General features: G+C 40.7%; 59 protein-coding genes and 2 pseudogenes (1 of these 61 cut by a window edge). 13 read left to right on the top strand and 48 right to left on the bottom strand.

The genetic code is table 11. The features are described from left to right. From rpsH to AAFQ93_RS02255, 31 genes and pseudogenes are all read right to left on the bottom strand, one after another. Positions 1-274: the 5' portion of a 30S ribosomal protein S8 gene (gene rpsH, locus AAFQ93_RS02405; RefSeq protein WP_000245504.1), read on the bottom strand. Its footprint begins 125 nt before the window's first position; 274 of the gene's 399 nt are visible here — the first part of the coding sequence; its start codon is at positions 272-274; the stop codon falls past the left edge of the window. A 213-nt stretch (positions 275-487) separates the two neighbouring features. Beyond that, positions 488-673 (bottom strand): type Z 30S ribosomal protein S14, encoded by a 186-nt coding sequence (locus AAFQ93_RS02400; protein ID WP_001085699.1) that lies wholly within the window; start codon positions 671-673, stop codon positions 488-490. Between the two features lie 17 nt (positions 674-690). After that, complete coding sequence (gene rplE / locus AAFQ93_RS02395) at positions 691-1,233, bottom strand: 50S ribosomal protein L5 (protein WP_000013542.1); 543 nt, start codon at positions 1,231-1,233, stop codon at positions 691-693. A gap of 23 nt (positions 1,234-1,256) precedes the next feature. Then, positions 1,257-1,562, bottom strand: coding sequence for a 50S ribosomal protein L24 (gene rplX / locus AAFQ93_RS02390; protein WP_000497691.1), 306 nt, complete (start codon positions 1,560-1,562; stop codon positions 1,257-1,259). An 83-nt stretch (positions 1,563-1,645) separates the two neighbouring features. Further along, a complete protein-coding gene (gene rplN / locus AAFQ93_RS02385) occupies positions 1,646-2,014 on the bottom strand; it encodes a 50S ribosomal protein L14 (RefSeq protein ID WP_000616548.1) in 369 nt (122 codons plus the stop codon). Between the two features lie 25 nt (positions 2,015-2,039). After that, complete coding sequence (rpsQ, locus tag AAFQ93_RS02380) at positions 2,040-2,300, bottom strand: 30S ribosomal protein S17 (RefSeq protein ID WP_000440801.1); 261 nt, start codon at positions 2,298-2,300, stop codon at positions 2,040-2,042. 24 nt (positions 2,301-2,324) lie between these two features. After that, positions 2,325-2,531 carry a 50S ribosomal protein L29 gene (gene rpmC, locus AAFQ93_RS02375; protein WP_000772918.1) on the bottom strand — a complete coding sequence of 69 codons (207 nt, stop codon included), beginning with the start codon at positions 2,529-2,531 and terminating at the stop codon, positions 2,325-2,327. A 9-nt stretch (positions 2,532-2,540) separates the two neighbouring features. Continuing rightward, positions 2,541-2,954: a 50S ribosomal protein L16 gene (rplP, locus tag AAFQ93_RS02370; protein ID WP_000960948.1), complete on the bottom strand. Its 414-nt coding sequence runs from the start codon at positions 2,952-2,954 to the stop codon at positions 2,541-2,543. Between the two features lie 3 nt (positions 2,955-2,957). Beyond that, a complete protein-coding gene (rpsC, locus tag AAFQ93_RS02365; protein WP_000529936.1) occupies positions 2,958-3,611 on the bottom strand; it encodes a 30S ribosomal protein S3 in 654 nt (217 codons plus the stop codon). Between the two features lie 12 nt (positions 3,612-3,623). Continuing rightward, positions 3,624-3,968: a 50S ribosomal protein L22 gene (gene rplV / locus AAFQ93_RS02360; RefSeq protein WP_000818137.1), complete on the bottom strand. Its 345-nt coding sequence runs from the start codon at positions 3,966-3,968 to the stop codon at positions 3,624-3,626. Between the two features lie 11 nt (positions 3,969-3,979). Then, positions 3,980-4,261, bottom strand: coding sequence for a 30S ribosomal protein S19 (gene rpsS, locus AAFQ93_RS02355; protein ID WP_000533766.1), 282 nt, complete (start codon positions 4,259-4,261; stop codon positions 3,980-3,982). 104 nt (positions 4,262-4,365) lie between these two features. Next, positions 4,366-5,199 (bottom strand): 50S ribosomal protein L2, encoded by an 834-nt coding sequence (gene rplB / locus AAFQ93_RS02350; protein WP_000512914.1) that lies wholly within the window; start codon positions 5,197-5,199, stop codon positions 4,366-4,368. 17 nt (positions 5,200-5,216) lie between these two features. Next, positions 5,217-5,513 carry a 50S ribosomal protein L23 gene (locus AAFQ93_RS02345; protein ID WP_001055347.1) on the bottom strand — a complete coding sequence of 99 codons (297 nt, stop codon included), beginning with the start codon at positions 5,511-5,513 and terminating at the stop codon, positions 5,217-5,219. Next, entirely contained in the window at positions 5,513-6,136 is a 624-nt protein-coding gene (rplD, locus tag AAFQ93_RS02340; RefSeq protein ID WP_000024549.1) for a 50S ribosomal protein L4, read from the bottom strand. The genes AAFQ93_RS02345 and rplD overlap by 1 nt, the downstream gene beginning before the upstream one ends. Before the next feature lie 24 nt (positions 6,137-6,160). Then, entirely contained in the window at positions 6,161-6,787 is a 627-nt protein-coding gene (gene rplC, locus AAFQ93_RS02335; protein WP_000160197.1) for a 50S ribosomal protein L3, read from the bottom strand. 82 nt (positions 6,788-6,869) lie between these two features. Further along, positions 6,870-7,178 (bottom strand): 30S ribosomal protein S10, encoded by a 309-nt coding sequence (gene rpsJ, locus AAFQ93_RS02330; RefSeq protein WP_001284513.1) that lies wholly within the window; start codon positions 7,176-7,178, stop codon positions 6,870-6,872. A 264-nt stretch (positions 7,179-7,442) separates the two neighbouring features. Beyond that, positions 7,443-8,066, bottom strand: a pseudogene (locus AAFQ93_RS02325) (uridine kinase). Beyond that, entirely contained in the window at positions 8,063-8,659 is a 597-nt protein-coding gene (nrdG, locus tag AAFQ93_RS02320) for an anaerobic ribonucleoside-triphosphate reductase activating protein (RefSeq protein WP_223140413.1), read from the bottom strand. Before nrdG ends, AAFQ93_RS02325 begins: the two are co-directional and overlap by 4 nt. Positions 8,660-8,663: 4 nt before the next feature. Further along, positions 8,664-9,164 (bottom strand): GNAT family N-acetyltransferase, encoded by a 501-nt coding sequence (locus AAFQ93_RS02315; RefSeq protein ID WP_223140412.1) that lies wholly within the window; start codon positions 9,162-9,164, stop codon positions 8,664-8,666. A gap of 343 nt (positions 9,165-9,507) precedes the next feature. Then, positions 9,508-9,594, bottom strand: a pseudogene (locus tag AAFQ93_RS02310) (anaerobic ribonucleoside-triphosphate reductase activating protein); the annotation flags it as partial. A gap of 5 nt (positions 9,595-9,599) precedes the next feature. Beyond that, entirely contained in the window at positions 9,600-10,100 is a 501-nt protein-coding gene (locus tag AAFQ93_RS02305; RefSeq protein ID WP_375555500.1) for a GNAT family N-acetyltransferase, read from the bottom strand. Positions 10,101-10,112: 12 nt separating this feature from the next. Continuing rightward, complete coding sequence (locus AAFQ93_RS02300; protein ID WP_375555499.1) at positions 10,113-10,277, bottom strand: hypothetical protein; 165 nt, start codon at positions 10,275-10,277, stop codon at positions 10,113-10,115. An 11-nt stretch (positions 10,278-10,288) separates the two neighbouring features. Next, positions 10,289-12,496, bottom strand: a complete 2,208-nt coding sequence (gene nrdD / locus AAFQ93_RS02295; RefSeq protein ID WP_375555498.1) for an anaerobic ribonucleoside-triphosphate reductase — start codon at positions 12,494-12,496, stop codon at positions 10,289-10,291. Positions 12,497-12,614: 118 nt separating this feature from the next. Further along, positions 12,615-14,168: a damage-inducible protein CinA gene (locus AAFQ93_RS02290; protein ID WP_375555497.1), complete on the bottom strand. Its 1,554-nt coding sequence runs from the start codon at positions 14,166-14,168 to the stop codon at positions 12,615-12,617. A 44-nt stretch (positions 14,169-14,212) separates the two neighbouring features. Further along, positions 14,213-14,347 carry a hypothetical protein gene (locus AAFQ93_RS02285; RefSeq protein ID WP_261674327.1) on the bottom strand — a complete coding sequence of 45 codons (135 nt, stop codon included), beginning with the start codon at positions 14,345-14,347 and terminating at the stop codon, positions 14,213-14,215. 89 nt (positions 14,348-14,436) lie between these two features. Beyond that, a complete protein-coding gene (gene mnmG, locus AAFQ93_RS02280; protein ID WP_375555496.1) occupies positions 14,437-16,353 on the bottom strand; it encodes a tRNA uridine-5-carboxymethylaminomethyl(34) synthesis enzyme MnmG in 1,917 nt (638 codons plus the stop codon). Next, positions 16,343-16,774, bottom strand: a complete 432-nt coding sequence (locus AAFQ93_RS02275) for an NUDIX hydrolase (RefSeq protein WP_375555495.1) — start codon at positions 16,772-16,774, stop codon at positions 16,343-16,345. The genes mnmG and AAFQ93_RS02275 overlap by 11 nt, the downstream gene beginning before the upstream one ends. An 8-nt stretch (positions 16,775-16,782) precedes the next feature. Beyond that, positions 16,783-17,238 carry an NUDIX hydrolase gene (locus AAFQ93_RS02270; protein ID WP_375555494.1) on the bottom strand — a complete coding sequence of 152 codons (456 nt, stop codon included), beginning with the start codon at positions 17,236-17,238 and terminating at the stop codon, positions 16,783-16,785. Positions 17,239-17,386: 148 nt separating this feature from the next. Further along, positions 17,387-17,818 carry an SseB family protein gene (locus tag AAFQ93_RS02265; protein WP_375555493.1) on the bottom strand — a complete coding sequence of 144 codons (432 nt, stop codon included), beginning with the start codon at positions 17,816-17,818 and terminating at the stop codon, positions 17,387-17,389. Positions 17,819-17,839: 21 nt separating this feature from the next. Next, the gene (mnmA, locus tag AAFQ93_RS02260; protein ID WP_375555492.1) at positions 17,840-18,961 is read right to left on the bottom strand and encodes a tRNA 2-thiouridine(34) synthase MnmA; all 1,122 of its coding nucleotides are present in this window, start codon (positions 18,959-18,961) and stop codon (positions 17,840-17,842) included. Between the two features lie 156 nt (positions 18,962-19,117). Beyond that, positions 19,118-19,333, bottom strand: coding sequence for a hypothetical protein (locus AAFQ93_RS02255; RefSeq protein ID WP_375555767.1), 216 nt, complete (start codon positions 19,331-19,333; stop codon positions 19,118-19,120). Between the two features lie 888 nt (positions 19,334-20,221). Here AAFQ93_RS02255 and AAFQ93_RS02250 point away from each other — a divergent pair. Continuing rightward, positions 20,222-21,085 carry a helix-turn-helix domain-containing protein gene (locus AAFQ93_RS02250; RefSeq protein ID WP_375555491.1) on the top strand — a complete coding sequence of 288 codons (864 nt, stop codon included), beginning with the start codon at positions 20,222-20,224 and terminating at the stop codon, positions 21,083-21,085. Positions 21,086-21,137: 52 nt separating this feature from the next. On the opposite strand, the gene AAFQ93_RS02245 is transcribed toward AAFQ93_RS02250, so the two are convergent. Then, a complete protein-coding gene (locus tag AAFQ93_RS02245; protein WP_375555490.1) occupies positions 21,138-21,755 on the bottom strand; it encodes a LysM peptidoglycan-binding domain-containing protein in 618 nt (205 codons plus the stop codon). Between the two features lie 241 nt (positions 21,756-21,996). Here AAFQ93_RS02245 and sdaAB point away from each other — a divergent pair, with 241 nt between their 5' ends. Genes sdaAB through AAFQ93_RS02230 form a run of 3 tightly spaced genes read left to right on the top strand, consistent with a single transcriptional unit; the run spans position 21,997 to position 24,214 of the window. Continuing rightward, a complete protein-coding gene (sdaAB, locus tag AAFQ93_RS02240; RefSeq protein ID WP_001191178.1) occupies positions 21,997-22,668 on the top strand; it encodes an L-serine ammonia-lyase, iron-sulfur-dependent subunit beta in 672 nt (223 codons plus the stop codon). A gap of 8 nt (positions 22,669-22,676) precedes the next feature. Next, a complete protein-coding gene (gene sdaAA / locus AAFQ93_RS02235; protein ID WP_223140402.1) occupies positions 22,677-23,549 on the top strand; it encodes an L-serine ammonia-lyase, iron-sulfur-dependent, subunit alpha in 873 nt (290 codons plus the stop codon). A gap of 23 nt (positions 23,550-23,572) precedes the next feature. Then, a complete protein-coding gene (locus tag AAFQ93_RS02230; protein WP_223140401.1) occupies positions 23,573-24,214 on the top strand; it encodes an HAD hydrolase-like protein in 642 nt (213 codons plus the stop codon). Between the two features lie 86 nt (positions 24,215-24,300). Here the strand turns inward: AAFQ93_RS02230 and AAFQ93_RS02225 are convergent, their stop codons facing one another. The 4 genes from AAFQ93_RS02225 to AAFQ93_RS02210 form a co-directional block, all read right to left on the bottom strand. Next, on the bottom strand, positions 24,301-24,717 hold the full coding sequence (locus tag AAFQ93_RS02225; protein WP_049504842.1) for a DUF805 domain-containing protein: 417 nt from the start codon (positions 24,715-24,717) through the stop codon (positions 24,301-24,303). Between the two features lie 150 nt (positions 24,718-24,867). Beyond that, complete coding sequence (locus AAFQ93_RS02220) at positions 24,868-25,293, bottom strand: DUF805 domain-containing protein (protein WP_223140400.1); 426 nt, start codon at positions 25,291-25,293, stop codon at positions 24,868-24,870. 263 nt (positions 25,294-25,556) lie between these two features. Then, on the bottom strand, positions 25,557-27,407 hold the full coding sequence (locus tag AAFQ93_RS02215) for a nucleoside-diphosphate sugar epimerase/dehydratase (RefSeq protein WP_001035795.1): 1,851 nt from the start codon (positions 27,405-27,407) through the stop codon (positions 25,557-25,559). A gap of 70 nt (positions 27,408-27,477) precedes the next feature. Then, the gene (locus tag AAFQ93_RS02210) at positions 27,478-28,278 is read right to left on the bottom strand and encodes a glycosyltransferase (protein ID WP_375555766.1); all 801 of its coding nucleotides are present in this window, start codon (positions 28,276-28,278) and stop codon (positions 27,478-27,480) included. Between the two features lie 249 nt (positions 28,279-28,527). Here AAFQ93_RS02210 and AAFQ93_RS02205 point away from each other — a divergent pair, with 249 nt between their 5' ends. The 7 genes from AAFQ93_RS02205 to AAFQ93_RS02175 all read left to right on the top strand — a co-directional run bounded on the left by AAFQ93_RS02205 (position 28,528) and on the right by AAFQ93_RS02175 (position 35,228). Beyond that, positions 28,528-29,694 (top strand): MFS transporter, encoded by a 1,167-nt coding sequence (locus AAFQ93_RS02205; protein ID WP_223140397.1) that lies wholly within the window; start codon positions 28,528-28,530, stop codon positions 29,692-29,694. Positions 29,695-30,242: 548 nt separating this feature from the next. Further along, the gene (locus AAFQ93_RS02200) at positions 30,243-31,724 is read left to right on the top strand and encodes a gliding motility protein (RefSeq protein WP_375555489.1); all 1,482 of its coding nucleotides are present in this window, start codon (positions 30,243-30,245) and stop codon (positions 31,722-31,724) included. Between the two features lie 41 nt (positions 31,725-31,765). Further along, on the top strand, positions 31,766-32,191 hold the full coding sequence (locus AAFQ93_RS02195) for a hypothetical protein (RefSeq protein WP_375555488.1): 426 nt from the start codon (positions 31,766-31,768) through the stop codon (positions 32,189-32,191). A 173-nt stretch (positions 32,192-32,364) separates the two neighbouring features. Then, positions 32,365-32,691 carry a PadR family transcriptional regulator gene (locus AAFQ93_RS02190; protein ID WP_000273853.1) on the top strand — a complete coding sequence of 109 codons (327 nt, stop codon included), beginning with the start codon at positions 32,365-32,367 and terminating at the stop codon, positions 32,689-32,691. Then, a complete protein-coding gene (locus AAFQ93_RS02185) occupies positions 32,678-33,271 on the top strand; it encodes a DUF1700 domain-containing protein (protein ID WP_375555487.1) in 594 nt (197 codons plus the stop codon). Before AAFQ93_RS02190 ends, AAFQ93_RS02185 begins: the two co-directional genes overlap by 14 nt. After that, on the top strand, positions 33,264-34,172 hold the full coding sequence (locus tag AAFQ93_RS02180; RefSeq protein WP_375555486.1) for a DUF4097 family beta strand repeat-containing protein: 909 nt from the start codon (positions 33,264-33,266) through the stop codon (positions 34,170-34,172). Before AAFQ93_RS02185 ends, AAFQ93_RS02180 begins: the two co-directional genes overlap by 8 nt. An 87-nt stretch (positions 34,173-34,259) precedes the next feature. Further along, on the top strand, positions 34,260-35,228 hold the full coding sequence (locus tag AAFQ93_RS02175) for a DUF6574 domain-containing protein (protein ID WP_375555485.1): 969 nt from the start codon (positions 34,260-34,262) through the stop codon (positions 35,226-35,228). 156 nt (positions 35,229-35,384) lie between these two features. On the opposite strand, the gene AAFQ93_RS02170 is transcribed toward AAFQ93_RS02175, so the two are convergent. From AAFQ93_RS02170 to AAFQ93_RS02125, 10 genes are all read right to left on the bottom strand, one after another. Beyond that, positions 35,385-36,242: a DUF4299 family protein gene (locus tag AAFQ93_RS02170; protein ID WP_375555484.1), complete on the bottom strand. Its 858-nt coding sequence runs from the start codon at positions 36,240-36,242 to the stop codon at positions 35,385-35,387. 127 nt (positions 36,243-36,369) lie between these two features. Beyond that, positions 36,370-37,356 (bottom strand): rhodanese-related sulfurtransferase, encoded by a 987-nt coding sequence (locus tag AAFQ93_RS02165; protein ID WP_375555483.1) that lies wholly within the window; start codon positions 37,354-37,356, stop codon positions 36,370-36,372. Positions 37,357-37,487: 131 nt separating this feature from the next. After that, the gene (locus tag AAFQ93_RS02160; protein WP_375555482.1) at positions 37,488-38,177 is read right to left on the bottom strand and encodes a lysostaphin resistance A-like protein; all 690 of its coding nucleotides are present in this window, start codon (positions 38,175-38,177) and stop codon (positions 37,488-37,490) included. A gap of 157 nt (positions 38,178-38,334) precedes the next feature. Continuing rightward, positions 38,335-39,822, bottom strand: a complete 1,488-nt coding sequence (locus AAFQ93_RS02155; RefSeq protein WP_000800381.1) for an ABC transporter substrate-binding protein — start codon at positions 39,820-39,822, stop codon at positions 38,335-38,337. Between the two features lie 109 nt (positions 39,823-39,931). Continuing rightward, on the bottom strand, positions 39,932-40,852 hold the full coding sequence (locus tag AAFQ93_RS02150) for a carbohydrate ABC transporter permease (RefSeq protein WP_006149055.1): 921 nt from the start codon (positions 40,850-40,852) through the stop codon (positions 39,932-39,934). A gap of 13 nt (positions 40,853-40,865) precedes the next feature. Continuing rightward, a complete protein-coding gene (locus AAFQ93_RS02145) occupies positions 40,866-41,795 on the bottom strand; it encodes an ABC transporter permease (RefSeq protein ID WP_375555481.1) in 930 nt (309 codons plus the stop codon). Positions 41,796-41,998: 203 nt separating this feature from the next. Beyond that, positions 41,999-43,879, bottom strand: a complete 1,881-nt coding sequence (locus AAFQ93_RS02140) for a beta-N-acetylhexosaminidase (RefSeq protein WP_375555480.1) — start codon at positions 43,877-43,879, stop codon at positions 41,999-42,001. Continuing rightward, positions 43,873-44,742 carry an ROK family protein gene (locus AAFQ93_RS02135; protein WP_375555479.1) on the bottom strand — a complete coding sequence of 290 codons (870 nt, stop codon included), beginning with the start codon at positions 44,740-44,742 and terminating at the stop codon, positions 43,873-43,875. The genes AAFQ93_RS02140 and AAFQ93_RS02135 overlap by 7 nt, the downstream gene beginning before the upstream one ends. Before the next feature lie 84 nt (positions 44,743-44,826). After that, a complete protein-coding gene (locus AAFQ93_RS02130; protein ID WP_375555478.1) occupies positions 44,827-47,472 on the bottom strand; it encodes an alpha-mannosidase in 2,646 nt (881 codons plus the stop codon). 76 nt (positions 47,473-47,548) lie between these two features. Further along, positions 47,549-48,829, bottom strand: coding sequence for a glycoside hydrolase family 125 protein (locus AAFQ93_RS02125; RefSeq protein WP_375555477.1), 1,281 nt, complete (start codon positions 48,827-48,829; stop codon positions 47,549-47,551). Positions 48,830-49,000: 171 nt separating this feature from the next. On the opposite strand from AAFQ93_RS02125, the gene AAFQ93_RS02120 reads away from it, so the two are divergent. Further along, positions 49,001-51,085 carry a GH92 family glycosyl hydrolase gene (locus AAFQ93_RS02120; RefSeq protein WP_375555476.1) on the top strand — a complete coding sequence of 695 codons (2,085 nt, stop codon included), beginning with the start codon at positions 49,001-49,003 and terminating at the stop codon, positions 51,083-51,085. A gap of 424 nt (positions 51,086-51,509) precedes the next feature. Next, positions 51,510-52,958 carry an APC family permease gene (locus AAFQ93_RS02115; protein WP_016466502.1) on the top strand — a complete coding sequence of 483 codons (1,449 nt, stop codon included), beginning with the start codon at positions 51,510-51,512 and terminating at the stop codon, positions 52,956-52,958. A gap of 115 nt (positions 52,959-53,073) precedes the next feature. Here AAFQ93_RS02115 and polA read toward each other — a convergent pair whose 3' ends face one another. Beyond that, positions 53,074-55,707 carry a DNA polymerase I gene (gene polA, locus AAFQ93_RS02110; protein WP_375555475.1) on the bottom strand — a complete coding sequence of 878 codons (2,634 nt, stop codon included), beginning with the start codon at positions 55,705-55,707 and terminating at the stop codon, positions 53,074-53,076. A gap of 64 nt (positions 55,708-55,771) precedes the next feature. Further along, entirely contained in the window at positions 55,772-56,905 is a 1,134-nt protein-coding gene (locus AAFQ93_RS02105; RefSeq protein WP_375555474.1) for an SH3 domain-containing protein, read from the bottom strand. Positions 56,906-56,934: the final 29 nt, after the last annotated feature.

Genomic DNA, 56,934 nt, shown 5'->3' with positions numbered 1-56,934 from the left:
CACGTTTTTTGTAGACACGAAGTCCTGGTTTAGAAACACGTTTCAAGTTTGTGATAACTTTTTCACCGTTTGGTCCGTATTTAAGGAATACACGGATGATGCCTTGTTTGTCATCTTCGATGATTTCTACGTTCTTAACAAAACCTTCGCGTTTAAGGATTTCAGCAATCCCTTTTTTGATGTTTGATGCAGGTACTTCAAGTACTTCGTGTTTTGCTTGGTTAGCGTTACGAATACGAGTTAGGAAGTCTGCGATTGGGTCAGTCATAACCATTTTATTTTTCTCCTCTTACTAGTAGTTTGCAAGTTGCACTTGCTAGTTAATGATTGAGCTAAGCTCAGATAGTATTGACACATTCAAATAAGATAACTCTCATTTGAACACGAGCTACAACCTGGGCAAAAAAGATAGATTTGTCTTGGAGCATCGCTCCTGCACCAAATCTCCTATTTTTGCTATGGTTGTTACGCTCTTTGTATCATGATATTACCAAGATGCTTTTGTTACACCAGGGATTTGACCTTTATATGCCAATTCACGGAAGCAAACACGGCAAAGTTTAAACTTGCGGTAAACTGAGTGTGGACGTCCACAACGTTCACAGCGAGTGTATGCTTGAGTAGAGAACTTCGCTGGGCGTTTGTTCTTAGCAATCATAGATTTTTTAGCCATTAGTTATACCTCCTATATTATTTTGCAAAAGGCATTCCAAGGCCTGTAAGCAATGCACGTGACTCTTCGTCAGTGTTAGCAGTAGTTACGATAACGATGTCAAGACCACGAGTTTTGTCAACGTCATCAAAGTTGATTTCTGGGAAGATCAATTGTTCTTTCACACCAAGTGTGTAGTTTCCGCGTCCATCAAATGATTTTGTTGGAACACCATGGAAGTCACGCACACGTGGAAGTGAAACTGAAACCAATTTATCCAAGAATTCGTACATACGTTCACCACGAAGGGTAACTTTTGCACCGATCGCAACACCTTCACGAAGACGGAAGCCGGCGATTGATTTTTTAGCTTTAGTGATAAGTGGTTTTTGACCTGAGATAAGCGCCAATTCTTCAGCAGCTTTTTCAAGGCTTTTAGCGTTTGATACAGCTTCACCAACACCCATGTTCAAAACGATCTTATCTACTTTAGGCACAGCCATCACTGATGAGTAGTTGAATTGTTCTGTCAAAGCAGGAACTACTTCATTAAGATATTTTTCTTTTAAACGATTTGCCATTATACTTCTCCTTTCCTTCGTGATTAATCAAGCACTTCGCCTGATTTTTTGTTGTAGCGAACTTTTTTACCGTCTACAAATTTGTAACCAACACGACCAGCTACACCATTTTTGTCCAAAACTTGAACGTTTGATACGTGGATAGCTGCTTCCTTCTCGATGATACCACCTTGAGGAAGTTCGTTAGTTGGACGTTGGTGTTTCTTAACGATGTTAACACCTTCAACGATAACTTTGTTTACTTTTGGAAGGGCAGTAAGGACAACAGCTTCTGTTCCCTTATCTTTACCAGCGATTACGCGAACTTTGTCGCCTTTTTTTACAAACATTTTTTTCTCCTTTTATTCTTACGCCCAGTGGGCACCCTGGCTAAGCCAGGGGACTGTGTTTGTTTGTTTTTGCTCTGTGAAAATTAAAGTACTTCTGGAGCAAGTGACACGATCTTCATGAAGCCACCTTCACGCAATTCACGTGCAACTGGGCCAAAGATACGTGTTCCGCGAGGAGTTTTATCTTCACGGATGATAACTGCTGCATTTTCGTCAAATTTGATGTATGAACCATCAGCACGACGAGCACCTGATTTAGTACGAACGATAACTGCTTTAACAACGTCACCTTTTTTAACCGCACCACCAGGAGTAGCTTGTTTTACAGATGCCACAATAACATCACCGATGTTCGCAAATTTACGTTTAGAACCACCAAGAACTTTGATAGTCAAGATTTCGCGTGCACCGCTGTTGTCTGCGACTTTCAAACGAGTTTCTGTTTGAATCATTTCAGTTTTCTCCTTTCAGGTTTGATTAGATGATAACCGCTTCTTCAACGACTTCTACAAGACGGAAACGTTTTGTAGCTGAAAGCGGACGAGTTTCCATGATACGTACGATATCGCCTTCTTTGGCAACATTGTTTTCATCATGTGCTTTGTATTTTTTAGAGTAGTTAATACGTTTACCATAGACTGGGTGGTTACGTTTTGTTTCAACTACAACTGTGATTGTCTTGTCCATTTTGTCAGATACAACACGTCCAACAAGAACTTTACGATTATTGCGTTCCATTGAAATTTCTCCTTCCCTAGTCTATTATTTCGCTTCAGATTGAACTGTTTTGATACGAGCGATTTGTTTTTTAACTTCTTTCAAGCGAGCTGTTTGTTCTAATTGACCTGTAGCAGCTTGGAAACGAAGTTCAAACAATTCTTTTTTCAATTCGTTTTCGCGCTTCGCGAGTTCTTCTTGAGAAAGACCACGAAGTTCTTTAACAAATTCTTTTACTTCATTAAGTTTCATGCCTTCTCCTTATTCTGCTTCACGTTTTACGAATTTACATTTAACTGGCAATTTGTGGCTAGCAAGACGAAGCGCTTCGCGAGCGATCTCTTCAGATACACCAGCAACTTCAAACATTACTTTACCACGTTTAACTGGTGCTACCCAACCTTCAGGTGCCCCTTTACCAGATCCCATACGAACCCCGATAGCTTTAGCTGTGTATGATTTGTGTGGGAAGATTTTAATCCAAACTTTACCACCACGTTTCATGTAACGAGTCATGGCGATACGAGCAGCTTCGATTTGGCGGTTAGTGATCCAGTGGCTAGTTGTAGCTTGAAGACCGTATTCACCGAATGCTACTTCTTTTCCACCTTTAGCTTCACCGCGCATTTTACCACGGAATTCACGACGGTGTTTAACACGTTTAGGTACTAACATTGGTTATTTACCTCCTTTAGTGTTTTTACGAGCTGGAAGAACTTCACCACGGTAGATCCATACTTTAACACCAAGTTTACCGTATGTAGTGTCTGCTTCTTCCCAAGCGTAATCGATATCTGCACGAAGTGTGTGAAGTGGAACAGTTCCTTCAGAGTATCCTTCAGCACGGGCGATATCTGCACCGTTCAAACGACCTGATACTTGAGTTTTGATTCCTTTAGCTCCAGCACGCATAGCACGTTGGATTGCTTGTTTTTGTGCACGACGGAAAGCAACACGTTGCTCCAATTGACGAGCAATTCCTTCACCAACAAGGTGAGCATCCAAATCAGGTTGTTTGATTTCGATGATGTTGATGTGTACTTGTTTTCCAGTCAATTTGTTAAGTTTAGCACGGAGTGCATCAACGTTAGCACCACCTTTACCGATAACCATACCTGGTTTAGCAGTGTGAAGTGAAACGTTAACTTTGTTTACTGCGCGTTCAATTTCAATAGTTGAAACAGCTGCGTCAGCAAGTTCTTTTTGAACGAATTTACGGATTGCAAGATCTTCATGAAGGTAATCCGCGTATTCTTTTTCAGCATACCATTTGGCATCCCAATCACGGATGATGCCGACACGCATACCAATTGGATGTACTTTTTGACCCACGATTTTACCTCCTTATTTTTCTGCAACAGCTACAGTGATGTGAGCTGTACGTTTGTTGATTGGTGAAGCTGAACCTTTCGCACGTGGACGGAAACGTTTCATAGTTGGTCCTTCGTTTGCGAATGCTTCAGATACTACCAAGTTAGCTTTATCCAAACCAAAGTTGTTTTCAGCGTTAGCTACAGCTGAGTTCAAAACTTTCAAGATGATTTCAGCAGCTTTGTTTGGAGTGAATGTCAAAATTGCGATTGCATCGGCTACGCTTTTACCACGGATGTTGTCAAGAACAAGACGTGATTTACGAGGTGAAACACGTACTGTGCGAGCCATTGCTTTAGCTGAAGTAATTTCTGCCATTTATGTTCTCCTTATTTTCTACGTGTCTTCTTGTCGTCTGCGGCGTGACCTTTGTAAGTACGAGTTGGTGCGAATTCACCAAGTTTGTGACCTACCATGTCTTCTTGGATGTAAACAGGTACGTGTTTACGTCCATCATAAACTGCGATTGTGTAACCAATGAAACTTGGGAAGATCGTTGAACGACGTGACCAAGTTTTGATAACTTTTTTCTTTTCGTCGTTAGCTTGAGCTTCAACTTTTTTCATCAAATGCTCATCGACGAAAGGTCCTTTTTTAAGACTGCGTCCCATTTTTATATTTTCTCCTTTAAATTTTGTACCACAGCGGCTTGCGCTCACAAGGAGCGCTACCGAGCTGGCGGAATTTCCTAGTTGCTTAAGCGACTAGTTTTAAATTATTTCTCGTTGCGACGACGAACGATAAGTTTGTCAGATTTCGCTTTCTTGTTACGAGTTTTAAGACCAAGAGCAGGTTTGCCCCATGGAGTAGATGGTGCTTTACGACCAACTGGTGCTTTACCTTCACCACCACCGTGTGGGTGATCGTTAGGGTTCATTACAGAACCACGAACTGTTGGGCGGATACCTTTCCAACGGCTACGTCCTGCTTTACCAAGGTTTACAAGTCCATGTTGTTCGTTTCCGACAACACCAACTGTAGCACGACAAGTTCCAAGAATCATACGAACTTCGCCTGATTGAAGACGAACAAGAACGTATTTACCTTCTTGTCCCAATACTTGAGCAGAAGCTCCAGCAGCACGAACCAATTCACCACCACGACCTGGTTTCAACTCAATGTTGTGGACCAAAGTACCAACTGGGATGTTAGCAAGTGGAAGAGCGTTACCTACTTTGATATCTGCTTCAGGACCTGAAACGATACGTTGACCAACTTCAAGACCTTTTGGAGCGATGATGTATGCTTTCACACCGTCAGTGTAGTGTACAAGAGCGATGTTTGCAGAACGGTTTGGATCGTACTCGATAGTTTTAACAACTGCTTCAACGTTATCTTTGTTACGTTTGAAGTCAACCAAACGGTAGAAACGTTTGTGTCCACCACCTTGGTGACGAACTGTGATACGACCGTTGTTGTTACGACCAGCCTTGTTCTTCAAAGCAACAAGCAAAGTTTTTTCTGGTGTGCTTGTTGTGATTTCAGCGAAATCCAAAGAAGTCATATTACGGCGACCGTTTGTTGTTGGTTTATAAACACGAATTCCCACGATATTTCCTCCTTAGATTATTCAGCTTCAGCAGCAAACAACTCGATTGCTTTTGAATCAGCTGTAAGAGTGATGATAGCTTTTTTAGTTTTGTTAGTAAAACCAGTGTAACGCCCAACACGTTTAGCTTTAGGTTTTACGTTGATTGTGTTAACATTTGCAACTTTAACACCTTCGAAAGCAGCTTCAACAGCTTGCTTGATCAAAAGTTTGTGCGCACGAGTGTCAACTTCAAATACATATTTTCCTGCTTCAAGTTGAGCCATTGAGCTTTCAGTGATAACAGGTTTTTTGATAACATCATACAAATTCATTATGCAAGAACCTCCTCGATTTTAGAGATAGCTGCTTGAGTAACAAGAAGTTTGTCACTATTTGCGATGTCAAGAACACTTGCAGTTGTAGCAGTCGCAACTTTCACGTTTGGAAGGTTACGAGCTGAAAGAGCTGCGAATTCGTTTCCTTCTTCAAGAATAACAAGGACTTTAGAATCGATGCTCAAAGCTGCAAGAACTTTTGCAAATTCAGCAGTTTTTGGAGCTGTAAATTCAAGAGAATCAACGGCTACAAATTTGTTTTCAGCAACTTTTTCTGAGTAAACAGATTTTAGTGCAAGGCGACGAACTTTTTGAGGAAGTTTGTACGCATAGCTACGTGGAGTTGGTCCGAAGACGATTCCACCACCACGCCATTGTGGAGAGCGGATAGAACCTTGACGAGCACGTCCAGTTCCTTTTTGACGCCATGGTTTGCGTCCGCCACCTGAAACGGCTGAACGGTTTTTAACAGCGTGAGTTCCTTGACGAAGGCTAGCACGTTGGCTGATGATGACATCAAACACAACAGATTGGTTTGGTTCGATACCAAAGATTGCATCGTTAAGAACAACTTCGCCCGCTTGTTTACCAGTTTGGTCGAATAATGTTACATTTGCCATTTTGACTGTATTCCCCTTTCCTTATTATTTACCAGCTTTAACTGCTGATTTGATAGTGATAAGAGATTTCTTAGCACCTGGTACGTTACCTTTGATAAGGATAACGTTCTTTTCTGGAACAACTTGTACAACTTCAAGGTTTTGAATTGTTACACGGTCGCCACCCATACGTCCTGCAAGGTTTTTACCTTTGAATACGCGGTTAGGTGCAACAGGTCCCATAGAACCTGGGCGACGGTGGTAACGAGAACCGTGAGCCATAGGTCCACGTGATTGTCCGTGGCGTTTGATAACACCTTGGAAACCTTTACCTTTAGAAGTACCAGTTACGTCAACAACATCTCCAGCTGCGAAAGTTTCAACTGTGATTTCAGCTCCAACTTCCAAGCCTTCAACGTTTTTGAATTCACGAATGAAGCGCTTAGGAGCCGTGTTAGCTTTTGCTACATGTCCTTTAGCAGGTTTGTTGCTCAATACTTCGCGTTTGTCATCGAAACCAACTTGGATAGCGTTGTATCCGTCTGTTTCAACAGTTTTAACTTGAAGAACAACGTTTGGAGTTGCTTCAATAACTGTTACAGGGATCAATTCGCCAGCTTCAGTGAAGATTTGAGTCATTCCCACTTTTTTCCCTAAGATTCCTTTTGTCATGAGAAAATAGTTCCTTTTCTATATTTTTTATTCAAAAAGTTTTTAACGAGCGTTTTTTATGCTCAAGTTATCAAGCTTTAAATTAAAGTTTGATTTCTACGTTTACACCACTTGGAAGATCCAATTTCATCAAAGCGTCAACTGTTTTTTGAGTTGGGTTAACGATATCGATCAAACGTTTGTGTGTACGCATTTCAAATTGTTCGCGAGAGTCTTTGTATTTGTGAGTCGCACGAATGATTGTGTAGAGGCTACGCTCAGTTGGAAGTGGGATTGGACCCGCAACTTGTGCACCTGTACGAGTAGCTGATTCTACGATTTTTGCAGCCGCTGTGTCAAGCGTACGGTGTTCGTAAGCTTTCAAACGGATACGGATTTTTTTGTTTGCCATCTTTTTCTCCTTTTCGTCTATTTAAGATAATAGGCTAGCTCCACAAGAAAACCGACGCGCGTTGCGTGGCAATGCAACCGAGCGTGTCGCAACCTCTTGCATCAAAGCTAAAGCTGTAATTTACAGCACCATAATAGAATAACACAAAGCCCCTGCGATTGCAAGGGATTTGACAGGATTTTTTTAATTTTTCGAATGAAACTGTTTTCTTATTCCATTTTAATAATTTTGCATATTTAAGTGCTGGATTATCTGACTTTTCTTCTATATAATTTTAGTTTTAATTTGAAATTTATCATCTGATTGATCTACCAAGATATCTGCTCTTGATTCGGTTTCTTTATAGTATTGTAGATACTGCATCCGTCTCATCTGTTGACTAGCCAATATAAATTTTGTATCACGATTTCTCACAGTCGTATCTCGAGCTAGTCGCCTCTTTAATTCGGTATCCTCATCTGTGTAGAATCAAATGGTTTTGTCAAAGAGTTCCTTGGGCAGAAAACCCACAGACATCCCTTCGACTATCAGAATTGGTTTTGCTCCCGATAAGACCTCACTAGCCTTCCAAGGTTCTTCTATTGTCAAAACATCCATACCCGCCTGCAAAGCGAGGATATCTCTTTGTAAACTTGCCAGCTCATGCGCTACTGGTAAACATGCTGTCACCTTTTGGTCCGGTGTCTCTTTAGGTACCACTAAATGTCGTTCCGAAGTAATATAGGGATCTGTCTCTAGTAAATTTACCTTTTTGAAATCAAGTTCTTGGTACAATTCTTGAGCAAAAGTTGATTTCCCTGAAGCTCCATGACCGTAAATACCCAGCGTTTTTACTTTTCCAGACTCTATTTCTGATACTAGTCTTTCTACTAACTCTTTTTTCTTCATTCTCTCTTCACCTGTTCATAGCTTTGCTTCCCATCATTAAGCTTGTCCCAAATAACTACTTTTCCACTTTGGAGAGACTTTTGCACATCGATAATCCGTTGGTTGGAAGAGCCACGGAACTGAAGCATAAGATTTCTTTTGCTTTTGTCATACCGACCATCGACAAGGATGTCAATCAATGATAAAAGTTCTAGCTTATCTGGAGTTTCTAACAGCATTTCTTCCCAGGTGTAGCCTGTCCAGGACCAGATATCTTTTTCTGGCAATTCCTTACGAATGCGTTTTACGAGAGGTAAGATTATACCTGTATTGAGGAAAGGCTCTCCTCCTAATAAAGTCAATCCTTGAACATAGGGTTGGGCCAGATCTGCCATGATTTGTTCTTCTAACTCTGGCGTATACGGGATACCAGCATTGAAAGACCAGGTCGCAACATTATAACAGCCCTCGCAGTGAAACATACAACCTGCTACATAGAGAGAATTGCGCACCCCCTCTCCATCGACAAAGTTAAAAGCCTTATAGTCAATGATACGCCCTTGACTGAGTTCTTCACTCTTCCACTCGCCAGGCTTTGGTGTATTCCATGTCATCCTTCTACTCCAACTCTATCCAATAGCGCTCCGTTCCACTACGAACATCCTCATAGACACCACCGTTAGCTAAAATAACAGCTCGGCTGGCAGGATTTTCCGTGCTACAAGTCACCAGAGCTCGTTTAATATTCTTTTCCTTGGCAATTTGTAGACCTTGTCGGAGGGACTCTTTGGCGTAGCCCTTGCCTCTTTCTGATGGACGAATGGAGTAGCCAATGTGGCCAGCATAATTCAGTAAACCCTCATTCAGTCTCAATCGCAGATTCAAAAATCCTAGAGCTTGACCTACAGCATCAAATGATACAAATTGAATAGAAGGAACACGATTTTCAGGCAAATTTATTCCCATTTCTTTATTAAGGTTAGTTTCTAGCCAATTCTCGTAAGAAAAACCCTCAGCATCCCAAAAGCCACCGTCGTGGGCTGATTGGTTCTTTTCAAACTCTGCCATCATCTCTAAAACTGTTTCTTTATCTGCTAATCTTGGTCTGCGTAGTTCCATATTCCCCTCCCCGCTATAGGAAAAGCGAGAGGCAATTCTCACTTTTTCTTGTTTTTTGTTTAAAAACTGTTCTCTAAGGCTAGCTACTCGGTCTTTTTTGCTGCTTCCACCTTTCGAATGCTTTTCGTGGAATCGTTGGACCAAGGCCTTACCTTTATCGTCTAATTGATATTTTCCCATTCTTTTTCTTTCTAATTTCTTACTTCATGTCCTGCTGTTTTGATAGTAGAACCGTTCAGTTGTTTGACACGCGCAGCAATTTCCTTATGACGTCCGTTGACCATCGGCCGAGCTTGTGGGTTTCCAAGATAGCCACAAGTTTGTTTAACAACATCTACTGTTTAAAGTTAAAAGCCTTATAGTCAATGATACGCCCTTGACTGAGTTCTTCACTCTTCCACTCGCCTGGTTTTGGTGTATTCCATGTCATGCTTTCTACTCCAAGTCTATCCAATACCGCTCCGTTCCATTTCGAACATCCTCTAACTGCCCACCATTAGCTAAGATAACAGCTCGGCTGGTAGGATTTTCCGTGCTACAAGTCACCAGAGCACGATGGATGTTCTTTTCCTTGGCAATTTGCAAGCCCTGACGGAGAGCTTCCTTAGCATAACCTTTACCTCTTTCAGATGGGCGAATAGAATATCCTATATTCCCTGCATAATTCAGCAGTCCCTCATTCAGTCTCAATCGTAAATTTAAAAAACCTAAAGCATGGCCTGATTCATCAAACAATACGAACTGAATTGATGGAACGCGATTTTCCAGCAATCCTATTCCCATTTCTTTATTTCGGCCAGTTTCTAGCCAGTCCTCGTAAGAGAAATTCTCAATATCCCAAAATCCGCCATTGTGGGTCGATTGGGTCTCTTCAAACTCCTCTATCATATCTACAACAGCTTCCTTATCTGCCAATGTTGGTCTGCGTAATATCATCTTTACCTCCAGCTAAGAGAAAAGCGAGAGCGGACTCTCACTTTTTTTATTCTTATTTAAAAATTGCTCTCTTAGGCTAGCCACTCGGTCTTTTTTATTGACTCCACCCTTTGAATGTTTTTCGTGGAATCGTTGAACCAAGGCCTTGCCCTTATCATCTAATTGATATTTTCCCATTCTATCTCTTTCTAATTTCTTACTTCATGTCCTGCTGTTTTAATAGTTGAACCGTTCATATGTTTGACACGTGCTGCGATTTCCTTGTGACGACCGTTGACCATCGGACGCGCTTGTGGGTTTCCAAGATATCCGCAGGTTCGTTTAACCACATCTACTGTTTTAGGATCGCTATTACCACAGTTGGGACAAGCAAAGCCTCTCTCAGTTGGATCAAAATCTCCTTCAAAATCACACTTGTAGCAACGATCAATCGGAGTATTAGTTCCTAGATAACCTACTCGATCATAAGCATAGTCCCAAACAGCTTCCAAGGCCTTTGGATTTTGTTGAAGAACTGGGTACTCACAGTAATGGATAAAGCCACCTGATGCACCCGCTTCTGGATAAACCTTCTCGAAGTCCAATTTTTCAAAAGGAGTTGGATTTTTACGCACATCATAATGGAAGGAATTTGTGTAGTACTCTTTATCCGTTATATCTGGAATAGAACCGAATTTCTCTGTATCCAAACGACAGAAACGGTCCGTTAAACTTTCAGATGGTGTTGAATAAATTGAGAAGTGATAGCCATATTGGTCTGACCACTCTTCTACTCGATGTTTCATATCTCGAATGATATCAAGGGTGAATTCTTTAGCTTCTGGATTGGTTTCCCAATTGTTGCCAAAAAAGACTGTTGCCACCTCATAAAGTCCAATGTAGCCAAGCGAAACAGTAGCACGACGGTTCTTAAAGAGTTTGTCAACACTTTCTTCTTTTCCGAGACGGCGTCCGAAGGCTCCATATTGATAAAGAATTGGTGCATTAGCTGGAGTGGCTTCCTTGGTTCTTTCCACACGATAAACTAGAGCATCTTCTGCGATATTCATACGTTCGTTGAAAATTTCCCAGAACTTGTTCAAGTCGCCTTCAGATTCAAGGGCAATACGAGGAAGATTGACCGTCACGACACCTAGATTCATACGGCCAGAGTTAACTTCAACTCCATTTTCATCCTTCCATCCTTGAAGGAATGAACGACATCCCATCGGAACTTTGAAAGAACCTGTCAACTCAATAATCTTATCATAAGACAAGACATCTGGATACATGCGCTTAGTTGCACACTCAAGGGCCAACTGCTTGATATCGTAGTTAGGAGAACCTTCCTCCAAGTTAAGTCCTCTTTTAAGAGTGAAGATCAATTTAGGGAAGATAGCTGTACGATGTTCTGAACCAAGCCCCTTGATTCGAATGTTCAAGATAGCCTTTTGAATTTCTCGTTCAAAACGATTGGTTCCTAGACCGAAACCAAGGGAAGTAAATGGCGTTTGACCATTTGAAGTGAAGAGGGTATTGATTTCATACTCCAATGATTGCATAGCATCATAGATGTCTTTTTGGGTTTTCTTCCAAGCATATTCTTCGCGTTTATCAGGTAGGACCCATTCCTCAGCATCCTTGAGGTGTTTTTGGTAATTTTTTTCTGCATAAGGAGCCAAGACTTCATCAATACGGTCTGCTGAACAGCCTCCATACTGGCTTGATGCAACGTTGGCGATGATTTGTGAAATCTGCGCTGTCGCAGTTTGGATAGACTTGGGGCTCTCTACCTCAGCATTCCCAATCTTAAAACCATTTTCCAACATCCCCTTGAAATCAATCAGACAGCAGTTGGTCATCGGGGTGTAAGGGCTATAGTCCAAATCGTGATAGTGGATATCCCCTTTTTGGTGGGCATTAGCTACATGCTTAGGAAGCATTTGAAGACCGATTGATTTCCCAACAATCCCCGCCGTCAAATCACGCTGGGTATTAAAAACATCACTATCTTTATTAGCATTCTCATTGACAACTGCCTGGTCTTTGTTGAGAAGTTTATGGATACTGAAGTTGATATCTGTTGCTTTTGAGCGCTCAAAATCCCTTTGAGTTCGATAAGTGATATATTCCTCTGCCAAGGCATATTCTTTAGCTTCCAATAACTCATGTTCTACGATGTTTTGGATTTCATAGATTTTTACACCTTGAGGAAAGCGACTATGAACCTCTTCTACAATACGTTCAATTAGAGTATTAAGACGCTTTTCTACCAAGGGGGTTACATCCATGACTTTTTCTGCAGCCTTGTGTAAGGCTTTATCAATCTTATCCACATCAAAAATGACGCGTCTACCGTCGCGCTTTTCAACGAATAAGGTTGGATCAGGGCTTATTTTCTCTTCTAATACAATCATATCCAGGCTCTTTTCTAAAACTATTATCTAAAAAGTATTATATCACTAAAAAAATAAAAATCAATATCTAGTGTCAAAATTCCTATTTTCATAAAATTTACACTAGATATTGATTATTTTATTTTAATTTGTAAAGTTTAAAGTCTTTGAATTCACTTTGAACTGGTTGGTAGCTTTCTGCTAGAAGCTGTTCCACTTCCGTCCAGAGAGCTGTTTTGGTATTGACCACAATCACTTTAGGCTGATTATCACGTAAATCATTGACAAGTTTGCTACGATTTGCATCAAGGCCAGTATATAATTTTGGTGATAGCAACTGACTAGCTGCTAAACGTTCACTAGTCTTATAACCACTAGTAAGATCATCCCATATATAAATACGATCGGTTGCCTGTGTTTGTCCTTTAACCGTAGTTTCCATACGAGCACGTTCTTGATATTGTTCTGAGTGAAGAACATAACGGGCTACCAGAGGAGTCAAAAATAGGTAGGCCAAAGCTAAAACTGGCAAATAGACATTACCCTGAAGAAATACTGCCCATATTGAGGGTACTTCTCGATGTTTTCTACGACGATTAGCTCCTTCTAATTTCCCAGTTCGAATATGAGTCAATAAAAGAATGGACAAGAAAGGAAGGAACTCAGCTATACGACTACCGTGAATCGGTTCTGTAGAGAAAATTTCCAATCCTAGTAACAATAGGATCGCTACTGAAGTAAAAATAGATAAGACGTATTGCTTGGTTGGTTTAGACTGGAAGAGTCCTGTAAATACGAGCCTTAAGCCTCCAAGACCAATTGTTAACAATCCATAAAAAAGGAGGTTGTCCAGTAAGGCTGGATTGGACATAAATTTCAAACTATCTACTGGATAGAGGATCTGACTGATAGCGTTCCCAAAACTCCCATTATAAGCCGTATAGTAACCAATTGGATAAAAGAAGAACGAGAATCCAAGACCAGCTGCAAAGAATTGATAGAGCCCATGAACCAAGCGACCACGCCCAATATTAAAGGCTAACAAAGCAAAGAATAAGACTAGAGCATATAAAGTTGTGACGAGAGGGGCGAAGAAAAATGCTAGAGCCAGGCTAATCCCAATACGCACGAAACCTTTGTCATGATTATACTCTACCAAATACCTAGTTACTAAACTGAGAGCGTAAAACAGGAATGGAAGGGCCAAAATAGTGGCATTGCCACCGCCAAAGCTAAGTCCTCCAGCAAGAAGATAAAAGATGGTCAACACTTGTTGCGACTGCTTGTTCTCCTCCGTCAAGGTATAAGTTGAACGGAAAAGAAAAATCCCAGCACCCACTAGAGCAAGCCAAGTCAAGGCTGCAAACAAAATACTACCCTTGCTTAGATACTGTAAAAAGTAATAGAGAAGACCACTTGTTCCAAAATAGTCTGTGTAGATATCTCCCCCCTGGTGCATAGCCCATCCGATATAAAAATCTTGTGCCTGCTCTGGGCTAGTTAGTCCTAGCAAGAAAGGAAGAACTACAGATACAAGTACAACTAGAGTGCTCCAGATTAGGATCTTAAATAATGGTAAGGGAGCAAATGAACTTGGTTCATCCTCGAAGCGCTCCTCTTTCCCAACTAAATCATCCTGAATTCCCGTCCAAGATGGAGTTGGTTCCTCTTCTAATCTGCCATATACGTTCATTCATTCTCTCCTATGTTTTAATTTGTTCTAGTATATCAAAAAGTCTAAATCTTGTCAGCCTGTGGTGGCCATTTGTCTAACTTTTGACAGAGACTAGCGAAGCGTTCAATCTCATAAAAACGATGATAGGAAGCATTTTTATAGTGGTCTAAAAAATTTTTTTCTTCTACCGTCAGCATGGTCATTCCTCCTTTTCTCTTTATTCGAAAATGGAGGACGATTCTATCAAAAAAGCTGAATTCCCAAAAGAGAATTCAGCACTTTGTCTTTAGTCAGCCTTTTTTTCTAAATTTTTTGAAATGCTTCGATTTTTACCTTCCAGATACACCATAAGAATGGAGATATCTGCTGGGTTAACTCCAGAAATACGGCTAGCTTGGCCGATAGTTTCCGGATTGATGAGTTTGAACTTCTGGCGAGCTTCTGTCGCAATGGAATCAATGTCATCCCAGTCGATGTTGGCTGGAATACGTTTTTCTTCCATGCGTTTCATCTTGGCAACCTGATCCATGGCTTTTGAGATGTAGCCTTCGTACTTGATTTCCGTTTCAATCAATTCGATAATCTTGTCATCTAACTCTTCAGCAGCAGGCCCGATAAAGGCCACCACATCTTGGTAAGAGACTTCTGGGCGACGGAGAAATTCCTTGGCTGTTACTGCATCAGTCAATGGTTTGAAGCCCATCGCTTCAACCTTAGCGTTGGTTTCCTTGACTGGCTTGAGTTTGATGCTGTCCAAACGCTTCATCTCATTGTCAAATTGATTTTTCTTGATTTCAAAACGAGCCCAACGTTCATCATCCACAAGACCAATCTCGCGTCCCATCTCTGTCAAACGCATATCGGCATTGTCATGACGAAGAATGAGGCGATATTCAGCACGACTGGTCAAGAGACGGTAAGGTTCAATGGTTCCCTTGGTCACCAAGTCATCAATCATGACCCCGATATAACCGTCACTGCGCTTCAAAATTAACTCAGGCTTACCTTGGATTTTCAGAGCTGCGTTGATACCAGCGATAATCCCTTGTCCAGCAGCTTCTTCATATCCAGATGTACCATTTGTCTGGCCAGCTGTGAAAAGTCCTGAGATTTTCTTGGTTTCCAGAGTCGCACGCAACTGGTGTGGTAAGATCATATCATACTCAATGGCATAACCTGTACGCATCATTTCTGCATTTTCAAGACCTTTGATGGAATGCACCAGCTCACGCTGGACATCCTCAGGCAGACTTGTTGAAAGACCTTGGACATAGATTTCCTCTGTATTGCGCCCTTCTGGCTCAAGGAAGAGTTGGTGACGTTCCTTGTCTGCAAAACGCACAATCTTGTCCTCAATCGACGGACAGTAACGAGGCCCTACTCCCTTGACCACACCTGTAAACATAGGCGCACGGTGGAGGTTGTTTTGGATAATCTCATGGCTGGTACCATTGGTATAGGTCAACCAGCATGGAACTTGGTCTTTGACATAGTCCTCATCACGTGAAGTGTATGAGAAGTGATTTGGCGCTTCGTCTCCTGGCTGAATCTCTGTCACATCGTAGTTGATAGAGGAAGCCTTGACACGTGGAGGCGTCCCTGTCTTGAAACGACCGATTTCGAGGCCCAATTCCTTGAGGTTGTCAGCTAGATTAATAGAAGCTAGACTGTGGTTTGGTCCTGATGAGTACTTGAGATCTCCGATGATAATTTCCCCGCGGAGGGCTGTCCCTGTCGTCACAATAACAGCCTTAGCAGCATACTCTTGATGGGTCGCAGTACGCACACCAACTACCTTGCCATCTTCTACCAGAATCTCATCAATCATTGTCTGGCGAAGGGTGAGATTTTCTTGATTTTCAACCATTTTGCGCATTTCCTTAGAGTAAAGCTCCTTGTCAGCCTGCGCACGAAGAGCTCGAACTGCTGGACCTTTCCCAGTGTTAAGCATCTTCATCTGGATGTAAGTCTTGTCAATGGTCTTGGCCATTTCCCCACCGAGAGCGTCGACTTCACGCACAACAATTCCCTTGGCAGAACCACCGATAGAGGGATTACATGGCATGAAAGCCAACATTTCAATGTTGATAGTCGCAAGCAAGACCTTGCAACCCATACGGCTAGCTGCTAGGGATGCTTCTACCCCCGCGTGTCCCGCACCGATAACTATAATATCGTATTCTTCCGTAAAATTATAAGTCATTTCTTAACCTTTCAAAAATTTCTCGCAAATAAGGAACTATCTTCTCCTCCTCTAGAGCTTGATCCATAGTAACCCATTTAAAGTGTGTATGCTCTTCAGGATCTAACCTGATAATTGGCTTCTCCCCAACCCACTCTGCTTTATAAACTAAGCGAGTAAAGACAGTATCCTTAGAGGTATCCAGTTGACTATCTTCGTGAAGAAGCTGGAGCGAACTGCTGTCTAGCTTAACTCCCGCTTCTTCAACACATTCTCTAAGAGCTCCATCTCGCGGAAGTTCACCCTTTTCAACCCCGCCACCAGGAATATCCCAGTAAGTTGGATAAACGTTGGGTTGTCCTCTTTTAATTTCCGAACGCTGAATGAGCAAATAATCATCACCACTATGAACAAGTACATGGGCAATAAGCTTAACCATCATTTTCTCTCCTATTCCTCAAGATGGATGTGTCGTAATTGTCCGTCCCAATTTGGTAAGGTCGTTTTTAAAAATGCCGGCTTCAGATTAATAGTATGTAGGTCATTTAAAGCAAGCCACCGGCAAGGTAATGGCTTCGCATCTTCTTGCATGGTTAACGGTGCATCTTCCAGCAAGTCCACTAAATAATGGAATTCGATATTATGATAGTGGACCCCAGCTTGTTCAAAGCGGTTTTCAACAATGAAAGCTAACTGAACAGCTTTAGATGCGACACCAAGTTCTTCCTTTACTTCTCGAACCACAGCATCTTCAGTAGCTTCATCCACTTGAATGGCACCTCCAATTGTATAAAAGCCATCCTCATCTTCTACGACTAACAAGCGATTGTCTTTTACAATCAAAGCTGTCGCCCGAACGCCAAAAACCGTATTTCCCACTTTTGTCCGAAAGTCTTGTTGAGTCATTTTTGTCCTTTCCTTAAACGACACAAAAACAGTCAAAACTCGTAAGAAGTGCAGGACAAAAAAGCCTGCAACATCCATGAGCTTTGACCATCATTTCTATTGCTTTTATTATTGTAGCAAATTGAGAAAATTTGTCAATCTAAATGTACTATGATTGGCGAATTGCTTCAAAAGCTCCTTTGTCAATCTCAACTGGGTCAGAGAAGGCATCCAGAACAATCCCTCTCACAGGAAAACTCTCCATCCCTTCCGCAGCAAACAAACAGTCCGTAAGAGGCAATTGCAACCAAGAAAATCGGTCATAATAGTTCTTGGGGATGTCCTGAATTTCTAAGAAGCAAGGATAAAAGTAGTCATCTCCCTTTTGCAGAATATCCGGTTTTAGGCGAGCGCCTTCTTGTTCGTCACTCTCATCCATCAGATAAGGATTGAAGGGAACCCAGACTCTAGCTTGCTTCAATTCCTTAAACAAGGCCTCTATCGACTCTGTCGTTTTCTCCCTCAAATACTCTTTTTTATAGTCCGAGAGAGTCATTGACTTCTCTTTTTTAGCCGTTTTTTTCTTAAAAAACTGAAACATTCTCATTCCTCTTAGAAGCTCTTAAATGTACTGACAAACCTTGCCATCACGGTAGGCATTGTCAATCAAGCCTCCACCGAGACACTCTTCACCGTCATAAAAGACAACTGCCTGTCCTGGTGTAATGGCGCGCTGAGGTTCTGCAAAGATGACCTCTGCCTTGTCTCCTTTGACATGGACGATCACTTTAGAGTCAGGCTGACGGTAGCGGAATTTAGCCGTGCATTCTAGCGTAAATTCCTCTGGCATATCACGAGTAAAGTGGACTTGACTAGCCTCTAAGCTTGTTGACATGAGCGAATCATGGTAGAATCCTTGGCCTACATAGAGAATATTCTGGCTCAAATCTTTACCGACAACAAACCAAGGTGCATTGTCACCACCGTGTTGCCCACCGATCCCGAGTCCGCCACGCTGACCGATTGTATAGTACATAAGACCAGCATGCTCTCCCATATCGCGACCATCCACAGTCATCATGCGACCAGGCTGAGCTGGTAAGTAGTTGCTGAGAAATTCTTTAAAGTTCTTTTCTCCGATAAAGCAAATTCCTGTTGAGTCTTTCTTCTTAGCAGTCGCAAGACCTGCTTCTTCTGCTAGTCTGCGAACTTCAGGTTTTTCCAAATGTCCCAAAGGGAACATAGTCTTTTGGAGTTGTTCTTGCGAAAGTTGGCTGAGGAAATAGGTCTGATCCTTGCCATTGTCCACGCCACGAAGCATGTGAACGATGCCATCCTCATCACGCGCCACACGGGCATAGTGCCCAGTCGCTACATAGTCTGCTCCCAAGGTCATGGCATAGTCCAAAAAGGCCTTAAACTTGATTTCCTTGTTACACATAACGTCTGGATTTGGGGTGCGCCCTGCACGGTATTCCGCTAGGAAATACTCAAAAACGCGGTCCCAATACTCTTTTTCAAAATTGACAGAGTAGTAGGGAATGCCAATCTGGTCTGCCACCGCAGCCACATCCTTGTAATCTTCGGTCGCCGTACAGACGCCGTTTTCATCTGTGTCGTCCCAGTTCTTCATGAAGATACCGATCACATCGTAGCCCTGCTCCTTGAGAAGAAGAGCCGTCACCGACGAATCAACACCACCACTCATTCCCACGACAACACGTGTTTTAGAGTTATCACTCATGGTAGTTCTCCCATCTATTCGTTTATTCACGATTGAAGGTCGTGTGTGCTTCACGATTGAAGGTCGCTTGAGCAGTATTCATTATAACACGCTTGCTAAGAGAAGACAAGAAAGAGGCTGACAATCTATCAACCTCTGGTTTTATTGATAAAAACTTTAGTCATCATCGTCTCTATAAAAATATTTTCTATACACCCTTGATAACACCAAAATTAATGCCAATATCATGCCAAGAGCCACAATAATAGAATTTATTAGATTTATTTTAGTATGTCCAATCACTAGTCCAATAATTGGACTAGTAGACATGCTTAGATATAATAAAAATGACAAAAAATGAATTTCACCAATCCCAGCAAAAAAATGTTTCATTTTAACTATCCCAATTTTACCTTTCGTTTTAATAATCAACTAGCAAATCTATTGACTTCTCTTTTTTTGAAAAATCTTGATAGCAAATTTACTCCACTTAAAGCCACTAAGATTTCAAGCGTCAGAATTTCTCCAAGAAAAAAATGCAAACTGACAAAGTTCCTGCTAAAACACTATCCTCCCAGCAAATAGAGAGTCAGCAAAAATAAAACAACCGAAATTGGCAGGAAAGCAGCTCGTTTTGTTTTACAAAAAATGGCATAACAAAGACTACCTATCGAAAACGTCATAATAACTTCAATAGTTATCTTTAGAGCAGGGTAATATATATTTTTAATAAAAAGAATTAAAAGGATAAAAAATACCAATGAACAAAGAACGGATTTGATATAAAATTTTAAATGAATCATAATTTATTTTTTAGATTCTACCTACTATAGATAAAATCACCTTTCTTATTTTCTTCTCATGATATCCACTTTAATGTCTTGATTAGAACTTCTGTGAATATAAATATGGTAAATGAAAAATCAGGATTCTAACTAAAAGCAATTGATGAAATAAGCAAATCTTACAGCAAATTAAATTTATCCAGAAGCTCTCATGTAATGATTTTAAATCCTAATGAATCTAATCAATGCAGATTTTATTTTGACAGTAGTTCTATAACAACTCTAAATAACACTGGTGTTGCTAGAATCAAAATAACCCCTGCCACAAAGACAATGATTACCCGAAATAGATCTTTATTTTTACGCATTGAAACAACCTCCAATCTATTATTTTCTAGCTACATGATACCTCTTATTTACTTTCTATATTCTTATGATACAATATATTTAATAAAATTCAATTTATTGTTAACTTTTTTCACGAAAAGGAGAAAACATGCGTTATGATTTCGGAAAAGTATATAAAGACATACGTGAGTCAAAAGGATTGACCCAAGAAGAGGTCTGTGGAAAGGTCCTTTCAAGAACCAGTCTTTCCAAGTTTGAAAGTGGCAAGGCAACTCCAAAATATGAAAACATGGAGTTTCTTCTCCATCAAGTCAATATGAGTTTTGAAGAGTTTGAATACATCTGCCATCTCTATCAGCCAAGCCAGCGAACAGAAATCATGCAAACCTATCTCAATACGAGTTCCATCTTTGGTACCAGTAGTCTAGTCAATTTATTTGAAACATGCCAAGACTATCTCAAGGTCTATCACGATCTCCCTATAAAGGAAATCAGAGATATGCTGGAAGTTGTCATTTATATCCGTCAACATGGAACAGGACAGCTTTCAATCCAAGTGGAACAAACGGTCAAAAAGCTTTGGGAAAAAATTGAAAAACAAGATACATGGTATGAAAGCGACCTAAAAATCCTCAACACCATACTTTTTAGCTTTCCCATCGAACACCTCCACCTCATCACTGAACAAATCTTGCAGCGCTTGGAAGAATATAAAAACTATCGACATTTATATGAATTACGAATGGCAATCCTACTCAATCTGTCCACCATTTACTTGTACAACCAAGATAAAAATACCTGTCAACAAATCTGCTACACCTTACTAGAGGACGCTAAGAAAAAGAAAAGATACGATATTTTAGCAATCACTTATGTTCGAATAGGTATTTGTACTAGTAATGAACATCTTATTCAAAAGGGCTTCTCCCTTCTGGAGTTAACTGATGAAACAACCATGCTATCTCACCTCAAAAATGAAGTAGAGACCTGTTATCAAGCAAAGGAAATATAAAAAAAGTCGAGGAAATCCCTCGATTTTTGCATCTTATTTTGTTCGTCAGTTCTTAGTACCAACCGTTGTTAAGCCAGAAGTTCTTAGCAGCTGTCCATGAACCGTAACGTCCTGCTACATAAGCATCTGCTACACGTTCTTGGTTTTCTGCTGAGTAGTCACCGTTCAAGTATGAATCTGTCAATTGGTAACGTCCGATGTAACGGCCGTTTGTAGCTGTGTAGCTACCGCCTGATTCTTTTTGAGCGATCCATTCTTTAGCTTCTGCTTCAGATCCGCTTACAGTTGAAGTTGATGCTGAAGTTTCTGTTGTAGCAACAGTTTCTTCTGCTACAGTTACGCTTGCTGCTGGTGCTTCATAAGTTGTTGTTTCAGTAGCTGCAGGTGCTGCTACTGGAGCTTCTGCTGTCGTAGCTGAAGTTGCTGGTGCTTCACCATCAATAACCAATACTTGGTCTACATAGATCAAATGAATATCTTTAATCTTATTTTTTTCTGCCAATTTTTCAACAGTTGTATTGTATTTTTCAGCGATTCCTGATAGAGTGTCACCTGATTTTACTGTGTAAGTTGTTGTTTCTTGTGCAAAAGTAAGTGATGGTGCAAGGAAAGCAAGCGCTGCTGCTACTCCTACAAGTCCTGTTTTAATTTTGTTAGTTGTTGATTTCATATTAAAAGATTCTCCTTCTTTCTTATATTTCCATCATACCCTACTATTATTACTGTTTCTTGACGGTTTTATGTAGAAATGTTACAAGACTATGTTTTATTTCACTTAAATAGCCTCTTTTTGTTACAAAAGGCTTGATTTTATAGGCTTTATGGGGAGTTTAGATATTTTATCATGGAATTGAGCGCTTGCATCTAATCTTTGATATAATAGAGTTAAGAATCTTTTTAAGGGGAAACAGATGCAATCACTTCGTTTTCAATCTGTCTTTGATATCATTGGCCCAGTCATGATTGGCCCATCTAGTAGTCACACGGCAGGAGCTGTTCGTATCGGTAAAATCGTCTCTTCTATCTTTGACGATACTCCAACCGAGGTCGAGTTCCAGCTTTTTAATTCTTTTGCAAAAACCTATCGAGGGCACGGAACTGATCTCGCCCTAGTCGCTGGAATCTTAGGAATGGACACAGATGATCCAGAAATTCCAAATAGTTTAGAAATTGCCCATAAGCGTGGCATCAAAATTGTCTGGACCATCCAGAAAGACAGTAACGCCCCTCACCCAAATACTACGAAAATCACTGTTAAGAATGAGCACAAGACCATCAGTGTGACAGGAATTTCAATCGGTGGTGGTAACATCCAGGTGACAGAACTCAATGGCTTTGCCGTATCCCTCAACATGAACACCCCTACCATTATCATCGTTCATCAGGATGTTCCTGGTATGATCGCTCACGTAACAGAGGCCCTCTCTCGCTTTGACATTAACATCGCCCAAATGAATGTAACCCGAGAAAAAGCTGGTGAGAAAGCCATTATGATTATCGAAGTTGATAGTCGCAACTGTGATGAATCTATCGAAGAGATTCGTAAAATTCCTCATTTGCATAATGTCAATTTCTTTCAATAGGAGAAAATATGTTTTACTCTATCAAAGAATTAGTCCAACAAGCCGAACTTGATTTTCAAGGAAATGTTGCTGAACTCATGATTACGACCGAGTTTGAGCTAACCGGTCGAGAACGCGAAGAAGTTCTCCTCCTCATGGAACGCAATCTTGAGGTTATGAAAGCTTCTGTTGAACTTGGCCTTAGTGAAAAGAAATCTCGTAGCGGTTTGACAGGTGGTGATGCTGCAAAGCTCGACCACTACATCAAAAAAGGAAAGACCCTATCAGACTTCACTGTCTTGTCTGCAGCTCGTAATGCTATCGCCGTTAATGAACACAATGCCAAGATGGGACTGGTCTGTGCAACACCTACTGCTGGTAGTGCAGGCTGCCTTCCAGCTGTTCTCACTGCTGCTATTCAAAAGTTGGATTTAACTCATGAACAACAACTAGACTTCTTATTCGCTGCAGGTGCTTTTGGACTCGTGATTGCTAACAACGCTTCTATCTCGGGAGCCGAAGGTGGCTGCCAGGCCGAAGTCGGTTCAGCTTCAGCCATGAGTGCCGCTGCCCTAACTCTAGCTGCAGGCGGAACGCCTTATCAGGCGAGTCAGGCTATCGCCTTCGTTATCAAAAACATGCTCGGTCTTATCTGTGACCCCGTTGCAGGTTTGGTTGAAGTTCCTTGCGTCAAGCGGAATGCCATGGGAGCAAGCTTCGCCTTCATCGCAGCCGATATGGCTCTGGCTGGTATTGAATCCAAAATTCCAGTTGATGAGGTCATTGACGCCATGTATCAAGTAGGATCTAGCTTACCAACTGCCTTTCGTGAAACTGCTGAAGGGGGGCTCGCTGCCACACCTACAGGTCGTCGCCTTCAAAAAGAAATCTTCGGCGAATAATTTCATCATTATGAGGAGAATCAATGTCATCTATATCTGCTATCTTTTTTGACTTAGATGGAACGCTAGTGGATAGTTCTATCGGTATCCATAATGGTTTCACCTATACCTTTGACCAACTTGGAGTTTCTAGTCCTGGTGCCAAAACAATTCGAGGTTTTATGGGGCCCCCACTAGAAACCAGCTTTGCTAGTTGTTTACCAGTTGAGCAGATAGAGCAGGCCATCCAGCTCTATCGTTCTTATTATAAGGAAAAGGGTGTTTACGAAGCCCAACTCTTTCCACATATCAAAGATTTACTCGTAGAACTAGCTGAGCATTATCCTCTTTATATCACTACTACGAAGAATACACCAACCGCAGTTGACATGACTAGCAATTTTGGGATTGACCACTTCTTTGATGGCATTTATGGTTCAAGCCCTCAAGCACTACACAAGGCAGATGTTATTCGTCAGGCTCTGGAAACTCATCATCTAACTCCCGAAACAGTTATTATTATCGGAGATACCAAGTTTGATATGATTGGTGCCCAAGAAACTGGCATTAAAAAATTAGCGGTTACTTGGGGATTTGGCGATGAAAAGGAGCTCATGACCTATCATCCTGATTGGATTGCTCACCAGCCAACAGACATTTTACAACATCTACAATTAAAACGTTAAACAAAAGACTCCCAGCCTAAAAGTTAGGTTTGGGAGCTTTTTGTCTGATTTTAATGAGGAGAATGACATTCCCCGTACTCGTCCAATTATTCAAAAGGGGAAACTTCTTCGCTTTCAACTTCTTTAGGTCTATTGATTGTTACTATTTCTACTTCCTTACTTGGCATGGCTAGCAGAACTAATAGAGCAAAACGTCCGACCATTGGAACAAAGTGAAGGAAGATAAAGGCCCAGTGGAAACCTCCATCACGCAAACGTCGAATCTTTAACGCTAAAGTAGGCAACAAAAGGAGTAGAGCCAAAATGGCATAAATACTGACAACCAATATAACTAAAGTAAAGTTCAGAGAAGGACCTTGGTTTATTTCTTTATTGAAGATAAGGATATACAGGGGGAGGAACAAGATATGATTCATCAGCCAAACCCACCAATACTCTGGACGTGTTGAGCGTCCTACAAAATCTACATAACCTTTTAAAAAATTTATATAAGCCCTAAACAAGATATTTCTCCTTTTAACAACTGTATACTATAAAGCAGCCTCATTGTTCTAAAACACTCCCAAATCTATTTTAGATATGGGAGTGTTAGATATTTGCTTAACAATATAAAGAAAACTCTAAAACAGTTTCACTTGTAAAACCTAAACTTCTTAGTCTTTGTTTGATTCTTCGAATGGTGAAACTTCTACAACTTCTTCAGTTTCATTGATGGTTACTACTTCTACTTGTTTCGTTGGCATAGCTAACAAAACTAAAAGAACAAGAGGTCCAACCATGGGAATAAAAATGATAAAGATTAGAGCCCAGTGGAAACCAGCATCACGTAGACGACGAACTGTCAAAGCTAACATAGGTAATATTAGGGCTAGCCCGAAAATCATGTAGATAATAGCAATTCCACCCAAGGCCACTAGAGCAGCCTCATTTCTTGGATTTGCTAGCACCTTAAAATATGCTGAGTAAAAAGGGACAAGGAGGATCATATTTGTTAACCAAATCCACCAATACTCTGAGCGTGTTGAACGGCCTGTAAAATCTACATAACCTTTAAAGAAATTCTTATATGCGTTAATCATAAGTTACTCCCTATTTTTTTAATTCATACGAAATGAAAATGAAAGAGCAAATTAGAAAGTTCGTTATAAACCATATCTAAGTACAGTCAAACGATGCAGACCTCATTTACTTTGATTTTCAAATAGTATAAATTTAGTTTACCATAAATGTTCAACAATGACAAGTTTGTCCAAAAAATTGGTAAAGGAGTAGCAGTTATCAAGAAAAGGTATAATTCCACTCACCTCTAACATGAAGCTAGGAATTATACCTTTTTTCTTTTTTAATGAATGTGAGTTGTTTCGTTAGCAAAACCGATAATAGCTTGCTTCAACTCTGAACCTTGCAAGGCACGGAATTCTTCAATCTTTTGATTGATAACTTCAAGTGGCATGACATTAACCTTACCAACAAAAATCTTATCCATGACTTGATTATCAACTAATTCAGTAGATACCAACAACTCCTCATAGAGTTTCTCACCTGGACGAATCCCCACTTCTACAATCGGAATTTCATTTTCAGTACGTCCACTAAGAAGAACCATTTTCTTGGCCAAATCATAAATCTTAACTGGTTTGCCCATATCAAGGATAAAGACTTCTCCATCTTTAGCATAAGCTCCTGCATGGATCACCAAACGGCTAGCTTCTGGAATGGTCATAAAGTAACGAGTCATACGGAAGTCTGTCACAGTCACTGGACCACCCTCTGCAATCTGACGCTCAAATACTGGAATCACACTACCACGGCTACCAAGAACATTCCCAAAACGAACCGCACAATAGGTAGACTGACTACGTTGGTTGAATCCTGTAACAATCAACTCTGCCACACGTTTGGTAGCTCCCATTACGTTTGGTGGATTAACGGCCTTATCGGTCGAAATCATAACCATCTTCGGTACCTTAGCGGCGTCAACTGCCTTGGCAACATTGTAAGTTCCGAGGATATTATTTTTAAAGGCTTCTTTTGGATTACGTTCCATCATTGGCACGTGCTTATGGGCAGCAGCGTGGTAAACAATGGCTGGTTGGTACTGCTCAAATACTTGAAGCAAGCGATCGTAGTCTTGGATGTCTGCAATCACAGGAACATAGTCAATTCCTTGGAAGCTACGAATCAATTCATGATAGATCAGATAAATGGAGTTTTCCCCATGACCCAAGAGAACCACGCGCTCTGGATTGAAACGACTAACCTGACGGCAAATCTCAGACCCGATAGAGCCTCCTGCACCTGTCACCAAGATCGTTTTTCCAGTAATTTCTGAGCCTAGGCGTGACTCATCTAGTTGAATTTCTTTACGTCCCAAAAGGTCCGTAATATCGATTTTTTGGAAACCACCTACCTGAGGATGCAATCCTTGTACAACCGACTCAATCTTGGGCATCTTATAACACTTCAAGCCAAGTTGGTTACACATTTTTAGGATACGCTCATACTCGGATGGATCAAGAGAAGGAATCGCAACGATAACTTTTTCAATCTGATGACGTTTTGAGAGTTCTGGTAACTGTTCATAAGATCCTAAGACTGGGATTCCACCTAGTTTTTGACCTTTTTTCTTTTCATCATTGTCCAAAATACCCACTAACTCAAGATCACTCGTAGGATGTTGGTAGCTGTTCATAAAGAGAGCTCCACCGTCTCCCGCACCAATCAAGAAGGTACGACGATGTTCCCCTTCTCCATCACCCTTTTTGCGTCTTGAATAGATCAACTGCCAAGTAATACGTGGGAGTAAGATCAAGAAGGTGCTGAGCAAGATAAAGAGAACGATGAAACGCACAGAGAATAGTGGCAAGAAGGCATAGCAAAGGAGATAGGACAAGACACTGCTGACACTTACTCCAATGAATATCTTCATAAAGTCTGTGATTTTGCTATAACGACTAATGCTAGCATTGAGCCCCCAGAATCCAATCATGATTTGATAGAAAAGGAAGGTCAAGCTTGTATAGATGACATAGTCCACAGGAGCTGGATTGATCAATCCATAAAACAAGATATAAGAAACAATGATTGAGGAAATCATGCTGGCAGCATCAAAAATCCCCCAAAAGACTTGTTTTTGTTGTTTATTTAACACTTCAACAAGATCAATTACATAATCTGTCATTTTTTTATTCATGTGAATGGTATCCTCCTACACAAAATCACATTTTCTAGTAATTACAAGATATTTTTCTAAAACCGATTAGTTATTTGCTTTTTCTCAATAGTTTTAAAAATATAAACTGTCGGACAAAGCCTGGACATAGGGCAACGACAACTTGGATTAAAACACTTTTCAGATATTCGCCATAAGAAATCTGTCCACGCGCGTGCATTCTTTGACGTGCTTGGCGATAGAGTTTGAGATAGCGAAGGCCACCACGACGTTCAAACATCCCCGCTCCCACGCGTACCTTACAAAGAATCTGATCCACATTTCCAGTCCGAGCACCAGCGCTAATCATATTAAGCCAGAGCAAATCATCTTCCATATAGAGCCCATCTTCATAGTTACCTGCCTTAAGAACCATCTCTTTTTTAAACATAACCGTCATATGATTAAAGGCACTTCTCATACGTTGGTAGGCGATAATCTCTTCGTGCTTAGTCGGCACACGACGGTAAGAAACAATTTCATCAGGTTGATCGATGAATTCTGCGATATGACCGCCTAGTAGATCCAAGTTTTCCTTTTCCATCAAGTCAAACTGCTGTTCAAAACGATCTTCAACAGCGATATCGTCAGTATCCATACGAGCAATAACGTCATATTGGCACTGTATAACACCATACTGTAGCGCCAAGCCCAACCCACGGTTTTGCTCCAGTGGACAGCGTTTGATTGGAATGCTTGACTGTGCTTCCAATTCCTCCAAAACTTGATATAGTTCAGGTGTCAGTGGACCGTCTTCAACGATAACCACTTCACTAGGCTTAAGCGTTTGATGTAAGATACTCTCGACCGCCTCTTTCAAAAAGGCTGGATTCTCTTTGATATAGACTGACATCAAGACACTAAATTTCCGATTTACAGACACAGTTTCTCTCCAATATATAGATTTTCTTTCACTATTTTATCACAAATTCCCAGACTTTCCTATTTTTATTTGAATCCCAGAAAAAAACTAGTAAATCTATCCTTCTTTTTTACCCATGATTTCGCTAAACTAAGGAGCGGATTTTCTCACACCATCTTGACATCTATTGGAAAAAGCCTTAAAATAAGCTGTTATCAAAATCAGTTTATTGAGGTTCACATGAAAAAACGATCACTCTTTTTTATTCTAGGAATTATCTTAATCGGAGCGGTCTTAAGAGCTCCTTTTACGGCCTTACCAACTGTTTTGGGAGATATTGCTCAAGGTTTAGGAGTTGAGGTCAGCTCGCTTGGGGTTTTGACCAGCCTTCCTCTCTTGATGTTTGCTCTTTTCTCCTCTTTTGCAACCCGTTTGGCTCAGAAGATTGGACTTGAGCATCTTTTTACCTATAGTCTCCTCGTCTTAACCGTCGGTTCAGTGCTTCGTATCTTCAATCTCCCATTGCTTTATCTGGGAACCCTGCTCATCGGAGCTAGTGTCGCTATTTTTAACGTACTTCTTCCTAGCCTGATTCAGGCAAACTACCCGCAAAAAATTAGTTTTCTGACAACGGTTTATGTGACGGCTATGGGAATCGCGACAGCACTAGCTTCCTACCTCTCTGTACCCATTACTCAGGCAACATCTTGGAAGGGGCTGATTCTCTGCCTGTCCATGGTCTGCCTGCTAACCTTATTGGTCTGGTTCCCCAACCATGGCCACAATCATTTCCTAGAAGGGCATGACGAGAAAAAAGAAAAAGAGAATATCCTAAAAAGCAAGCAAGTTTGGGCTATTATTGTATTTGGTGGGTTGCAGTCCCTACTCTTCTATACCAGTATGACCTGGCTACCAACCATGGCCATCAGTGCAGGGCTAGCTCATACGGATGCCGGACTTCTGGCTTCTATCTTTTCACTAATTAGCATTCCCTTCTCCATGACCATTCCAAGTTTAACAACGCGTTTGTCAAATCGTCACCGTCAAATCATGTTAGCAGTCATCTCTCTGGCTGGTATGTTAGGAATTGCTATGCTCTTATACCCAAGTAGTAATTTCTTTTATTGGCTGATGGCTCATCTCTTGATTGGTACTGCCTGTAGCGCTCTTTTTCCTTATCTCATGGTTTGCTTCTCCATCAAAACCAGCTCTCCTGAAAAGACGGCCCAATTATCTGGACTTGCCCAGACCGGTGGTTACATTCTAGCGGCCTTTGGACCAACTCTCTTTGGTTACAGTTTTAACATGTTCCAGTCTTGGGTTCCAGCGGTACTGATTCTTCTAGTGATTGATATCATCATGACAATCGCCCTCTTTATGGTGGATCGAGCAGATAAAATCCTTTAAAAGGTTGAAATTCAACTCAACGAGAAATACTTTTCAAGCCAGACGGATGTCTGGCTTTTTCTTTTAAAAATGTTTGATAAGACTCTTCACAAAACTTCCCTGAATCCTAAACATGCTATAATATACCTATGATGGAAACAACTATACAATTTATCTCTCAAAGAAGTCGAAACTCTCTCAATTGAAGGGGATTGTTTTGCCCCTAAAAACATCCATGTAGATTCCTCTAACTTTTTAAATGATATACCATAGTTACGCTATTTCAACTTTTTTACTGGTATCCTAAAAAGTAAGGACGCAACTTCAATCATTAATCTGATAAAGCTAGAATATCTAACAATCAAACCTTCCAAGGAGGTTAACCTTTTGCATCATAAAATCCTTCAATTCCCAAAATTGAAGGATGGCTCAGTCATTGAGAAACCAGAAATCTATCTAAAATAAAATCTTAAAGAACTTTACTTGTTTTAACTCAATTACAAACAAGTATTTGTTTAAAAGTCTAAAAAGACTATTGAAAATGTAGTAACATTTAAGGAGAAATTTGTATGCTAGCAAAAGCAGGGGACGTCTATTGTGTTTACAATACCCATCTAAAAAAAAACATAGCTTGCCAGATAACCAAGATCGAAGAGGGGGAGAAAAAGCCTCAGGCTGTCCTACTGTCATTAGACTGGTCAGGAGAAGAAGAACTATCTTTCTTAAAGCCACTGTACATTGATTTTATGTACTGGGATAGAGGCTTGCATCTGAGTAATGTTGATATTCATGTACCGTCAAATTATATTTTTATTGGGAATACAAGACCATTAACCACAGAAAGCACAAACACATATGCTATGTTTTGGGGGAATGGTTACGATATTTATAGGCAACTGAAATGGCAAGAAATCCCAAAAGAAAAAAGAGATTTATTTAAGAAAGCAGATAAAAGCAAGGAAAAGGTTTCATTTGCAGGAAATGAGTATCGTATTTCTAAACACAATATCAATGACGAGTGGACCCCTTTTGAAGACGCATTAGAATTAAAAGTCTTTCCTTGTTTATCTAAGTTGGCATTAACTAAATGGCACAAAAATATATATGAGTATTTGCAATCGACTCCTTTTATTACAGAACTAGTTCTTGAAAATCATGGACAAACAAAACTGGATTTTTCTAAGACATCCATACATCGACTTTCCATTGATTTGACAGGTGTAGAGGAACTTAGATTGAATGATGATTTGGAGGAGCTACTCTTATTAGGAGACATAAGCGACAATTGTCAGATACTTGCAAAGGATCATGGAGCCAGCTTACGATTACAACTTGATAGTTCTCTGCCTAAGGTGCTGGGATTAAAGGGTTTGGGAGCCATCCATTGTTCTAACATCCTTGAAATAGACTTTGCACAAATCTTGAATAACTATCCAAATCTTAGGGAATTGAGATTGTGGGGGAAACCTGGTAATATTCTTAATTTCCATAAATTATCAGAGTTAAAAGAGTTAATCAATTTTTCAACCGTTGATTTGTTTGGCTTTACTGCAGAGGATATCCCAAAACCAGAAGATTTACCTCAATTAAGCATGTTTTGGATGAGTAGCTTACCAGAAGATGCCGCTAAAGTAGCCAAAAAATATTATAAAAAACTGCAGGACAAGGGACTGAATCTTTGGATAACAAAACCGAGGAAAGCTGAATGGCTAGCCCAAAACCTAGATAATCCATTTCGCTCATGGGATGGACAAGAAAATATTTCAACCGCAAATGCAAAAAAAGCAGCCTCTCTATATAGAAAGACTAGAGCAAGCCTTATAAAGCTTCTAGAAAACCTCAATGAGAACACTATGACAAACGTAGAAGTTCTCATAAGAGAATATACTCAAGGTTTCAATAAAATGGACAAACGTAACTGTTTTATTGAAACAATCGAGAGAGAGGATATCTATAGTGCCCTAGTTGAGATCTTAGATTTACTACCTGAAGATTTAGGAATGGACAAAGAAAAATTTATAGAAATCTTTGATGAGCTAAAGGATTTTTAAATGAGAAGCCTTTCTAGTTCATTCCTGAAACGGAGATTATCATGACTAACTTTATACAGACTATCACAGTAGAAAATCGGCAGGTCGACAAAGAAAATTACTTTACAATTGGCTACTCTCCTGAGATAGAAAAATCTTTACTGTGTGTTTATATTTCTTGGATTGCTGGTTACGAACGCTATTACGAGTTAGATGACGGAGATTTGGCTCTCTTTGAAAGCAAACGAGAAGCATTTCTCAAAAAATATGAAAAAGAAATCAAGGCTTATCGGACTGAAAGATTGATTGGTTCCGAGGCTCTGAGGGATTACAATTTCAGATCTTTGCCTGAGAATATCCTAAAAAACTTGGATAGCTATCCTCCATTTAACGGATATGTCTATCAAAACGGCATTCTCTGTGCCAAAATCAAGATTGAAGACAAGTATTTTTATCTTCCGCCCATTTATGATGAGGATTGCAGATAAGCATTGCCTCAAAGTAATGCAAAACAGCCTCCAATCTTCTAGTTTTCACTAGAAGATTTTTTATATATAAAATTTTTACACATATTGCTTGACAGGGCTTACAAATAGATGTATGATGTATGTGTAGAATAATTATATATAAAATTTTTACATACTAAAAAAGGAGGTGCCCCATGTATTTTCCAACATCATCGGCCTTGATTGAATTTCTCATCTTGGCCATCCTAGAACAAGGGGATTCCTATGGTTATGAGATTAGCCAAACCATTAAACTCATTGCCAAAATCAAGGAATCTACCCTCTACCCCATCTTGAAAAAACTGGATACCAACCGCTATCTGACTACATACTCTCGCGAATACCAAGGTCGGATGCGCAAGTACTACTCCTTGACAGAAATCGGAGAGGAGCAACTCTTTGTCCTTCGAGAAGAATGGACACTCTACACTGACACTATCAACGGCATCATAGAAGGGAGCATTCGCCATGACAAGAACTGAATATTTGAATCAGCTTGAAGCCTATCTGATGAAGCTGCCTCAATCTGATCGTATCGAAGCCATGGACTACTTCAAAGAACTCTTTGATGATGCTGGGCCAGAAGGTGAGGAGGAGCTTATCGCTAGCCTGGGAAGTCCAAAAGAAGCTGCCCATGATGTCCTGACTACACTTCTTGATAAGAAAATCAACGAAGAAAATTCCAGCAAGAACGACCGCCATATTTTACGCATCGCTCTACTAGCCCTTCTTGCAGCTCCTATCGGAATTCCGGTCGGAATTGCTCTTCTCATGGCTATCATCGGCATTTTTATCGCCGCTGTCAGCGTACTTATTGCCTTCTTTGCTGTTTCAGCAGCTGGAATGGTTCTCGGAGCTGTTCTCCTATTTGAAAGCTTCTACATTCTAGCTGAATCTACATCTGCTTTTATTCTGATTTTTGGTGGAGGTTTACTGGCAATCGGAGCTTCGTCCCTAGTTTTGCTAGCAACTTCCTATGTAGCACGTTTCTTTGGATTACTAGTCCTTCGACTTATCCAATGGATTCTTAATAGAGGAAAGAGAGGTGAAAGACATGCGTAAATGGACAAAAGGATTTCTTATCTTTGGTGTTGTTACTAGTATCATTGGTTTTTCCATGATGATCATCGGGATCCAAACAGATGGTGTCAGAAGCCTCCTTGCAATGTCTCAAAATCCAGTATTTGAAAGTCGAATGGAAGAACTCGTTTTTGATCAAGATATTGAAAATCTAAACATCTCACTAACAGAACATTCGCTCGTCATTACGGAGTCAAACGATGATAAGATTCACCTTCAGTATCATCCAACCATCTCTGAAAAAGAAAATCTTCAACACTCTATCAAAGAGAAAAGTCTTGAAATAACTGACACCAAGTCAACTACACGTCGCTCTATAGGTTCTAGTATCGAGGGTATTCTCTATATCGCAAGCGGAATTTCTAGTCGCAATGATGAAGTTGTTCTCTCATTACCAAGAGGAAAAGACTTAAAAAATCTAACTGCCCAGGTAAACCATCGTATCCTTTCAATTGCTAATGCAAAACTCAGCAATGCCAAGATTCTGTCAAATGGATATCTCCTTCGTATCACTGATAGCGAGATTAAAAATAGCCAACTAATCACAGTTGGAATTGTCAATGTATTTGAAACCAGTCTAACAGATAGCCGCATCCAAGCAGATCATGAACATATCAAGGCAGACGATATCCAAGTGCATGGTCGAGTGGAATTCGAGGCAAGAAAAGATATCTCACTCGAGTTATCTCAGAAGGAACTTGATCGAATCAATCTTGAATTTTCTGCTGAACATGGTGATATCTATCGTTGGCATCGAGACAGACGTGATATACCTACGGGAGGTAGTAAAGGTGAAGCATTAGCGAACCCTTACAAAACAGAAAAAAAAGATACGCAAGATCTCCTCGTCGCAAAATCGAATCAAAGTATCTATTTCCCATAATAAGATCGCTTGCTTTCTTATAGAAATCATGAATAAAGACAACTAGTAGTTACTACTCAAAAATTAATCAAAAAAGGGAGGTCTATTATGACTCAAGAATGGTTTGAAAGTGCTGATTTCGAAAAAACAGCCAACAATGATAAAAAAGATAGCCCATCCGACTCAGTTCTCCTTGAAGAAGATTCAGAGACAAGAGACGAGGCGCCAGTAGTTGAGGAAAATCCTCAAGAAAATCTTCATACCAATCCAGAAGATAAGGAAACTAGTGAGGAAACTGTAGAGACTGAAGAGCTCGCTGAAAAATCAGAAAAGATAGACGAGTCAGAAGAACCTGTTAAAGAAGCTTCTCAGAAAAGTCAATCTTTGGAAAGCCCGTTTTTACCAGATTCTGTATCTGCCAAAACAGCACTATTCGCAGTATTCAAAGAAGAACTGGCTGATCTTTGGTTTTGGCTACAAGGTGCCCTTAAAGAACCGACAACAAGCATTGATACAGATAAAAAACATAGTTATAATGCCTTTGCCCTGCTGACTATCTTTTCTGCTCTTAGTTTCTTCTGTGCGATTTATCATATCAAGCATAACTACTACGGCCATATGGCGGCTATCAACTCTCATGTCAGCGAGCAGTTCCCTTCACTGAATCTCTTTTCTATCTTCTCCATCTTGGTAGCGACAAGTTTATTCTTCTTTTCTATCCTTATGGGTGGATTTGTAGTTAAACGTTTTGTCAATCAGGACAATGACTGGACACTGGAAAAATCCTTGCAAGAGTACAGCAGACTCTTCGCCCTTCCTCTCCTGCTAACGGGTATTGCGAGTTTCTTTGCCTTCTTTAATAGTCTACGTTTTGCGGCTCTTCTCTGCCTCATTAGCATTGGTTTGGTACTTCTTGCCAACCTCTATACCATCTCAAGACCAAGTAAAGATAGCCAAACTGACTCCTTCTATCGCCTTCTCTTGGCATTTCTAGTTAACGGTGGTATCCTGTTTCTCTTCTTCCTAGCAGAAATGACTCTGGTTTTTGAATATCTACGAATCCTAGCTTTTATGTAAGATAAAGGTAGCGAGATAGAAAGATATTATCTTTGGAGGATCATTACTATAAAATTTTAAAAACAAAAAAAGCGAACAAGACAGAATTCTGATAATCAGAAAACTAATCTTGTTCGCTTTTTAACTTTATAGAAACTTTTGTCACAGATTCCTTATTTATCTATTTGCTAAAGCTTCAAAATCTTCCCCAAAAACTGGTCCTACCTCTACTTGGTTGGCATCCAAGTCCTGACAAAGTTCCTTTGGAAGAGCTTCTAAAAAGGCTTGGTAATCCAGTCTAGCTACTGCTTCATAGTCTTCAGGCTTAGAACCATCTCCAGATATTTTCACCAGGTCAATCTCCCAGACAAGATCCTTACCAGCCAACTGCTCAACATAAGGCACAGGAACAACAGGACCTTTTGGCAAAATAGTCTTAACCCCCTGAGCCAGGTGATAGATGCCATGAACCTTACCCTCACTATCTGGGTAGAATTTAGCACTTGCAGGATAGGCATCAGACCCTTGGACCTTCTTGACTAACTCTTCAAAACGTGCCAAGCCATTTTCTTCTAGGAAGCTTTCTAAGTCCTTCTTATCAAAGTAAATAGTTGATAGAATTCCTTGGCAAAAGGCCAAACGAGCATCCTTATCAGCTAGATAGTTTTTAACAGTTTCTTGGAAATAGTCTTCCAAATCAAAGTCTGACAATCCTTCAACTGCTTCACCAACCTTGCTAGACAAGGTTTCTAAGAGAGCTTCGACAATCTCCCAGTCAGCTCTTGTAATCAAGTCAGGAATGATTACTTGGTAGCCTTTTTGAGCATCTGCATAACGAACTTTAAAGAGAAACTGAGACTTGCCTACGATTCCACACTCGATATACTCGAGGCGATTAAGTGGTTGACGGAGATAGACTGCGTCATAACTATGTGACTCTAAGCCATCTACTAGGGCCAAGACTGACTTAGCTGTTAAAATCTCCTGTTGTCCTAAAATACTTTGTTTATTTGGAATAAAAAATGTTTTCACCATAAATGGTCTCCTTTGAAATCGTTTACATATAGTATACACCATTTTCCTGAAAGATGCAGAAACAAATTTAAGATTTTTTGGTCAAAAGCATAGAAAAAAAAAACAGCCCGTCAGGACTGTCCTACTTTTATACAACTTCAGAATGATCCAAGTTCTCACCAATCGCTGCTAGACGCTCGATGACTTGATCTTGTGTCAATTCATGCTCTAAAACATAACGATTGCGTGGATGAACACGGCACTCGTGTGAGCAGCCACGGAGATATTTATCTTCGTTGTCTTCTGATGCCAAGATACGACGGTTACAGAATGGATTTCCACAGTTGACATAGCGTTCGCATGGTGTGCCATCAAACCAATCTTTTCCGACGATGGTTGGATTGACATGGTTGACATCGACTGCGATACGTTCGTCAAAGACATACATTTTCCCATCCCAAAGTTCCCCTTGAACTTCTGGGTCTTTACCGTAAGTGGCGATTCCTCCATGCAATTGACCGACATCTTTGTAGCCTTCACGAACCATCCAGCCTGAGAATTTCTCACAGCGGACTCCACCAGTACAGTAAACTACGACGCGCTTGTCCATGAACTTTTCCTTGTTATCACGGACCCATTGTGGTAACTCACGGAAGTTGCGAATATCTGGACGAATAGCACCACGGAAGTGACCAAGGTCGTACTCATAGTCATTACGAGTATCAAGGACAACTGTATCTTCGTCTAGGAGGGCTTCTTTGAATTCTTTTGGAGACAAGTAAGCACCTGTTGTTTCAAGTGGGTCGATGTCGTTGTCAAAGTTATCATCCTCTAAGCCAAGGTGGACAATCTCTTTCTTGTAGCGAACAAACATCTTCTTGAAGGCTTGCTCACTTTCTTCGTCAATCTTGAACCAGAGGTCTTCCATACCTGGAAGGCTATGAACGTAGTCCATGTATTTTTGCGTTGTTTCGTAGTCACCAGAAACGGTTCCGTTGATTCCTTCGTCAGCCACTAGGATACGGCCCTTGAGCCCGATAGACTTACAGAAAGCCAAATGGTCTGCAGCAAATTGCTCTGCATTTTCAATTGGAGTATAAAGGTAGTATAGTAAGACACGAATATCTTTTGACATAAGATTGATTCTCTTTTCTAAGATTAAATTATCAGAATTTTTCATTCAACTATACCAGTATACTCTCCCAAGAAAGCGAATGCAATTTATTTGACTTAAAATTAAAAACAAGACCATTTTCAGATCTTGTTTCAACTAAATATTCGATGAAGAAAGGTTACCAAAAATGGTAAGGTTGCGACGATATTATTGATAACATGAACGGCATAGCCAGGATAGATACTCTTGGTATAACGAGTTAATCCAGCACAACATACTCCAAATGTCGAAAAAACAAGAATATCTAAGAAATTTGGAAAGCTAGAAAAGTGAGGAAGAGCAAACAAAACCGAAGGAAGAATCAGGTCAAGTCCAAGCTTCGAATCTTTAAAGAAGGCGTGTTGGAACAACCCCCTATAAATCAACTCTTCCATCAGAGGCCCTAGGAAAAATAAGGTCAGGTAGAGACCCAACTCGGCAAAGTTTGTCCCACTATAGCCGATTAGTACAGCCCAGCCTTCAGAGGTTGACTGTACATGTCTTGCCGTTTGAAAATTAAAAGATATGCAAAGTACAGTTACGAAAATCGTCAAAACTGTATACCATAGCCATTTTTTCTTTGGAATAACAAAAAGGTAGCCATGTCCTGTCTTGACTAAAATCCATATCATGAGGCCAATAAAGACAAGACTGATAAGATTTTTAATCCAGAAAAAATTCCCAATCTGAGAAGAAAATTGCCAGTAATTTTGGACCACAAGTGTTAGCTGAGAGAGTCCATATACGAAAAATAAGTAGGATAAGATAGCACTGATTTTAAAGAGTAGATGGTATTTTTTCATATGTCTGTAACCAATGTTAAAAGTAGAATCAAATCTCCGAACGAAATACAGATAAATATATGTATGTGCTCTAAAAAGAATCACCACCTTATCTAGAAAGTTCCAGACAAGGCAGTGATTGCAATTTTTAGGAATGAATACACGAAATCAATTATTCTTAAGATTTTTTGTTTTTCAAGAATTCGTCGTATTGTTTTTGCATTTCATCCAATACTTTTTGGTAAGCACCTTCAGATTTAAGTTTTTCCATCAATTCTGGAATAGCTTTTTCTGGGTCTACAGTACCAGTGTTGATAGCTGTATCGAATTGTTGCATAGTGTTAGTGATAGCTGAGATTTCAGATTTCACGTTGTCAGTGTTAAAGATGAATCCAAGCGCTGGAGATTCTTTTGCAGTTTCCAAGTCTTTCTTAGATTGTGCAATTTGTTCATCTGTAACGTTTTCGTTGATGTAAAGGATCCAGTTGTTACCAGTGTTCCATCCTGACATGTGAGTGTTTCCTTTGTATCCGTCAAGGACTTTAACACGGTTTTCTTTACCTGCAACTTTTTCCCAGTTCTTGCCTTCTGGTCCATAAACAAGTCCGTTCAAGAGTTCTGGGTTAGTGTTCAAGAGGTTCAATACTTCCATTGCTTTTTCTTTGTTCTTAGAGTTGTTTGAGATTACAAAGTTAGCAACTTGAGTTGTTTGGTTTTTCTTGATGAAGTTAGTAAATGGTTTGATTTGGATGTCTCTGTTAGCAACACGAGAAAGCAAGCTGCTACCGTAGTCAGCTGGTCCTACTGTTTCTTCGCGAGCAAACCAAGTATCTTGAGTAAGGTCATATGAAGTTTCGCTTGTTGCTACGTCTTTTGGAATGTATCCTGCTTCATAGAATTTGTGAAGAGTCTTCAAGTGTTCTACGAAACGAGGAACTTCGTAACGGTTTACGATCTTAGTAGTGTCGCCTTCAAGATCGATGACGAATGGAAGTCCGTTTGCAACTGGGTAGTCAAAGTTTTCTGATGGAATAAAGTTTTTACCAACAGCAAATGGCATTACATCTGGAGCTTTTTCTTTGATTTGTTTCAATACTGGTTCAAGTGTTTCGTATGAAGTTACACCTGAGATATCAATTCCATATTTTTCAAGAAGTGGGCCGTTGAAGGCAAAGTTTTGTGAAGATGCAACGTTGGCTGCTACTGGAACAGAATAGATCTTACCGTTTACAGTGTTACCTTTGATGTAAGCTGGGTCAAGTGCTTTGTAAAGGTCAGCTCCTTCTTTCTTGTACAATTCTGTCAAGTCAGCATAAGCACCTTTTTGAGCGTTTACGACATAGTTATCTGCAAAGGCGATATCATAGTTTTCACCTGATGAAGTGATAACTGACATTTTCTTGCTGTAGTCACCCCAACCAAGGTATTGGATATCCAATTTAGCGCCAACTTTTTCTCCGATGATTTTGTTTGCATTTTCTAGCAATTCGTCCAAGTTATCTGGTTTGTCACCGATTTGATACATTTTGATAACAGTCTTATCACCTGAAGATGATGATTCAGCAGCTTTTTGGTTGTTTCCTTTAAGGTTTCCACAAGCTGCAAGGCTAGCAGCTAAAGCGACAAGGCTAGCAGATGCAAAAGCATATTTTTTCCAGTTTTTCATTATAAAAACTCCTTTTTTTATTTTTAAAGTTATTAACAAAATTAGATTCTTGATTTTCCTTTGCCAGAAAAATCAGAGTTAGAAAAGAAACATTGTTTCTTAAATATCCTTACTCTTTAACACCACCGATAGTCAAACCTTTTACAAAGTAGCGTTGGAAGAATGGGTAGAGGATCGCAATCGGAACAGTCGCAACTACGACCATAGCCATACGACCTGTTTCTTTTGGTAGGGCAACCGCAAGTTGTCCTGACATACCAACTGACTTAGCAATGTAATCCATGTTGTTTTGAATTTGCATAAGCAAATATTGCAACGGATACAAGTTATCACTCTTGATGTAAAGAAGGGCGTTAAACCAGTCATTCCAGAAGCCAAGCGCTGTCAATAGTGTGATCGTTGCGATACCTGGTAATGACAGTGGCAAACAGATTTGGAAGAAGATACGAGCTTCACTAGCTCCATCGATACGAGCTGATTCGAGGATTGCTTCTGGGATGGTTTTCTTGAAGAAAGAACGCATCAACATGATGTTGAATGGTGATAGAAGCATTGGAACAATCAAGGCCCAAATGGTATCACCAAGGTGAAGCAATTGTGTCACCACAATATAGCCTGGTACCAAACCAGCGTTGAACAACATACTAAGAAGAGCGAAGATTGTAAAGAATTTACGATACTTAAATGTTGAACGCGAGATGGCATAGGCATAAGTTGTCGTGATAAAGACGTTTGTCAATGTACCGACAACTGTCACAAACACTGAGATAAAGAGTGCTTGTAAAATCTTATCTTTGAACTGAGCCAAAAACTCAAAACCATCTAATCCAAACTGTGATGGGAAGAAGCTATATCCATATTGAACGATACTCTTCTCATCTGTAACTGAGATAATGATTACAAAGATGAAAGGCAAGATACAAGAGAAGGCCAGCAAACCAGAAATGATACTAAAGAAGATATCTGCTTTCTTGCTGAAGGAGTGTATGCCAACATTATCAATTTTTTCTTTTTGAATTTTTTTTGCCATGTGCTCCTCCTTTCTAGAATAGTGCTGAGTTAGGATCAACACGTCTTGCAAGTAAGTTTGATAGAATAACCAGAATCAAACCAACGACTGACTGATAGAGACCGGCTGCTGATGCCATACCGATATCTGCTGTCTGAGTCAAACCGTTAAAGACGTAGACGTCCAATACGTTTGTTACACTATAGAGCTGACCAGCGTTGTGAGGGATTTGGTAGAAAAGACCGAAGTCTGCACGGAAGATGTTTCCGACTGCAAGGATGGTCAATACTGTCACAAGTGGTGTCAACTGAGGAATCGTTACGTTGCGGATACGTTGCCATTTGCTAGCACCGTCCACTGTTGCTGCTTCGTAGTAAGTTGGATCAATACCCATGATTGTTGCATAGTACATAACACTACTGTATCCAAAGCCTTTCCAAATTCCTAGGAAGAGGAGAAGATAAGGCCAGATACTGATGTCAGCGTAGAAGTTAATCCCCTTCATGCCAAGAGCTTCTAAGGTGTGGTTAATAAGCCCTTTATCGATATTTAGGAAAGCATCTGTAAAGAAACTGATGATAACCCAAGATAGGAAGTAAGGGAATAACATAGATGTTTGGTAGATTTTAACCATTTTCTTAGAGCGAAGTTCACTAAGGATAATAGCGATACCAACTGACACGATCAAACCGATAAAGATAAATCCAAGGTTGTAAAGGACAGTGTTTCGAGTGATGACAAAGGCATCTTTGGAACTAAACAAGAATTTAAAGTTATCTAGTCCGACCCATTTACTATTTATAATACTGTGAACGAATCCTTCACCAGTCATATGGTAGTCTTTGAAGGCAACCACATTTCCAAATACTGGGATGTAGAAGAATAAAATCAACCATAATGTCCCTGGTAAAACCATTAAGAGAAAAATCCAATTATCTCTCAAAGTTTTTGAAAACTTGTTCATAATTTCCTCCCTTTTTATTTTTCTAAAACTTGATAATCTCACAATTTTTAGATTTGATAACGTTTACAAAAATAGTATACTCTTATTTTAAGGATAGTTTAAACTACTAATTATAGAAAAAACTCCACAAATTATTTTATGTGGAGAACTTTTTTATATAAGAATAGTTTTCACGAGAAACTTTTTTCCTGAATAGAGTTTTTCTAGGTCGTATAAATAGTCGAAGCTGTCGCAATGGTATGCCACTGGTTGGCTGTTGTTGCTGCGAAGTCCTTGTCTGCGTAGAAGTCAGTAAATGGAAGAATCTCTACTTCTAGTTCGTCAATACGAGAGATTTCGCCTGCTAGGTAGTTTTCAATGCGACTTTCTGCTCGCTTGATCCGCTGCAAGAGTCCACCCATACGGATATCTACTGTATCCAAACCAAAGACCTTGTTTTCTTTCAACCATTGCTGGCTAAAGAGCTTGTGGAAGTTTTCAATCTCACTTCTGAGTTTTGGCAGTTCTTCTCTAGCGATTTGTTGCAAGCTGTCTTTATCATCCTCTTGATAAGCCTCACGAATGCGTCGTCCCACATCCACTTTGCTACTTAAAATAGCATTCAACTGGGCCTGAGTTTCGAAAAGATAAGCGTAGGTACCTGCTTTTTCTTTGATAGCAGCAAGAGTCACAGCTGCCTGGGCAAAGTGCGGTTTGTCTTGTTCAGGTGTCATGTGCTTATCAAGAATTGGGCAAAGAATATCCTGGTAAAAGACATAGCGGTTGGGATTGATGCCACTGAGATTATCTGGTAGGTCTGGCAAGAGATTGGCAAGATCAAGCTGCATAAAGTCCTCAACCGATAGACCTGTATTGGTCTTGAAATGATCTGACAAACGGTCTAAATCGTTGCGGTAGCTGAGTTCTGCCCAGATTTGTAGACTTGGCAGAATAGAGAACTGAGCTGTTTCACCACCATTATCTCCCCAACCAGTCACAATGACTTCCTTGATCTGATTAGCACGGCAGGCTTTGTTAGCTTCGACAGCGATGAGACGACTGAAATGGTTGTGTGGTGTGAAACCAATCCACTTCCAAGCACCACCTGCAAAGGCAATATCCTGGCTAATCTTGTGGTGGTTACCGAAGTTACGGTTGTATTTTTCTTCGCTATCCTGATAATAATCCCAGTAAACCAAGGTCACACGGTCTTTTAGACGATCTAAGTAAATACGAGTTTCTTCTGGAATTTCAACATCACGGTCGTACTGGCCATCTGCTGACATGAGTTTGAAGAACATATCGCTCCACATCTGGCAGTGGAAACCATACTTGTCTGCAATATCCAGCACGCGCTCCAAATGTTGGCACATGAGGAGGCTACGGTCCACAACACCGTTTAAGATAAGATATCGTCCCAAACCAACCAAGTGGGCTTCGTCCATGCCGATATTGACCTTGCGTGTTTGTAGTTTAGACAAAGTAGCAAACATGCCGTCGATTAGGTCGTAAACTTTTTCTTCGCCGATGAGGAGAATGTCCTCTACATCACGAAGTTGCTGGACTTCTTTGACACCCCATTTGACAAAGGCTGACAAGTGGGCCAAGGTCTGAATACAAGGTACAAAAGTCATGTCAAACTGCTGGGCATAGGCTTCGATTTCCTGTAATTCTTCAGCTGAATAAGCCCCACGGAAATAACCAAAATAGGGTTGCCCTTCAATCTGATAGGTGTCTTCCATATAGAGCTCAAAGGTTGAATAACCCATGAGAGCCAAGACTTCAATCATCTGTTTGGCAGATGCAACATTTAGAACCGCATTACGGGAACAATCCGCCATGTAGGCTAAATCTTCATAAGCCGCTTGCTCCTCAATCTCCACCTTGTCACCTTCTGCTAATGCTGTTGCAAGAACAGACAAGGCGCGATAGAGTTGATGAGGTTTTCGATAGGTCAATTGATAGTTTCCGCCCTCACCCTTGATAGAGATAGAAGCTAGGTCAGACTGAGAGACTGCCACTTCTACATCTGGTAGAGAAATGTGCTTTTGAAGTAAGTCTATAGCTTGCTGTTGTTTACTGCTAATTCCGGTAAAATTTACCATTGGTTTTCCTCCTGTAACCAGTTGACAAGGGCACCGTAGAGATTGGCATCTGCCTGATAGGTGCAAGCTTGAATCACTGGAGCAATTGTATACTCTTCATATCTTTCCACAAAGACGTCTACCGCTTTTTGCACCCCTTTGATAAAATCTGGGTTCTGACTGATAGAGCCACCTAGGCTAATGACATCTGGGTCGATTAGGTACTGGATATTGAGTAGTCCTTGAGCTAGATTACGATTCATACGCTCAATGGCTTCTTGGCAAAGGGCATTGCCTGCTGCAGCCTCTTGGTAAATCTTACGGCCATCCCAATCAGACTGTCCTGATTTTTCAATCACATAGCGAACCATGTTTCCTGTAGAAGCTAGTTGTGACCAGTTATTGAGTTTTTCTGCTGGTTCGATGGTTGTCATGTAGCCAAACTCTCCACCCAAGCCATGACGGCCTCGGTGAAGTTTACCATTGATAATCATGGCCCCACCAATCCCTGTACCAATCACAATACAAGCTGCATTTTCAATCTCAGGATGAGCTAGCAGTTCACTAAGTCCAACACAGTTGGCATCATTTTCTAGATGGACAGGTAGATGGTGATGAGCAAGGGCCTGGTACCATGAAAATCCATGAATGTAAGGAATGGCACTAATTCCCTCAATCACTCCTGTTTCTTGATTGACCGCTCCTGGAACACTCATAGCAATCCCACGATAGTCCTGTTCTGACAAGCGTTGGTCCAACCAAGCCAACAAATCTTCTAGAGTTTCTGGGGTTGGAGTGCTGGTCTTATCTAAAATCTTTCCATCAGGAGTTAGACTAGCAAACTTAATGCCAGTCCCTCCGATATCAATCGTTGCAATGGTCATTGCTTTCACCTGTAAAAAGGAGCGAGTCAGTAGTTGGTTCTTACTTTTTCGCTCCTCCTTTCTGTTTATGTTTTCTTTTTGAAATTAAATTTCTTCTTTTTGAATGAATTCTGTACGAATTTCCTGTGGTGCCAATAGTCCTGAATGGACTGGGTATGGGCGTTCCAACAAGTCAAGAATGGTTTGTTGTTTTTCAGACACACGGATATTTTCTTGACTCATGTTGTAGTAACGAAGGACATAACCTTCTTCATTCTCAGCCACCTTAAAGGCTGTTGGGCAGACTTGTGGCAAACTGAGTGCCGGATTGTTAAAGAGGCTACCCGTTGCTGCAACGCTACCCTCTTGTTTTGCAACTTGAAGAGCTGTAAATGGCACCTGAAAGGCTTTGGCATGACGGAAAGCTGAGAAGCGTTCCCCTGCTTGGTGACATTCTACTGCAAATTCAACTTCGATATCACGCAAGCACTGAGCTTCCGGCGTTGGGAAGTAACCCCAGTCACCAAGTTCGCCTGAAGCACGAAGAAGGGTTACAGCCATGGTGTCATCTCCAAGGATTTCATACTCGTGCAATCCTTTATTAGATACTGTCACTCCTTTTACATCATCATACAAGCTGACAAAAGCTTGTTGGTGTTGTGGATTTTCAGGATTTTCCCAAGAAGCTGCTGGTTTATTTGGTCTTGTCACAACTTCATAGATGCTTTCAGAAGCATTGCTTGGACGAGTATTATGAGTTTTCACCAAGAGACGGATGCGGTGATCCTTGGCTGTGTTAGTAAAGCGAGTCTTGAAGCGAATCTGTGGATTGTCCACAAAGACAGTCATTTCTGTTTCAAGAGGAATGGTTGTCAACTCTTCTGAACGACCTGCATCTCGTTTCATGAACTCGATGATACCTCTTTGCTCCGCATCCAATTTTTCATCTGCGCTAACTGGAATAGTCAAGTCATGTTTGAGCAAGATTTTGGCATAGCGAGCATTGTTTTCTAAGACTTCATAACCTTTCAGTTGAGCATAAATTGGCTCAGTTCCTTTCGGCTGGAAGTAAATGTACTCGTTACCAATATCTCCACGGTCCTCGAATTGGATGAAATCTTCGTAAGCTTCATTAGTAGTCTTGTCGTAAACTGTAATTCCTTGGTCTACACTGACAGTTACGAATGGGGTATCAATGACTCCATTTTGGTAAATACCATCACGGTGATCTACTTGACCTTCGACCAATTGGAAGCTTGCCCAAGAAAGCGGTGCAAGGTGGACTGGGATTGTCACGCGCACTTGGCGTGCAATATAGGGTTGGCGGAATTTATCCTTAGGCAAAGTATAGCCAAAACTTGCTCCCAAGTCTTCAATCTTGGCTTCAATGACATGACCATCCAAATCTTCAACATGGTAATCTGGCAAGGTCACGGCTGCCATCTTCTTGTAACCTTCAGTCGGATGCAATTCTTTAAAATCACAAGTCACAACATCCACTACAACACTAACTGTATCAACCTTGTCATGTAAAGCTGTGTTGACAACGGTAAAGAGGTGGTCGCTTTGCGCTTCCTGAGTTGCTATTTTATGTTTCCACTCATTGAGAAGGTTAGTCTTGACAAAGTTTCCAACCTGATTGACCTTGGCAAAACGAGTTTCCATTTCACGGTGAACTTCGTCAATACTACAACCACAGATACTATCGTGCGGTGCATTTTGCAAGAGCACTTTCCATGCATAGGTCAATTGGTCCTTGTGGTTATGACCGCCAGTGAGAATAGTCAATGGTTCCACAACCTGCTCTAACAAGTTGCTATTTTCTTGGAAGGATTGTTTGAGGTAAATACGTGAAGAAGAGGTGTTAGCAAGAGTATACCAACCATCCGTTTCCTGGCTAGTCAACTCACCTGTAACCGTTGATAGGTGTTCAGGAAGTGCACTTTCCACTGCTTGGACATATTCGTCAAATGAGCTATGAATAAAGGTCACGTCAGGGAAGAGTTCGTTTGCCACACGAATGGCTTCGCTCAGATTTCTCTGAACAGGTTGGTGGTCACATCCGTTCATCATCAACCATTGGTTGGTAGAAGCATAGTCGCGAACGTCTGCCAATTTTTGTTTCCAGAAAGCCAAAGCTTCATCTTTATCTACTGGAATTTCATTCCCGTTACTGTACCAGTTAGCAAAGAGAATACCAAGCACACGGCTACCGTCTGCCCCTTGCCAGTACATTTCAGAAAATTGAGAGGTAAACTGCTCATCTTCAAGGACTTGGTTGTCAAAGCCGATTGGTTTGACACCACGACCAAAGGCTGCTACGTGAATACCTGATTTTTGAAGAATTTGAGGAGCTTGCCCCATATTTCCAAAGGTATCTGGGAAGTAACCAATTTGAGTAGATTTGCCCCATTTGGCACATTCAGCCTGACCAATCAAGGTATTGCGGACATTGGCTTCACTGGAAATCAAATAGTCATCCTGCAAGATATAGAAAGGACCAATCTTAAGTTTGCCTTCGTCGATATAGCGCTGCACCTTGTCACGGTTTTCAGGGCGAATTTCTAAATAGTCATCAAGGACAATGGTTTGTCCATCCAGGTGGAAACTTTTGAACTCAGGATCATTTTCAAAAAGATCAAAAAGATTGTCAAAAAGTTCCACCAACTGCATACGGTGACTTTCAAAAGGTAGATACCACTCACGATCCCAGTGACTGTGAGAGATGATATGTACAACAACATTTTCCATGAGTAAAACCTCATTCTAACTTAAATTTAAAAATATATTTGTGATTCTTTAGAAGAACCTATTGAGCTAAGGCTCATTAGCGAATATCTAGGTAATCCAAGACCAATTCGCAGAACATCATGTTGGCCCATGAGAACCATTCACGAGAGTAGAGAGTCGGATCGTCTACGTGGAAGCTTTCGTGCATGACACCTGTTCCACCATCGCAGGCAACGAGTTGATCTAGCAAATGTTTTTTCTCCGCCTTATCCGTCGTTGTCAATCCTTGGATAGATAGAGCAATCGGCCAGATATAACGATAGAAGGTATGTGAACTTCCGAGTCCACTTGCGTACTCTCCTTGGTAGAAGTATGGATTTTCAAGACTGAGAATAGTGCGACGAGTGGCTTGATAAACTTCATCGTTAACATCACAATAGCCCAGATACGGAGCAGCTAACAAACTTGGCACGTTCGGATCATCCATGATGCTAGCATTTCCTAAACCATCTACCTCAAAGGCATAAATCTTTTCACCCTTGCTGTTAGTGGTGTAGGCGTAATTTTCGATTCCTTCTTGAATCTCAGTCTGCAGGCGTTTTGCATCTGCAATAATACTTTCACTATCAGCTAGATTCAATTCTGCAAAGATTGCATGGACATAACCCAAAACAACTACTGCAAACATATTGGAAGGAATCAAGTAGCTATACTGACAGCAGTCATCACTTGGACGAAAGGCTGACCAGGTCATCCCTGTCACAGCAAAGTCTGGCCCAAAGCCGTCATTTACCAAGGTATCTTCCTTACGATCAGTATCACGGACGAAGCGATAAGACGAGTTCTTATGATCTTGTTCCACCGTCCAGAGATGAAGGATTTCCTTAGTCGCTGTAACAAAGGTTTCATCAAATTGACTAGTTTCTCCTGTTTCTTTCCAGAGAAGATAAGCCAACTGCAAGGGGTAGCAAAGCGAATCCACTTCATACTTGCGCTCCCAAATCCAGCCATTGAGGTCTGTATGGTCTGTCTCGTGGTGCCCCTTCCAGTTCTCTTCAATGTTGAAGGAGTTGGCATAGGGATCTTTGAGAATCAAAGTCATCTGACGTTTGACCAAACCTGCAATGGTTTGACGCAAACGAGGGTCTCTTTTAGCCACATGGAGGTAAGGTCTCAGCTGAGCAGTTGAGTCACGAAGCCACATAGCTGGGATATCTCCCGTCAGTACAAAGGTCGAACCATCTTCTAAAATCTCAACTGTATTGTCCAAGGTGTCTGTGTAGCAACGTTCAAAGACATCAACCCACTCAGGATGCTCCTTGGCACGCTCTGCTACCTCATCTAGCCACTCTCTGACAATTTCTTTTGAATAAACCATAAACTATTTTGCCTCTTTCAAACAGATTTTCATTTTCAGTATATAGCTTTTAGTCCAGAAAATATATACACAAATGTTAGTCATTATTCTACAAAATTGTTATATTTGAAAGTCATTTTCTAAAAGTCTCCTTTTTCTGATATAATGTAGAAAACTACTGAAGGAATTACTATGAAACCTATACTTGAATCCATTGATACGCGTTTTGGAACAGCCAGTAAACATGAATTTTCACGAGGAAACACCCTACCCTACACAGGTGTTCCTTTTGGCATGAATTATTTTGTCCTCCAAACTAGCGACCAGGAAGGTTCTTGGTTTTTTGATCCCCATCTTCCAATCTTTCAGGGTATTCGACTAACCCACCAACCTAGCCCTTGGATTGGCGATTACTCCTGGCTCTTGCTGACACCAATTACAGGAGAAATCAGCGGCGATACTCTCTTTCATCGTCAATCTTCTTATAATCTTGAACGTGCTATTTTTAATCCTCATTTTCTAAAGATTTTTTCTGAGCGTTATCAGATTGAAACGCAGCTAAGTCCTACTTGCTATGGTGCTTCCCTTCAGATAAGACAAGGACAAGGAAAGAACCTCTCCCTCTATCTTCATGCCACAGATGAACTGACAGTAGAACAAGTCGATGAGCGAACTCTGGCCCTGAGACAAGAAGGTGAAACCGAAACCAATAAAAATCCCCTCGTCATGTATACTGCTCTCGCATTTTCTGTAGAAATCCTTTCTATTACGCAAGAGGGGCAAGACTGGCGTATTGACTTGGCTGGAGCGGAAGTTCAAGTTCAACTGGCAACTTCTTTTATTTCCAAAGAACAGGCCCTCTTTAATCTTCCTAAACAGGTTTTTGAAGAAACAAAAGCAGATGCCAAAAAAAGTTGGGAAGAGCTTCTAGGCCGTTTTGATGTCGTGGAAACTGGTCCAGTAAACCGAACATTTTTTGATCACTGTCTTTATAGACTCTTTCTCTTCCCGCAAACCTTCTATGAGGTAAATGAGCAAGGTGAAAGCATCCATATGGACCTCGCTTCAGGAACAGTTAAACCAGGTTTTCTCTTTACCAACAATGGTTTTTGGGATACCTTCCGCACTTCTTTCCCACTCTTTGCCTTGATTATTCCGGAACGCTATCGTCAGTTTCTCGAAGGCTTCCTCAATATCTACCGCGACACTGGGTATCTCCCTAAGTGGCTGGCTCCTGACGAACGAGGCATGATGCCTGGTACTTTGATTGATGGTCTTATTGCAGATAGTGCTTGTAAAGATATGGCACCTGATCTTGAAGAAGAATTTCTCAAAGCTATGCTTGAAACTGCGACTAAGGCTGATCCAAAAGTTATCAACGGACGACACGGCCTGGCACAATACCAAAAGCTAGGATATCTATCTACAGACATCCATGAAAGTGTCAGCCATACCCTAGACTATGCTTACAGTGATTTTTGTATCTCTACCTGCGCATCAAAATTAGGTCAAAAAGAGCTGGCACAAACCTATGCCCACTATTCTAAAAACTATCAGAATCTATTTGATCCTGAAACAGGATATATGAGGGCGCGTGATGTAGATGGCAACTTCCGCCCTGACTTTTCTCCTTATAGTTGGGGCCAAGATTACGCTGAGTGTTCAGCCATCCAAGCCAGTCTCGGTGTCTTACACGATATTTCTGGACTTAGTCAACTAATGGGTGGAAAAGAAGCCTTTAGCAACTATCTTTTGAAAGCTTGTCAAAGTCTCCCACTCTTTGAAACGATGGGTTATGGATATGAAATTCATGAAATGAGCGAAATGGCAACAGCGCCATTTGGTCAACTAGCCATTTCAAACCAACCAAGTTTCCATATCCCTTATCTGTTCCGCTACAGTAATTATCCCCAATATACCAGTCTCTTAATCAAGACTCTCCGTCAAAAAGCCTTTCGAGCTGGCTGGGATGCTTATCCAGGAGATGAGGATAACGGTAGTTTATCGGCTTGGTATGTCTGGTCCACTCTTGGGCTTTACCCAACCTGCCCAGGAAAAGCAAGCTATGATCTTGGGATTCCGCTCTTTGATCACCTTCGTGTCTATCTTGCAGAAAAAAACCAGTGGTTGGATGTTCGTACTCAGCAAAATCATGAACACTTCCACTTTGTACAAGACTGCCATCTTGACGGAAAAGAAGTTCAGAGTATTGGTCACCAGGATTTGCTAAACGCCCAATCTCTCGACTTTACCCTCAGCTGGTTACCAAATCACTAATAGTTCAAATCCCTTTGTCTTGTACAAGGGGATTTTCTGATTTATACCAAATCCTCCACAAAGTTATCCACAGATTGTGTATAACTTTCAATCAACTTTCAAATCAATTTCATGTACTTCCAAACGATTTCTCTCAACCATTTTTTTGACATTCTAAAGTAAAACACCCTCAATATCCTGTTCTATCAGTTTTTATAACCGACTAGCTTAGTACTCAACTCACACATTCTATCTCTTTTTTCTAAACTAACATTTAGAAAACAATTGTTTATTTCACAAAGTTATCCACAGATTGTGTATAACTTTTACTCAATTACAAACTCCAGCTGATAAATTCCCCCTACATTTTTTATAGGAAATTTCGGATTTTGTTAGGCGCTTTCAAAAAAACATGATATACTGAATTAATAGAAAAGGAGACATTATGAAAAAAGATCAACACCAACTTAATTGGCTGATGGTTTCTCTGATTGCCTTCAACATGGTTTGGGGGCTAGGAAACGTCGTCAACAACTATTCTCAACAGGGAATTTCAGTCGTCGTATCTTGGGTTTTAATCCTCGCACTCTACTTTATCCCTTATTCTCTCATCGTTGGACAACTAGGTTCTACCTTCAAGGAGAGCGGAAGCGGTGTTAGTGACTGGGTTGAAAAAACATCAACCAAACGTCTCGCCTACTTTGCTGCTTGGACCTACTGGGTTGTGCATATCCCTTATCTCGCACAAAAACCTCAAGGAATTCTAATTCCGCTTGGTTGGGCCTTGCAAGGTAACGGACAATTCCTTAAACAAATCGACATCCACTGGATCGTTATTCTCTGCTTGCTAATCTTTGGACTTTTCCTCTACCTTTCTACAAAGGGATTGGCAACTCTAAAAGTCATTGGTAGCTTAGCAGGAAGTGCTATGTTGGTTATGTCTTTACTCTTCGTGCTTTTGGCTGTCGGTCTGCCTTTCATCAAGCCAGATATTCAGTTTGCGACACCACACATGGATCAACTAAGCACCTATATTCCAAACTTTGATTTTTCTTATTTTACAACAATCTCACTACTAGTCTTTGCAGTTGGGGGTTGTGAAAAAATTTCCCCTTATGTGAATCAAACTCGCAACCCTGCAAAAGAATTTCCAAAAGGTATGATTGTCATGGCCATCATGGTTGGTCTCTCTGCTATCCTCGGATCAGTTGCAATGGGAATGCTATTTGATGGCAATAACATCCCTGAAGATCTCATGCGTAATGGTGCTTATCAAGCCTTCCAAATGCTAGGAAATTCTTGGGGCGTTGGAAACCTCTTTGTCGTAATCTATGCTCTTACAAACATGGTCGGACAAATCGCAGCACTTGCCTTCTCCATTGACGCACCATTACAAATCCTTCTCAATAACGCTGATGAAAACTACATCCCAAGCTGGCTTCGCAAACGTACTGAAAAAGGTGTCCTCATTAACGGCTACCTTCTTACAGGTGTCCTCGTTAGCCTTATCATCATCCTTCCAATTTTTGGTATTCAGGAAATTGACGGACTTGTAAAATGGATGACCAACCTCAATTCGATCGTAATGCCAATGCGTTACCTCTGGGTATTCCTTGCCTATATGATGCTCAATCGTGCTTGGAAAACATACAAAAATGCCGAATACAAGTTTGTGAATAATCCTAAACTTGGTTTTGTTATCGGTACTTGGTGTTTCCTCTTCACTGCCTTTGCTTGTATCCTTGGTATGGTTCCAAAAATTAACTACGCTGAGAATCCAACTGCTTGGCAATTCTCTCTTCTTACAAACATCTTAACCCCAATTATTCTGATTGGATTAGGTGTGATTCTACCAGTACTTGCCAAAAAAGAACAAAAGAAACAAATCAAGTAAGTCTACTACTAGCTGGATAAAATCGCTTTTATCTTTTCTTGCAAAATTTTCTCAGCAAAAATCCCCTTAAACGTTACTGTTCAAGGGGATTTCTTTTTGTTTAATAGTCTATTTTTTACTTGGCCTCATACCAAGTGACGCCTTCATTTTCATCAGCAATGAGGGGCACACTGAGTTGAATGGCATCTTCCATGGTTTGTTTGACAAGTTTTTTGATGGCAGCTAATTCTGACTTAGGCACTTCAAGAACGATTTCATCGTGTACTTGTAACAGCATCTTGGTTTTATAACCACCCTCGACCAAGGCTTTATCTAGCTGAATCATAGCGATTTTGAGAATATCTGCAGCCGATCCTTGGATAGGTGAGTTGATGGCTGTACGTTCCGCAAAACCACGAATGTTAAAGTTGCGCGAATTGATATCTGGCAACTCACGACGACGTTTGAAGAGAGTCTCTACATAACCCTTATCACGCGCTTCACGCACCACTTCATCCATGTAGTTTTTGATCCCTGGGAAGCGTTCAAAGTAAGTATCAATATAGGCTTTTGCTTCCTTACGGCTGATGCCCAGATTATTAGACAAGCCAAAGTCTGAAATCCCGTAAACCACTCCAAAGTTAACCGCCTTGGCATTACGACGGTCATTCGGAGTCACATCCTCAGGACGTTCAATTCCAAAGACACGCATGGCTGTAGAGGTATGGATATCTGCCCCTTCTTGGAAGGCCTTAATTAAGTGCTCATCCTTAGAGATATGCGCCAAAACGCGCAACTCAATCTGTGAATAGTCCGAGCTGAGAAGGACACTGTCCTCCCACTCTGGCACGAAAGCCTTACGGATAAGGCGCCCTTGTTCCAAACGAACAGGGATATTTTGCAAGTTTGGATCCACACTAGACAGACGCCCTGTCTGAGTCAAATCTTGCACATAGCGCGTGTGAATCTTGCCATCAGCTAAAATCCAGTCCTGCAAACCAATCACATAAGTGGATTGAATCTTAGCAATCTGACGGTAATCGAGAATTTTCTTGACGATTGGTGCAATAGGAGCTAGACGCTCCAATACATCCACGGCTGTCGAGTAGCCCGTCTTGGTTTTCTTGGTATATTCGAGAGGGAGACCTAGTTTTTCAAAAAGAAGGACGCCCAATTGCTTAGGTGAGTTGATATTAAACTCCTCACCAGCCAACTCATAAATCTCTTGCGTCAGCTTTTCAATCACCAGCTCATTTTCAGCCTGCATCTCAAGAAGTGTTTCTTTTTTGACCTTGATCCCAGCTATTTCCATCTTAGCAAGGACAAAGGCTAGAGGTTGCTCCATGTCATAAAGGAGGTCCAATTGTCCGTTTTCGCTTAATTTTTCAAGTAAAATAGGCTCTGTCTCAACCAATACAGCAATCTTACGAGCCAAGTGTTCCAAGAGTTTCTCTCGCTCTGGGATAGCTTTTTTTACACCTTTACCGTAGAAGGTTTCATCATCAACCAAGTATGTTTGACCGTAGAGACTAGCAATGGTTGAGATTTCATTATTCTCGACTGTTGAGAGAAGATACTTAGCCAAACGACTGTCAAAAGCAGGAGCCTGCAAATTCAAACCAAAGCGATTTAAGAGAACCTTAGCTTTCTTAAAATCATACACTTTCAGAGGTGTTTTTTCTAGAAAATCCTTGAAAATTGGGTCTTGCAAAAGTTCAAGATTGTCTGTGGCATAGAGCTTGTCTCCGCACGACCAGGCAAAGCCAATCAAGTCATCTGTATGGTAGTTTTCTCCAAAGAGTTCAAAGTGGAAGATAGAGTCCGCACTTAGCATATCTTGACTGACTTGGTCAACAATAGTAAAGTCCAAACTCTCAGCCACATCAGCTGATGATACATTTAAAGCCTGCTTGAGTTGTTTGAAGCCCATCTCATCGTAGAATTTCCCAAGATTTTCCACATCTGGACCGCTATAAACCAAATCATCCAGTCCAATCTCAATCGGTGCTTTCGTATCAATCGTTGCCAGTGTTTTAGACAGAAAGGCTTGCTCCTTATCATTGATGAGATTTTCCTTCATCTTAGAAGCCTTCATCCCATCGATATTTTCATAAATACCTTCGAGCGAGCCATGTTCTAACAAGAGCTTGATACCCGTCTTTTCACCAATCTTAGTTACACCAGGGATATTATCTGACTTATCTCCCATGAGGGCTTTAAGATCAATGAACTGAGTTGGTGTGATGCCCATCTTTTCCATGAGATATTCTGGTGTAAATGCCTCAAACTCAGCTACACCTTTCTTAGAAATCTCAACCACTGTATGTTCATCTGTCAACTGGATCAAGTCCTTGTCTCCACTGACGATAGTTACATCAAATGAATCTTTTTCAGCCAAACGACCCAAGGTACCAATGATATCATCCGCCTCATACTGGGCTAACTCATAATGACGAATCCCAAGATGATCTAGCAACTCACGGATAAAAGGGAATTGCTCACGAAACTCATCCGGAGTCTTGGCACGACCACCCTTGTAGTCTGCATACATCTCTGTACGGAAAGTCGTCTTTCCCGCATCAAAAGCAACCAAGATATGACTCGGTTGAACACGCTCCAACAGGTGATTTAGCATCAAATGAAAACCGTAGATTGCATTGGTATGTAGTCCATTGTCATTTTTAAAACGATCCAGTTGCTGGTAAAGTGCAAAAAATGCTCGGAAAGCAACTGAAGAGCCGTCAATCAATAATAATTTTTTCTTGTCCATACACCCATTATAAAGGAAAGCAGGGAAAAATACCATTAGGAAGAGCCCAAATGCTGAATAACACTTATGAGACTGGGTTTTCTACTCGAACTCCATCAGCATCAACTTGAAATCCATCGATAGTCGTATTTACTGCCAATTCTCCAGATGCATTTACATAGTAATGTTTTCCTGAAACCTGGAACCACTGACTGGTTTTCATAGCTCCAGAACTTTCCAGATAATACCAAATACCTTTATCCTTCAGCCAACCTGTCTGCATTTCACCAGATGACTTCAAGTAATACCAATTCGAACCTTCTTTTAACCAGCCTGTCGTCATTCTACCATCAGCTTGCAAATGATACCAGTTCCCATTAATCTTCTTCCAACCGACTGCTATCTGACCATTTTCATAGTAGTACCAACTTGTTCCCTCTTTTTCCCAACCATTTTTAGAACTACTTGTTTTAGTTAAGGGGATATAGCGTCTGTTTCCACTTCGTGAAATATAACTAATCCATTTATATCCTTCTTTTTCAAAGGTTTGATCATAATGAACACTCATTCCAGCTTCGTAGTAATCAATGACAGTAGCTGTCAGTGTCGGCTGATCCATAATAGCTGATTTTTCTGTGAAGTGATGAGTTCCACTGAAAGCTAGTAGAGACTGATGAGGCCCTACACTAGCATTCCCAACATCTTTAAAGTGAATAAAACCAGTCATAGAACTCGCCTTTACAATTCTACGATGATACGTTTCTGTATAATCGTAATTGTACTCCTCAATTTCAATCATGTCTCCAATCACATTAGATACCCAAGCTACGTGACCATATTGCCCTCTTGTACTCCAAGCAATCGCACCAATTGCTGGTTGCTGGTCCACACGATAGCCTTCTTTTTGGGCTCGATAACCCCATTGATTGGCATTCCCATAAGCAGCTGGTAGCTCAAAACCATTGATGCTACTTAAACGAAAAGCAGCAAAAGAGGTACACTGTCCTGAGTACATGCGCCACTTATCAATTTTTTGACTTCCATTTTTATAATAATAGGGATAATCATCTCCACGTGCCTGTGATCCATTGTTTGCCTGGTTGGCATGAACAGTTCCTCCACCAAATAAAAAAGCTCCTGCTAGTAATAATGAAGCTGATCCTACAGCTGTCTTTCTGAGAAAAGTTCCCTTTTTATGTCCTGCTATAGTAAATGTCATTCATTCTCCTTCAAATAATTAGATTTTTG

The organism is Streptococcus nidrosiense (genome assembly GCF_042140045.1).
GTDB classification, from domain to species: Bacteria; Bacillota; Bacilli; order Lactobacillales; family Streptococcaceae; genus Streptococcus; species Streptococcus nidrosiense.
This window is presented reverse-complemented; position numbering and strand designations above follow the sequence as displayed.

Excerpts from the sequence above, each read along its gene's own strand:
- AAFQ93_RS02400 (WP_001085699.1), bottom strand. The coding sequence starts at position 673 with ATGGCTAAAAAATCTATGATTGCTAAGAACAAACGCCCAGCGAAGTTC.
- rplE (WP_000013542.1), bottom strand. The coding sequence starts at position 1,233 with ATGGCAAATCGTTTAAAAGAAAAATATCTTAATGAAGTAGTTCCTGCT.
- rplX (WP_000497691.1), bottom strand. The coding sequence starts at position 1,562 with ATGTTTGTAAAAAAAGGCGACAAAGTTCGCGTAATCGCTGGTAAAGAT.
- rplN (WP_000616548.1), bottom strand. The coding sequence starts at position 2,014 with ATGATTCAAACAGAAACTCGTTTGAAAGTCGCAGACAACAGCGGTGCA.
- rpsQ (WP_000440801.1), bottom strand. The coding sequence starts at position 2,300 with ATGGAACGCAATAATCGTAAAGTTCTTGTTGGACGTGTTGTATCTGAC.
- rpmC (WP_000772918.1), bottom strand. The coding sequence starts at position 2,531 with ATGAAACTTAATGAAGTAAAAGAATTTGTTAAAGAACTTCGTGGTCTT.
- rplP (WP_000960948.1), bottom strand. The coding sequence starts at position 2,954 with ATGTTAGTACCTAAACGTGTTAAACACCGTCGTGAATTCCGTGGTAAA.
- rplV (WP_000818137.1), bottom strand. The coding sequence starts at position 3,968 with ATGGCAGAAATTACTTCAGCTAAAGCAATGGCTCGCACAGTACGTGTT.
- rpsS (WP_000533766.1), bottom strand. The coding sequence starts at position 4,261 with ATGGGACGCAGTCTTAAAAAAGGACCTTTCGTCGATGAGCATTTGATG.
- AAFQ93_RS02345 (WP_001055347.1), bottom strand. The coding sequence starts at position 5,513 with ATGAATTTGTATGATGTTATCAAAAAACCTGTTATCACTGAAAGCTCA.
- rplD (WP_000024549.1), bottom strand. The coding sequence starts at position 6,136 with ATGGCAAATGTAACATTATTCGACCAAACTGGTAAACAAGCGGGCGAA.
- rplC (WP_000160197.1), bottom strand. The coding sequence starts at position 6,787 with ATGACAAAAGGAATCTTAGGGAAAAAAGTGGGAATGACTCAAATCTTC.
- rpsJ (WP_001284513.1), bottom strand. The coding sequence starts at position 7,178 with ATGGCAAACAAAAAAATCCGTATCCGTTTGAAAGCTTACGAACACCGT.
- nrdG (WP_223140413.1), bottom strand. The coding sequence starts at position 8,659 with ATGACATGGAATACACCAAAGCCTGGCGAGTGGAAGAGTGAAGAACTC.
- AAFQ93_RS02315 (WP_223140412.1), bottom strand. The coding sequence starts at position 9,164 with ATGGAACTACGCAGACCAAGATTAGCAGATAAAGAAACAGTTTTAGAG.
- AAFQ93_RS02305 (WP_375555500.1), bottom strand. The coding sequence starts at position 10,100 with ATGATATTACGCAGACCAACATTGGCAGATAAGGAAGCTGTTGTAGAT.
- AAFQ93_RS02300 (WP_375555499.1), bottom strand. The coding sequence starts at position 10,277 with ATGGGAAAATATCAATTAGATGATAAGGGCAAGGCCTTGGTTCAACGA.
- nrdD (WP_375555498.1), bottom strand. The coding sequence starts at position 12,496 with ATGATTGTATTAGAAGAGAAAATAAGCCCTGATCCAACCTTATTCGTT.
- AAFQ93_RS02290 (WP_375555497.1), bottom strand. The coding sequence starts at position 14,168 with ATGAACGTATATGGCAGATTAGAAGAGGAACCAACTCCATCTTGGACG.
- AAFQ93_RS02285 (WP_261674327.1), bottom strand. The coding sequence starts at position 14,347 with ATGCTGACGGTAGAAGAAAAAAATTTTTTAGACCACTATAAAAATGCT.
- mnmG (WP_375555496.1), bottom strand. The coding sequence starts at position 16,353 with ATGACTTATAATTTTACGGAAGAATACGATATTATAGTTATCGGTGCG.
- AAFQ93_RS02275 (WP_375555495.1), bottom strand. The coding sequence starts at position 16,774 with ATGATGGTTAAGCTTATTGCCCATGTACTTGTTCATAGTGGTGATGAT.
- AAFQ93_RS02270 (WP_375555494.1), bottom strand. The coding sequence starts at position 17,238 with ATGACTCAACAAGACTTTCGGACAAAAGTGGGAAATACGGTTTTTGGC.
- AAFQ93_RS02265 (WP_375555493.1), bottom strand. The coding sequence starts at position 17,818 with ATGTTTCAGTTTTTTAAGAAAAAAACGGCTAAAAAAGAGAAGTCAATG.
- mnmA (WP_375555492.1), bottom strand. The coding sequence starts at position 18,961 with ATGAGTGATAACTCTAAAACACGTGTTGTCGTGGGAATGAGTGGTGGT.
- AAFQ93_RS02255 (WP_375555767.1), bottom strand. The coding sequence starts at position 19,333 with ATGAAACATTTTTTTGCTGGGATTGGTGAAATTCATTTTTTGTCATTT.
- AAFQ93_RS02250 (WP_375555491.1), top strand. The coding sequence starts at position 20,222 with ATGCGTTATGATTTCGGAAAAGTATATAAAGACATACGTGAGTCAAAA.
- AAFQ93_RS02245 (WP_375555490.1), bottom strand. The coding sequence starts at position 21,755 with ATGAAATCAACAACTAACAAAATTAAAACAGGACTTGTAGGAGTAGCA.
- sdaAB (WP_001191178.1), top strand. The coding sequence starts at position 21,997 with ATGCAATCACTTCGTTTTCAATCTGTCTTTGATATCATTGGCCCAGTC.
- sdaAA (WP_223140402.1), top strand. The coding sequence starts at position 22,677 with ATGTTTTACTCTATCAAAGAATTAGTCCAACAAGCCGAACTTGATTTT.
- AAFQ93_RS02230 (WP_223140401.1), top strand. The coding sequence starts at position 23,573 with ATGTCATCTATATCTGCTATCTTTTTTGACTTAGATGGAACGCTAGTG.
- AAFQ93_RS02220 (WP_223140400.1), bottom strand. The coding sequence starts at position 25,293 with ATGATTAACGCATATAAGAATTTCTTTAAAGGTTATGTAGATTTTACA.
- AAFQ93_RS02215 (WP_001035795.1), bottom strand. The coding sequence starts at position 27,407 with ATGAATAAAAAAATGACAGATTATGTAATTGATCTTGTTGAAGTGTTA.
- AAFQ93_RS02210 (WP_375555766.1), bottom strand. The coding sequence starts at position 28,278 with ATGTCAGTCTATATCAAAGAGAATCCAGCCTTTTTGAAAGAGGCGGTC.
- AAFQ93_RS02205 (WP_223140397.1), top strand. The coding sequence starts at position 28,528 with ATGAAAAAACGATCACTCTTTTTTATTCTAGGAATTATCTTAATCGGA.
- AAFQ93_RS02200 (WP_375555489.1), top strand. The coding sequence starts at position 30,243 with ATGCTAGCAAAAGCAGGGGACGTCTATTGTGTTTACAATACCCATCTA.
- AAFQ93_RS02195 (WP_375555488.1), top strand. The coding sequence starts at position 31,766 with ATGACTAACTTTATACAGACTATCACAGTAGAAAATCGGCAGGTCGAC.
- AAFQ93_RS02190 (WP_000273853.1), top strand. The coding sequence starts at position 32,365 with ATGTATTTTCCAACATCATCGGCCTTGATTGAATTTCTCATCTTGGCC.
- AAFQ93_RS02185 (WP_375555487.1), top strand. The coding sequence starts at position 32,678 with ATGACAAGAACTGAATATTTGAATCAGCTTGAAGCCTATCTGATGAAG.
- AAFQ93_RS02180 (WP_375555486.1), top strand. The coding sequence starts at position 33,264 with ATGCGTAAATGGACAAAAGGATTTCTTATCTTTGGTGTTGTTACTAGT.
- AAFQ93_RS02175 (WP_375555485.1), top strand. The coding sequence starts at position 34,260 with ATGACTCAAGAATGGTTTGAAAGTGCTGATTTCGAAAAAACAGCCAAC.
- AAFQ93_RS02170 (WP_375555484.1), bottom strand. The coding sequence starts at position 36,242 with ATGGTGAAAACATTTTTTATTCCAAATAAACAAAGTATTTTAGGACAA.
- AAFQ93_RS02165 (WP_375555483.1), bottom strand. The coding sequence starts at position 37,356 with ATGTCAAAAGATATTCGTGTCTTACTATACTACCTTTATACTCCAATT.
- AAFQ93_RS02160 (WP_375555482.1), bottom strand. The coding sequence starts at position 38,177 with ATGAAAAAATACCATCTACTCTTTAAAATCAGTGCTATCTTATCCTAC.
- AAFQ93_RS02155 (WP_000800381.1), bottom strand. The coding sequence starts at position 39,822 with ATGAAAAACTGGAAAAAATATGCTTTTGCATCTGCTAGCCTTGTCGCT.
- AAFQ93_RS02150 (WP_006149055.1), bottom strand. The coding sequence starts at position 40,852 with ATGGCAAAAAAAATTCAAAAAGAAAAAATTGATAATGTTGGCATACAC.
- AAFQ93_RS02145 (WP_375555481.1), bottom strand. The coding sequence starts at position 41,795 with ATGAACAAGTTTTCAAAAACTTTGAGAGATAATTGGATTTTTCTCTTA.
- AAFQ93_RS02140 (WP_375555480.1), bottom strand. The coding sequence starts at position 43,879 with ATGGTAAATTTTACCGGAATTAGCAGTAAACAACAGCAAGCTATAGAC.
- AAFQ93_RS02135 (WP_375555479.1), bottom strand. The coding sequence starts at position 44,742 with ATGACCATTGCAACGATTGATATCGGAGGGACTGGCATTAAGTTTGCT.
- AAFQ93_RS02130 (WP_375555478.1), bottom strand. The coding sequence starts at position 47,472 with ATGGAAAATGTTGTTGTACATATCATCTCTCACAGTCACTGGGATCGT.
- AAFQ93_RS02125 (WP_375555477.1), bottom strand. The coding sequence starts at position 48,829 with ATGGTTTATTCAAAAGAAATTGTCAGAGAGTGGCTAGATGAGGTAGCA.
- AAFQ93_RS02120 (WP_375555476.1), top strand. The coding sequence starts at position 49,001 with ATGAAACCTATACTTGAATCCATTGATACGCGTTTTGGAACAGCCAGT.
- AAFQ93_RS02115 (WP_016466502.1), top strand. The coding sequence starts at position 51,510 with ATGAAAAAAGATCAACACCAACTTAATTGGCTGATGGTTTCTCTGATT.
- polA (WP_375555475.1), bottom strand. The coding sequence starts at position 55,707 with ATGGACAAGAAAAAATTATTATTGATTGACGGCTCTTCAGTTGCTTTC.
- AAFQ93_RS02105 (WP_375555474.1), bottom strand. The coding sequence starts at position 56,905 with ATGACATTTACTATAGCAGGACATAAAAAGGGAACTTTTCTCAGAAAG.